This window comes from Chryseobacterium sp. SSA4.19 (genome assembly GCF_022601875.1).
Taxonomy (GTDB): domain Bacteria; phylum Bacteroidota; class Bacteroidia; order Flavobacteriales; family Weeksellaceae; genus Chryseobacterium.
The window spans coordinates 4,639-62,309 of record NZ_JAKVIP010000026.1 but is presented as its reverse complement, the minus strand read 5'-3'; the positions used below and the strand labels follow the sequence as shown (position 1 = coordinate 62,309).

At 37.8% G+C, this 57,671-nt stretch carries 52 protein-coding genes and 2 tRNA genes (1 of these 54 running past the window's edge); 21 read left to right on the top strand and 33 right to left on the bottom strand.

Going from position 1 to position 57,671, the window contains the following annotated elements; all coding sequences use genetic code 11:
• The 3 genes in view from MKJ01_RS15895 to MKJ01_RS15885 are tightly spaced (at most 53 nt apart) and all read left to right on the top strand, a layout consistent with a single transcriptional unit that may run on beyond the window.
• Positions 1-736, top strand: the 3' portion of a protein-coding gene (locus MKJ01_RS15895) for a YafY family protein (RefSeq protein WP_241615083.1). Its footprint begins 185 nt before the window's first position; the window shows 736 of its 921 coding nt (coding positions 186-921); its start codon lies beyond the left edge, outside the window; it ends in the stop codon at positions 734-736.
• Positions 737-789: 53 nt separating this feature from the next.
• Positions 790-1,413 (top strand): hypothetical protein, encoded by a 624-nt coding sequence (locus MKJ01_RS15890; RefSeq protein ID WP_241615082.1) that lies wholly within the window; start codon positions 790-792, stop codon positions 1,411-1,413.
• A complete protein-coding gene (locus MKJ01_RS15885) occupies positions 1,413-1,844 on the top strand; it encodes a nucleoside deaminase (protein ID WP_241615081.1) in 432 nt (143 codons plus the stop codon). Before MKJ01_RS15890 ends, MKJ01_RS15885 begins: the two co-directional genes overlap by 1 nt.
• A 12-nt stretch (positions 1,845-1,856) precedes the next feature.
• Here MKJ01_RS15885 and MKJ01_RS15880 read toward each other — a convergent pair whose 3' ends face one another.
• A complete protein-coding gene (locus tag MKJ01_RS15880) occupies positions 1,857-2,615 on the bottom strand; it encodes a type III pantothenate kinase (protein WP_241615080.1) in 759 nt (252 codons plus the stop codon).
• 160 nt (positions 2,616-2,775) lie between these two features.
• Here MKJ01_RS15880 and MKJ01_RS15875 point away from each other — a divergent pair, with 160 nt between their 5' ends.
• Complete coding sequence (locus tag MKJ01_RS15875) at positions 2,776-3,378, top strand: hypothetical protein (protein WP_241615079.1); 603 nt, start codon at positions 2,776-2,778, stop codon at positions 3,376-3,378.
• Between the two features lie 2 nt (positions 3,379-3,380).
• Positions 3,381-4,214, top strand: a complete 834-nt coding sequence (locus tag MKJ01_RS15870; protein ID WP_241615078.1) for a M23 family metallopeptidase — start codon at positions 3,381-3,383, stop codon at positions 4,212-4,214.
• 72 nt (positions 4,215-4,286) lie between these two features.
• Here MKJ01_RS15870 and MKJ01_RS15865 read toward each other — a convergent pair whose 3' ends face one another.
• The 4 genes from MKJ01_RS15865 to MKJ01_RS15850 form a co-directional block, all read right to left on the bottom strand.
• Positions 4,287-6,128 carry a M1 family metallopeptidase gene (locus MKJ01_RS15865; protein WP_241615077.1) on the bottom strand — a complete coding sequence of 614 codons (1,842 nt, stop codon included), beginning with the start codon at positions 6,126-6,128 and terminating at the stop codon, positions 4,287-4,289.
• A 118-nt stretch (positions 6,129-6,246) separates the two neighbouring features.
• On the bottom strand, positions 6,247-6,726 hold the full coding sequence (locus MKJ01_RS15860) for a DinB family protein (RefSeq protein WP_241615076.1): 480 nt from the start codon (positions 6,724-6,726) through the stop codon (positions 6,247-6,249).
• 116 nt (positions 6,727-6,842) lie between these two features.
• Positions 6,843-8,528, bottom strand: coding sequence for a hypothetical protein (locus tag MKJ01_RS15855; protein WP_241615075.1), 1,686 nt, complete (start codon positions 8,526-8,528; stop codon positions 6,843-6,845).
• A gap of 178 nt (positions 8,529-8,706) precedes the next feature.
• Entirely contained in the window at positions 8,707-11,178 is a 2,472-nt protein-coding gene (locus MKJ01_RS15850; protein ID WP_241615074.1) for a toxin-antitoxin system YwqK family antitoxin, read from the bottom strand.
• Between the two features lie 211 nt (positions 11,179-11,389).
• Here MKJ01_RS15850 and MKJ01_RS15845 point away from each other — a divergent pair, with 211 nt between their 5' ends.
• Both MKJ01_RS15845 and MKJ01_RS15840 read left to right on the top strand, forming a co-directional pair.
• The gene (locus MKJ01_RS15845) at positions 11,390-13,585 is read left to right on the top strand and encodes a glutamine synthetase III (protein ID WP_241615073.1); all 2,196 of its coding nucleotides are present in this window, start codon (positions 11,390-11,392) and stop codon (positions 13,583-13,585) included.
• A gap of 337 nt (positions 13,586-13,922) precedes the next feature.
• Entirely contained in the window at positions 13,923-14,636 is a 714-nt protein-coding gene (locus MKJ01_RS15840; protein ID WP_241615072.1) for a C40 family peptidase, read from the top strand.
• Positions 14,637-14,737: 101 nt separating this feature from the next.
• Here the strand turns inward: MKJ01_RS15840 and MKJ01_RS15835 are convergent, their stop codons facing one another.
• From MKJ01_RS15835 to MKJ01_RS15805, 7 genes are all read right to left on the bottom strand, one after another.
• Positions 14,738-14,968, bottom strand: coding sequence for a pentapeptide repeat-containing protein (locus MKJ01_RS15835; protein ID WP_241615071.1), 231 nt, complete (start codon positions 14,966-14,968; stop codon positions 14,738-14,740).
• A 143-nt stretch (positions 14,969-15,111) separates the two neighbouring features.
• Complete coding sequence (locus MKJ01_RS15830; protein WP_241615070.1) at positions 15,112-15,318, bottom strand: pentapeptide repeat-containing protein; 207 nt, start codon at positions 15,316-15,318, stop codon at positions 15,112-15,114.
• Positions 15,319-15,414: 96 nt separating this feature from the next.
• A complete protein-coding gene (gene rodA, locus MKJ01_RS15825) occupies positions 15,415-16,644 on the bottom strand; it encodes a rod shape-determining protein RodA (protein ID WP_241615069.1) in 1,230 nt (409 codons plus the stop codon).
• On the bottom strand, positions 16,641-18,680 hold the full coding sequence (locus MKJ01_RS15820; RefSeq protein WP_241632694.1) for a penicillin-binding protein 2: 2,040 nt from the start codon (positions 18,678-18,680) through the stop codon (positions 16,641-16,643). Before MKJ01_RS15820 ends, rodA begins: the two co-directional genes overlap by 4 nt.
• Positions 18,677-19,183 carry a hypothetical protein gene (locus MKJ01_RS15815; protein ID WP_241615067.1) on the bottom strand — a complete coding sequence of 169 codons (507 nt, stop codon included), beginning with the start codon at positions 19,181-19,183 and terminating at the stop codon, positions 18,677-18,679. The genes MKJ01_RS15820 and MKJ01_RS15815 overlap by 4 nt, the downstream gene beginning before the upstream one ends.
• A complete protein-coding gene (mreC, locus tag MKJ01_RS15810) occupies positions 19,176-20,030 on the bottom strand; it encodes a rod shape-determining protein MreC (RefSeq protein WP_241615066.1) in 855 nt (284 codons plus the stop codon). The genes MKJ01_RS15815 and mreC overlap by 8 nt, the downstream gene beginning before the upstream one ends.
• 26 nt (positions 20,031-20,056) lie before the next feature.
• Positions 20,057-21,082, bottom strand: a complete 1,026-nt coding sequence (locus MKJ01_RS15805) for a rod shape-determining protein (RefSeq protein ID WP_027381028.1) — start codon at positions 21,080-21,082, stop codon at positions 20,057-20,059.
• Between the two features lie 391 nt (positions 21,083-21,473).
• Between MKJ01_RS15805 and hemA the strand changes: the two genes are divergently transcribed.
• Genes hemA through hemE form a run of 4 tightly spaced genes read left to right on the top strand, consistent with a single transcriptional unit; the run spans position 21,474 to position 25,438 of the window.
• Positions 21,474-22,748, top strand: coding sequence for a glutamyl-tRNA reductase (hemA, locus tag MKJ01_RS15800; protein ID WP_241615065.1), 1,275 nt, complete (start codon positions 21,474-21,476; stop codon positions 22,746-22,748).
• Entirely contained in the window at positions 22,735-23,643 is a 909-nt protein-coding gene (hemC, locus tag MKJ01_RS15795; protein WP_241615064.1) for a hydroxymethylbilane synthase, read from the top strand. The genes hemA and hemC overlap by 14 nt, the downstream gene beginning before the upstream one ends.
• A 39-nt stretch (positions 23,644-23,682) precedes the next feature.
• Complete coding sequence (locus MKJ01_RS15790) at positions 23,683-24,366, top strand: uroporphyrinogen-III synthase (RefSeq protein ID WP_241615063.1); 684 nt, start codon at positions 23,683-23,685, stop codon at positions 24,364-24,366.
• A 40-nt stretch (positions 24,367-24,406) separates the two neighbouring features.
• Positions 24,407-25,438 carry a uroporphyrinogen decarboxylase gene (gene hemE / locus MKJ01_RS15785; protein ID WP_241615062.1) on the top strand — a complete coding sequence of 344 codons (1,032 nt, stop codon included), beginning with the start codon at positions 24,407-24,409 and terminating at the stop codon, positions 25,436-25,438.
• A gap of 85 nt (positions 25,439-25,523) precedes the next feature.
• Here hemE and MKJ01_RS15780 read toward each other — a convergent pair whose 3' ends face one another.
• The 8 genes from MKJ01_RS15780 to MKJ01_RS15745 all read right to left on the bottom strand — a co-directional run bounded on the left by MKJ01_RS15780 (position 25,524) and on the right by MKJ01_RS15745 (position 33,927).
• Positions 25,524-26,246 (bottom strand): ABC transporter ATP-binding protein, encoded by a 723-nt coding sequence (locus tag MKJ01_RS15780; RefSeq protein WP_241615061.1) that lies wholly within the window; start codon positions 26,244-26,246, stop codon positions 25,524-25,526.
• Between the two features lie 6 nt (positions 26,247-26,252).
• Positions 26,253-27,719 (bottom strand): DUF5687 family protein, encoded by a 1,467-nt coding sequence (locus MKJ01_RS15775; protein ID WP_241615060.1) that lies wholly within the window; start codon positions 27,717-27,719, stop codon positions 26,253-26,255.
• Positions 27,720-27,853: 134 nt separating this feature from the next.
• Positions 27,854-29,503 carry a DNA repair protein RecN gene (locus MKJ01_RS15770; RefSeq protein ID WP_241615059.1) on the bottom strand — a complete coding sequence of 550 codons (1,650 nt, stop codon included), beginning with the start codon at positions 29,501-29,503 and terminating at the stop codon, positions 27,854-27,856.
• A gap of 65 nt (positions 29,504-29,568) precedes the next feature.
• A complete protein-coding gene (locus tag MKJ01_RS15765) occupies positions 29,569-30,477 on the bottom strand; it encodes a DUF4835 family protein (protein ID WP_241615058.1) in 909 nt (302 codons plus the stop codon).
• 36 nt (positions 30,478-30,513) lie between these two features.
• Complete coding sequence (gene coaBC / locus MKJ01_RS15760) at positions 30,514-31,716, bottom strand: bifunctional phosphopantothenoylcysteine decarboxylase/phosphopantothenate--cysteine ligase CoaBC (RefSeq protein ID WP_241615057.1); 1,203 nt, start codon at positions 31,714-31,716, stop codon at positions 30,514-30,516.
• A 117-nt stretch (positions 31,717-31,833) separates the two neighbouring features.
• The gene (locus tag MKJ01_RS15755; RefSeq protein WP_007842152.1) at positions 31,834-32,157 is read right to left on the bottom strand and encodes a DNA-directed RNA polymerase subunit omega; all 324 of its coding nucleotides are present in this window, start codon (positions 32,155-32,157) and stop codon (positions 31,834-31,836) included.
• A gap of 41 nt (positions 32,158-32,198) precedes the next feature.
• The gene (locus MKJ01_RS15750) at positions 32,199-33,194 is read right to left on the bottom strand and encodes an outer membrane protein assembly factor BamD (RefSeq protein WP_241615056.1); all 996 of its coding nucleotides are present in this window, start codon (positions 33,192-33,194) and stop codon (positions 32,199-32,201) included.
• A 103-nt stretch (positions 33,195-33,297) separates the two neighbouring features.
• Positions 33,298-33,927 carry a TetR/AcrR family transcriptional regulator gene (locus MKJ01_RS15745; protein WP_241615055.1) on the bottom strand — a complete coding sequence of 210 codons (630 nt, stop codon included), beginning with the start codon at positions 33,925-33,927 and terminating at the stop codon, positions 33,298-33,300.
• 132 nt (positions 33,928-34,059) lie between these two features.
• Here MKJ01_RS15745 and MKJ01_RS15740 point away from each other — a divergent pair, with 132 nt between their 5' ends.
• The 4 genes from MKJ01_RS15740 (at position 34,060) to MKJ01_RS15725 (ending at position 36,609) form a co-directional block, all read left to right on the top strand.
• A complete protein-coding gene (locus MKJ01_RS15740) occupies positions 34,060-34,650 on the top strand; it encodes a TatD family hydrolase (protein WP_241615054.1) in 591 nt (196 codons plus the stop codon).
• On the top strand, positions 34,643-35,368 hold the full coding sequence (locus MKJ01_RS15735; protein WP_241615053.1) for a ThiF family adenylyltransferase: 726 nt from the start codon (positions 34,643-34,645) through the stop codon (positions 35,366-35,368). Before MKJ01_RS15740 ends, MKJ01_RS15735 begins: the two co-directional genes overlap by 8 nt.
• A 98-nt stretch (positions 35,369-35,466) precedes the next feature.
• A complete protein-coding gene (gene rnpA / locus MKJ01_RS15730; RefSeq protein WP_241615052.1) occupies positions 35,467-35,841 on the top strand; it encodes a ribonuclease P protein component in 375 nt (124 codons plus the stop codon).
• A gap of 156 nt (positions 35,842-35,997) precedes the next feature.
• Positions 35,998-36,609, top strand: a complete 612-nt coding sequence (locus tag MKJ01_RS15725; protein ID WP_241615051.1) for a DUF4126 domain-containing protein — start codon at positions 35,998-36,000, stop codon at positions 36,607-36,609.
• A gap of 228 nt (positions 36,610-36,837) precedes the next feature.
• Here the strand turns inward: MKJ01_RS15725 and MKJ01_RS15720 are convergent, their stop codons facing one another.
• The 12 genes from MKJ01_RS15720 to MKJ01_RS15665 form a co-directional block, all read right to left on the bottom strand.
• Positions 36,838-38,931 (bottom strand): hypothetical protein, encoded by a 2,094-nt coding sequence (locus tag MKJ01_RS15720; protein ID WP_241615050.1) that lies wholly within the window; start codon positions 38,929-38,931, stop codon positions 36,838-36,840.
• Between the two features lies 1 nt (position 38,932).
• Positions 38,933-39,484 (bottom strand): LptE family protein, encoded by a 552-nt coding sequence (locus MKJ01_RS15715; protein ID WP_241615049.1) that lies wholly within the window; start codon positions 39,482-39,484, stop codon positions 38,933-38,935.
• The gene (locus MKJ01_RS15710; RefSeq protein WP_241615048.1) at positions 39,474-40,166 is read right to left on the bottom strand and encodes a hypothetical protein; all 693 of its coding nucleotides are present in this window, start codon (positions 40,164-40,166) and stop codon (positions 39,474-39,476) included. The genes MKJ01_RS15715 and MKJ01_RS15710 overlap by 11 nt, the downstream gene beginning before the upstream one ends.
• Before the next feature lie 11 nt (positions 40,167-40,177).
• Positions 40,178-41,470 carry a sigma-54-dependent Fis family transcriptional regulator gene (locus MKJ01_RS15705; protein ID WP_241615047.1) on the bottom strand — a complete coding sequence of 431 codons (1,293 nt, stop codon included), beginning with the start codon at positions 41,468-41,470 and terminating at the stop codon, positions 40,178-40,180.
• Positions 41,471-41,508: 38 nt separating this feature from the next.
• Positions 41,509-42,096: a M48 family metallopeptidase gene (locus MKJ01_RS15700; RefSeq protein ID WP_241615046.1), complete on the bottom strand. Its 588-nt coding sequence runs from the start codon at positions 42,094-42,096 to the stop codon at positions 41,509-41,511.
• 184 nt (positions 42,097-42,280) lie between these two features.
• The gene (locus tag MKJ01_RS15695) at positions 42,281-42,703 is read right to left on the bottom strand and encodes a hypothetical protein (RefSeq protein WP_241615045.1); all 423 of its coding nucleotides are present in this window, start codon (positions 42,701-42,703) and stop codon (positions 42,281-42,283) included.
• Positions 42,704-42,831: 128 nt separating this feature from the next.
• A complete protein-coding gene (gene miaB, locus MKJ01_RS15690) occupies positions 42,832-44,268 on the bottom strand; it encodes a tRNA (N6-isopentenyl adenosine(37)-C2)-methylthiotransferase MiaB (protein WP_241615044.1) in 1,437 nt (478 codons plus the stop codon).
• 335 nt (positions 44,269-44,603) lie between these two features.
• Positions 44,604-45,848 (bottom strand): MFS transporter, encoded by a 1,245-nt coding sequence (locus tag MKJ01_RS15685; RefSeq protein ID WP_241615043.1) that lies wholly within the window; start codon positions 45,846-45,848, stop codon positions 44,604-44,606.
• On the bottom strand, positions 45,848-47,581 hold the full coding sequence (locus tag MKJ01_RS15680; protein ID WP_241615042.1) for a thiamine pyrophosphate-dependent enzyme: 1,734 nt from the start codon (positions 47,579-47,581) through the stop codon (positions 45,848-45,850). The genes MKJ01_RS15685 and MKJ01_RS15680 overlap by 1 nt, the downstream gene beginning before the upstream one ends.
• A 247-nt stretch (positions 47,582-47,828) precedes the next feature.
• The gene (lysA, locus tag MKJ01_RS15675; protein ID WP_368366381.1) at positions 47,829-49,040 is read right to left on the bottom strand and encodes a diaminopimelate decarboxylase; all 1,212 of its coding nucleotides are present in this window, start codon (positions 49,038-49,040) and stop codon (positions 47,829-47,831) included.
• A 317-nt stretch (positions 49,041-49,357) separates the two neighbouring features.
• Positions 49,358-50,581 carry a PolC-type DNA polymerase III gene (locus MKJ01_RS15670; protein ID WP_241615040.1) on the bottom strand — a complete coding sequence of 408 codons (1,224 nt, stop codon included), beginning with the start codon at positions 50,579-50,581 and terminating at the stop codon, positions 49,358-49,360.
• Between the two features lie 220 nt (positions 50,582-50,801).
• Entirely contained in the window at positions 50,802-52,328 is a 1,527-nt protein-coding gene (locus MKJ01_RS15665; RefSeq protein WP_241615039.1) for a helicase HerA-like domain-containing protein, read from the bottom strand.
• Between the two features lie 280 nt (positions 52,329-52,608).
• On the opposite strand from MKJ01_RS15665, the gene MKJ01_RS15660 reads away from it, so the two are divergent.
• Both MKJ01_RS15660 and MKJ01_RS15655 read left to right on the top strand, forming a co-directional pair.
• Positions 52,609-54,018 carry a rhodanese-like domain-containing protein gene (locus MKJ01_RS15660; RefSeq protein WP_241615038.1) on the top strand — a complete coding sequence of 470 codons (1,410 nt, stop codon included), beginning with the start codon at positions 52,609-52,611 and terminating at the stop codon, positions 54,016-54,018.
• Between the two features lie 122 nt (positions 54,019-54,140).
• Positions 54,141-54,440, top strand: coding sequence for a co-chaperone YbbN (locus tag MKJ01_RS15655; protein ID WP_241615037.1), 300 nt, complete (start codon positions 54,141-54,143; stop codon positions 54,438-54,440).
• Positions 54,441-54,498: 58 nt separating this feature from the next.
• On the opposite strand, the gene MKJ01_RS15650 is transcribed toward MKJ01_RS15655, so the two are convergent.
• A complete protein-coding gene (locus tag MKJ01_RS15650) occupies positions 54,499-55,251 on the bottom strand; it encodes a nitrilase-related carbon-nitrogen hydrolase (RefSeq protein ID WP_241615036.1) in 753 nt (250 codons plus the stop codon).
• Between the two features lie 102 nt (positions 55,252-55,353).
• On the opposite strand from MKJ01_RS15650, the gene MKJ01_RS15645 reads away from it, so the two are divergent.
• The 4 genes from MKJ01_RS15645 to MKJ01_RS15630 all read left to right on the top strand — a co-directional run bounded on the left by MKJ01_RS15645 (position 55,354) and on the right by MKJ01_RS15630 (position 57,670).
• Positions 55,354-55,794: a DUF6646 family protein gene (locus tag MKJ01_RS15645; RefSeq protein ID WP_241615035.1), complete on the top strand. Its 441-nt coding sequence runs from the start codon at positions 55,354-55,356 to the stop codon at positions 55,792-55,794.
• 103 nt (positions 55,795-55,897) lie between these two features.
• Entirely contained in the window at positions 55,898-57,247 is a 1,350-nt protein-coding gene (gene rseP / locus MKJ01_RS15640) for an RIP metalloprotease RseP (protein WP_241615034.1), read from the top strand.
• A gap of 82 nt (positions 57,248-57,329) precedes the next feature.
• Positions 57,330-57,403 (top strand) — tRNA-Asn (locus MKJ01_RS15635).
• A gap of 193 nt (positions 57,404-57,596) precedes the next feature.
• Positions 57,597-57,670, top strand: a tRNA-Asn gene (locus MKJ01_RS15630).
• Position 57,671 lies beyond the last annotated feature (1 nt).

The following is a 57,671-nucleotide window of genomic DNA, read 5'->3' as shown; positions in this document are numbered from 1 at the left end:
CCTATCCATTCACAATAAAAAGAAAGGAGACAATCGCTATTTTATCGAAAGCCGCCCGATTATGGAAGTGGATGAATACAACCAGAAATTACTGGAATCTTTCCAGGTCAGCAATGCACTGAATGTACATCCGGATTTTGCAGATTTTATCTTTTTTGAAAGCAGGAAACCCACTGGTGTGGAGCATTTTTATGATCTGTTTTTTGCCATCCGTAATAAAAGAATTGTATTCTTTGAGCATTATAATTATAAAAATAAGCTCATGACCTCCCGGAAAGTTCATCCACTTGCTCTTAAAGAATCCAAAGACCGCTGGTACCTGATTGCCATTGACACGAAAGACAAAATGCTGAAATCCTTCGGCCTTGACCGCATCAATTATCTGGATGTCACCAAAAACCGGTTCAGGGAAAAATACAAATATAATTTCAGGGAACATTTTAAAAATGCTTTTGGCGTGATGAACCTCGCAGAGCAGAACCCTGAAAGGATCGTATTGAAATGCAGCCGTCATCAGGGAGAATACATCAGAAGTTTCCCGCTTCACCAGTCACAGAAAGAGACCAGAGAGACACCGGAAGAAATCTTTTTTGAATTCTTTCTTCATCCAACCTATGATTTTATGCAGGAGATTCTGTCTTACGGAAAAGAAGTACAGGTTTTAGAACCGGAAGGCCTGGTAAAAGACGTCCGCAATCATCTTCAGGAATCACTGAACAACTATCTGAACAGCTGAAATATAAGTTACATTTCAGAATTTTTTAGTTACATTTACATAAATATATCAAATTGAAATCCTTTTTCCTCTTTCTGTTCTGTGTTATTTCATCTCTGTGCTTTTCTCAGCAGACAGAAGAGTTCAGGAATGTAAAGAATTATTACAATCACCACCGTTTGCTTCTTAATAATGAGTTTAAAAAAAAATATGAAACTGAAACCAATATTCTTTCTAAAGATGCCATAAAAAATGATTTCCTGTTTTTCATGAAAAAAATGGACAGTATAGAAAATACTGCATTAATTGGTGCCCTGCTGAAAGTGAAAAACCTGGAAGATCTCGGGAAGCTTCATAATAAAAATATTATTCAGGGAAATCAGCCGGATCTTATTTCTGTAACCGAGAAGTCAGCAGATTATCCCGGCGGAATCAATGCATTGAGACAGGAAGTAGCCAATCTGTTCTATACAGAAGGTGTATATGCTGAAGAAAAAACCGTAAAAGCCAACGTTGCTTTTATTGTAGAAAAAGACGGCACCGTCAGCAATGTTCAGGCACAGGGAACTAATTTCACATTTAACCGGCAGGCCGAAATTGCCATCTACTCTGTTTCTGAAAAATTTTCTCCGGCAATTTTTAAAGGAAATACCGTAAGATACCGTTTCAAGCTTCCACTCACAATGACTTTTGATTAATGTTTACTGACGAATATTTTATGAAAATGGCTTTCCATGAAGCCGAAATTGCATTCGAAAAAGATGAGGTGCCTATTGGATGTATCGTTGTTTCCAACAATCGCATTATTGCGAGAGCCCACAATCTTACGGAAACGCTTAATGACGTAACAGCCCATGCCGAAATGCAGGCCATCACTTCCGCTGCAAATTTTCTGGGTGGAAAATACCTTAAAGATTGTACATTATATGTAACGTTGGAACCCTGTGTCATGTGTTCAGGAGCACTTTCCTGGTCCCAGATTTCAAGAGTAGTAATCGGAGCCAGGGACGAACAGCGGGGTTTCATCAATAAACATCTCACCCTTCATCCGAAAACAGAAATCGTGACCGGAATTATGGAACATGAATGCTCTTCAATTGTTAAGGATTTTTTCAAAACGAAGAGATAATTAAAACTTTCTTTATTTATCTTTTCCTAAGAAATATAATCCTTTCAGCGTATGCAACCGGTCCATCACATGGATTTTATCAGTCAAAGGTTTATACACGTGAGAAACGCCTCCTGTAGCAATCACAAAGCATTCATCATTTACCTCAGCATTAATACGGTCGATAAAACCTTCTACCATTCCTAAAAACCCGTACACCATTCCGCTCTGCATGCAGGTTACGGTATCCAATCCCAATACGCTTTTCGGTTTTACCAGTTCGATAGCAGGAAGCTGGGCGGTCTGGCTGATCAGTGAATTTAAAGCGGTAATAATTCCCGGAGCAATAATTACACCCAATGTTTCACCGTCTTCTGCTACACAGCTCGCGGTAAGCGCCGTCCCGAAGTCCAGCACGATTTTCTTTCTGTCCGGATATAAGTTATGTGCTGCCACAAGATTGGCATAAATATCCGTTCCCATCTGTTTGGATTTTGCCACCACTTCTGACGGCGTATTCCGGTCTACAATAACGGGATCCACATCATGAATCTTTTTGATCGCTGCGTTCATCACCTTGGTAAGCTGGGGCACAACGGAACCGATAATCACTTTAGAGATTTCTTTCGGTTCGATTTTATACGTCTGGTACAACATTGACATCTGAACAAATAATTCGTCCGGGGTTCTGTATGGCTTTGTATTGATCACCCAGGAAACATCACAGTTATCATCTGTAAAAAGCCCGAAGCGTATATTGCTGTTGCCAATATTGATTACGATGGATTTCATTTATTTAATTTGATAGAAGCATATTTATATCGTGTAAAATTAATGATTCTTTTTCTTTTAAGAATGATGTCAGCCTGATCATTAATAGATGTGTAATGAAAGGCATGATAACCTCATAATTCTAATCAAATTAATTATATTTAAGCCCTAAAACAATTTCATGAAAAAAACGGTCTTGTTATTATTTTTTCTTTTCAGCATCTATGCATTTTCACAGACGGCCGCAGCTGCAAAAGAGGTATTTGAAAAAATAAAAAAAGAATCCAAAATTGACGGGAATGATAAAACCATCTATACCCTTCTGGATGAATTCTATGAACAGAACCTGCAGGCTGAAAATGATGAGATGAATCCGGAAACGATAGAAAAATTCCGGAAGCTGGCTTCTGAGCCGGGAACCAAAAATCGCCATCTCTTAATACTGTTCCTGATGTACCAGCAGCATATCAGCCAGACTGCAGCAACAGGAAAAAAACCGAATCCTGAAGTCCAGATCGAAACGATGAAGCTGCTGAAAGACGAAATACAAAATGTATACAGTAAAACCCCTGCCATCATCTATATCTATCAATACGAAGCGTTAGATGGAGGAGAAAGAAAAGAAGAAGCAAAAGCCGTTCTCATCCAAGGCTTAAAAGACTATCCTGATTCTGTTCCCTTAAAAGTCTATACCTATCTGAATACCAGAGACGAAACCTTGAAGAATGACCTGATCCAACATCACTCCAACCACTGGATGGTCAGACAATTCCAGATTAATTAGATATGAAAAAACTATTTATTGCTGGCTTTATCATTTTGTCCCTGACAGCATATTCACAGAAGCCTGCCCGGCTATATACGGAAGTAAAGCAGGACACCGTGACTTATTATGCAGATAACAGTGAAATATATCCTGTTTCTATATCTTTTACCGGACAGCCGGAGCTTGAAAATTTAAGAACTCCGGGAAAATTTGAAACGGTTAAAGTGCTTCCTCCGGAATCGAAAAGAAACAGACTGATCACTTTTATCGTGACCGACAGGAAAAAAGGTTGGAAAATTAGAAAAATGCCGAATTATTATACCCTGGCGGGTGATGCTACCATAAAAAGTTATAATTCCGATTATGTATACGACCTTCCTTTCCAAAAGGGAAAATCTTTCCTGATGTATCAGGGATATAATGGTACTTTTTCTCACCAAAACGAAAATTCGCTGGATTTTACGATGCCGGAAGGAACGGAAATTACCGCAGCCAGAGAAGGAAAGGTTATTGATGTAGTGCAGAGTAATAACACCGGATGCCCAAGTATCAGTTGTGCTCATCTTGCCAATTATGTCTCCATTATGCATTCCGACGGAACCATTGCCCAGTATTTCCATCTCAAGCAAAACGGCGTACAAGTAAAAGCAGGAGACCTGGTTAAAAAAGGAGATGTGATCGCCTTAAGCGGAAATACAGGTTGGACCAACGGTCCTCACCTGCATTTCGTATGCTTTCTTCCGGATGCCTCAAAACCGAAACAGAAGAACACCCTGAAGACCCTTTTCAGAACAGAAGACGGCACCAAATCCGAATATTTAACGGAAAAGAAAACCTATCTTAAACAATATTAGCCCCAAGACATAAATGCCTTTACAAAAAGTCCTGGAGAAAATTTCTTCAGGACTTTTATCTGTCATTAATCTTTATTTTACCTCAACAACATTATCATCTGGATTCACATCTGCCATCCGCTGGCTGATATCAATTCCCAAAGCCGTCAGCTGAGTTTTTATATAAGGAACCGTTATCGAATATTCTTTTTGCGTCCACGGCCAGTAAGGCATTGTTTTAAATTCCCCATAGACATCTTTCTCTTTCCAGGTATGGGTCATATTCATAGGGATCTGATAATTGACCACTTTATTATCTTTAGTGACGACACTGAAATCAACCGGCATTGGAACCTGCCCGTTATTTACCAAAGTAATGGTGGTAGATTTTGCATCATATTTCACATCTTTAATACTGTAATCAATCGTTTTCGTAGTGTTGATCCAGTAATTATGAAACCATTTCAGATCCATTCCCGACACTTTCTGCGCAATATGCAGAAAATCCCGGTCTGAAGGATGCTTCATGACCCATTCATCATAATATTGCTTCAGGGTTTCCGCTAAATTCTGCTCGCCCATAATATAGCCTAACTGGACAAGATACAGCTCTCCCTTCACATAAGAGGCATAGGTGTAAGAAGTCCCATTGTCATGATGGTCGCCTAACCAGGCTGCCGGTTCTTCAATTCCTTTTTTAATAAAATTCCTGTAGGCATTCAATGAATTGACAAACGGATTCGGAAGCTTTTCTGCAGGAGGAAACAGCTGGTTCATCACATATCCTTCCGCATAACTCGTAAAACCTTCATCCATCCACGGGCGCATCGGTTCGTTCGTCGCCAACATCTGCTGATACCACGAGTGAGCACCTTCGTGAGCCATTAATCCCATTAATCCTTCAATATTGTTGGCTTCTCCCAAAATCATGGTACACATTCCGTATTCCATTCCGCCGTCACCACCCTGGATGAAAGCGTAGGAAGGGTAAACATATTTCCCGAAATGAGCGTTCATCAGCTGATAATATTTAGTAAGATAAGGCTGAGCTTCTTCCCAAACTTTAGTTTTATCATTATTCTGGTACACCAGGAAAACTTTCGGACCTTGAGGTACGTCGAAACTTTTTACAATATAATCCCTGTCGGCAGCCCAGGCGAAATCCAGGATGTTCTTGGCGGTCCATCTCCAGGTGGCTATATTTTTCTCTGCTTTAATTTTTGCACCGGTATCATAACCCTTCACTTCTGTCGGATTTTCCAGAATTCCGCCTGCTCCGATTACATAATCTTTATTGATTTTAATGGTCACGTCAAAATCTGAGAACGGTGCATGGAATTCTCTTCCGATATAATCGAAAGTTGCCCAGCCGTCATAATCATATTCTGCAATTTTAGGATACCATTGGGTCATGGTCATATCAACGCCTTCCCTGTTATTTCTGCCGCTTCTTCTGATCTGTTGAGGAATCACCGCATCCCAATCCATCGTAAAGGTTGTTTTGGAATTTGGTTTGATGGATTCTGCCAAATACACTTTCATCACCGTTTCCTGAACTTCAAACTTAAGGCTTTTCCCATTTTGCTTAATCCAGTGGATATTCTGTGCTCCTTCCTGATCCTTCGGGATCGATGCAAGCCTGGAAATTCCGTCTTTCTGTAATCTGGAATCCCCGTTTTTTCCCTGTGAGGCCACACGTTGGTCCATCATAGAATTGGGTTTAAAAGCATTCCAGTACAGATGAAAATATACGACCTTGAGTTCATCCGGTGAATTGTTGGTATATTCTAAAGTCTGATTTCCCTGATAGGTAAATTTTTCAGCGTTCACATCAATGTTCATCTTATACTTCGCACTTTGCTGATAATAGGCTCCCTGCTGCGCCTGAAACTGAGAAATGATAAACGCAAAAAGGATGACAACCGATTTTTTCATTTAAAATTTATTTTTTTCTAAAGATAAGTAATTAAAATAAAAGCCTCATCTGTGGAGTTATGATGAGGTTTGATTTTAGATTGAAATTAGTTTTGATTGTTAAAATATTTCCTGAGTATTATACAGGGTAAGCATTGTTAATTAATTTTTTAATCAAAGTAATCTGACCCAAATGATAATAACAATGTTCAATCATTCCGTCGATATTTCTCAGGTATGTTCCATATTTTTCATTAACAAAAGTTTGATCCATTTTAGAGTCGGGCATTTGTTCTAATAATGTGGCAAACTTTTCAGCATCATTCCAAAGTTTGGTTAAAAGTTTTTCCCATTGATTTTGAGACTCAATCGGTGTAAGATCGAAACTGTATTTATCTCTGATTTCCAAATCACCACCTTCAAAAACATTAATTAACCCTTCAATATAATAATTCACATGAAAAGTCAGCATTGCAATCGTATTCAAAGAACCAATCTTCATTGTTGCCTGCTCCCAGCTTACGGTTGAAAGTTGATCTTTAAAATTCGTATTGGCAATCCACAAACCATCCAATAAAACTTCTCTGAATCTTTTAGCTAATTGTAAAGTTGAGCTCATTAGTTTTAATTTTTTTAAAGATAATTAATTTTATTCTTTCACTAAATCGGCAGATTTTTTCATAAAAAAACCTCAAATGGAAAACATCTGAGGCTATATTTAATTTAAAGTAGGTTTTAAGAAAAAAGCTCTTTTTTCCCGCTTCGTAAAATCTTTTCAAGGATTCTTAACGTAATCAGGTAGGTCGGTTTTACACCTGTCAGCCCCAAGCCTCCTGAAGAAAGCGTACTTCCCGTTTCCAGAGGATTATCCGATGCATAATACGCATACATTACAAACAGATCAGGGGTAATATGATGCCTGATCTTTGAAGCGACCTGAATGGCTTTCTGATAATGTGCTCCTTCCATTTCAAGCCCGATGGCTTTCCATGAGGTATTCATGAAATAAGAAAGAATATCTCTGTTCTGGAGCGAAGTTCCTAATACGGTAATCATCGGACCTTCAAATGCTTTTAATTCATCATCTGCAAAGTCATCAAGCTTTAAAGCATTTTCAAACGGATAGTTATCTGCCGTCCCTTCAAAGATATGCGATGTCGGGATCATAATGTCCCCTTTTCCACCTGCCAGAATTCCTGCTTTCCCCATAATGGAAACGGACTTCACTTTCATCATATATACTTCTCCTTTCTGTTCAAAAGGCCTCAGCAACTCATCCATCACTTCAAAAGCCTGCTCACCGAAAGCATAATCGAAAACCATGATCACATCGTCTCCGTCGTACTTTATATCATTAAAGGGCGTATTTTTAAGATTGGTCTTACTTAAATCAATAATCTGAACATCAATATTACTTCCGCTCTTATCGTTAATGTAAATCATCCCTTCATCAACCGCATATTTGGAAACCTTATCACGAAGTTCTTTTTTATCAGAAATATCTGCATACAGCTTGTAATCTACCTGCTTGTGATCTTTTTTCTTCAGCGCATCATTTGAGTACAGCATGTTTTTAACAGAGTGCATATTGGCTGAAATAATATGCAACGGACGCATGTGAAGATCATTTTCATACAAGACCTCTTTTACTTTATTGGCCCATTTTTCCCCGAAATAGTGATGCCCCACTCTTTCTTTCAGAATAGCACTGAAATGAATCTCTCTTTCTCTCGTCTGTTTTGCGTCTTCCAGGCTTACTTTTCCCAGATTATAAATAATTTTAAACAGGCGGTCAGGGTTATTATCATCCCCGAATGTATTATAGGCCCTCAATGTTTCATCAAACGTTCTCCCTATTAAAGAGGACAGGTGAATCAGGGCAACTTCTTTTTCCCTTCTGCTGAATTTTTTCTCACCTTTCACCACTTCTTCAATAATCTTGAAAGCACGTGTCGGTTTCCAGTTTTCATCCTGAACAAAAGCCAGGTTCCTGATTTTATCGGCTTCGATAAATAAAAATGTTAAATGGGTAAGGATATCATAGATTTCAGAACGCCCTAAAAGAACTTCTATATTCATCTGGTGCTCATCGATCCTGTAACAATTTCTTCTTCTCTTTTTAGGAACAATCGGCTCAAAACTTCCTTTATCAAACCCTTCATCTGAAGTAAGATGAATGAAAGCACATTCTTCTATTCCTTCCGGAAGCCTGTCTAAAACATACATCAAACCATCAAGCTCCAGTTTGCTCGGGATGCTCATGGTACCGTAAATTTCGGGATTGATCGTTTTCAACAAACTTCTAATGCTTTCTCCGGAAACTCCGCCTGGCTTGAAAAAACCTCTATAAAACAGGTGTCTCATAGAAATATAAAGTCTTTCAATGGCCTCGGTAGTTTCTCTTGCTCTAGAATTTGTCATATATTAAATTTTTTATGAAAAGTCTGCTAAGTTACAAAAAATAATCTTAACATTATATTTAGTTTAAATTCAGAGGATTAACTCTTAAACTAAATTTTTAAATGGTTTAAAATTAATACTTGTCCTTACATTATGAAAGAGAAGTAGAATAATTTTTATTCACATTTGGAAACCGTAGTTAATCTAACTTTTCTAATTTCTTTAATTCATCTTTTATTTTGCTGAAACCCACTTTTTCTACAGTTTTGATCAATTTTCGGTTCATGTAAAATTGTAACATATAGGTATTACCCTGAGTTGGCGTGATAACAATCCCATCTTTAGGTTTACCTTCTGCATCAGTTTGATGGCCCGTAATAATTTCATTTTCATCCGTTTCTTCTTTAAATTTATCTGAAATAAATCTTTCGGATAACCCATTAAAGGTTTCCTGTACACCTGACGATTCTTTTACCATTGAATAAACCTTGTAAAACAGTTCCCTTCCTTCACTTGGTTCGATCGATTGATCAGCCGGATCGACTTTTGTTTCAATAATTTTCCCGTCTTGTTCACGGTAAAGAACTAAAGCCTCTTTATATTTTGAATTTAAATATTCTTCTCTGGTAGAATCAATCAATTTACCGTCGATAAAAAGTTGTTTATTGAAAGTGTTTTTAGACTGATCGATTTTAATTTCCGCTTTTCTGTTCGCCTGCATATCACTGATTTCGATCGTATTATTTTTCAGTTCAAAACGAAGCCTATTAAAATAATGCATCGCAAACAAATCCCAGTCGAAGCTCTGTAAAACTCCATTCTTCCAGTATCTGGAGACAAATTGCTTTTCACCGGGATTGTATTTTACGCCGTCAAAAATTTTTCCGTCTCTATATGTAGATTTAATGTTATAAACCTGATGCGCATAATTATCCATGTTTTTCAGATAATCATTGGAGTATTGAAATTTTAAGATTCCGTTTTCAAAGTAATTGACCTGTTTGAATTCGCGATTGCCCTCAGTTTCAAAATATCCCGAGAAAGGGCTTCCGTTTTTTAAAATCCCCTCATAAAATGACTGAGGTTTTTCTGAAATAGTGTATGAATAATCTTTGATCTTCACAGGAATTCCTTTTTCATAAAGTTTTTGTTTTTGAATTCCACCCTTATTATAATCATCCTGAAAAAAAGTTTCTTCAGAGATTTTTCCATCTTTATAAACTGAAGTTTTTGTATCCTGCACTAAAGTTCCATTGTAGGGAAGATCATTTTTATATTCCAAGGTTCCCACAACCTTACCATCTTTATAGAAAGTGGTCAATCCGCTCAGCTTTTGATCTTTAACGGTATATGTTTTTTTTAAATTTTCGAGCCTGTAGGCGAAGACTTTCTGCAATCCGGTTTTTTTGAAATTTTCAACATTAATTAATTTGTAATCATCAGAGCGGTCATCCATTTTTTCGACAAAAGTTCCTTTGAAAGGTTTTCCATCTTTATAAATCCCTTTAGCAATGACTTCACCGTCCTCATCTTTCGCAACAGCTTCATCTACTTTCAAACCATTTATATAATTTAAATTAACAAAAACCCCTCCGGTACGTTCATCAAAATTACCGTTAAAAGGTTCATTTTCTCTATAAATTCTTTTGCTTTTTAATTTTCCGCTTTCATCATAAACGATTTCTTCACCCTCTTTTCCGCCCTCTTTATATGTAGTTTCGGTTTGAATTTTTCCGTTTGGGAAATAAAAAAATGACTTTCCTGACCTTAATTTATTCACATATTTTATAATTGACTGGACTTCTGTTGCAAAATTATTCTGAAGATAATATTCATAATTCAATCCATTTGTAATATCACTTCCGTATTCGTAAAAGTGGGCTTCATCCAATACCTGAATTAGTTTTCCCGATTTCTCATAATTTTTCTGTTCGATTAATTTAAAATAATCTCCATCAACCGCATAAATTCTCTCCTGAGCCAATTGCTTTGAATTTGCCCAAAATATTTTTTGTGAAACCGTTTTTTTCTTTTCGCGTTTCTTCGAAGGATTATTCATCTCAACACTCACGATAGTGTCAAGCATTTTTGGTGCAGCAACCTCAACTATTGGAGCATCCGTGGTACTATAAGAACCGTTGGGTCCAGAACTTTCAAGATCCTGATTTACAGACCTATAATCTTCATTATTCCTTATATTTTCAAAACTTCCGCTTTCAGGTTTTCCTTTTGCGTAAATTCCCTTCATCAAAACAGTTCCGTCCGTACCATAAATTATAGTTTCACCCTCTTTGACCCCATTTTTATACTGAACTTTCTTTCGTACTTTTCCATTCGGATAATAATATTGTAACGTCAGAGTATTAGTATCATTTCGATATTGATTGAAATTCTCATCATTCCCGTTTTCATCATACCAGACAATGTCTCCAACATATGCGTTCTCGTTTTGCTTTAAAACATATCCTTCAAACTGAGGCGTTCCGTTGATATAAAAATCCTGCAATAAAACCAACTCACCAACTTCTTTCATTGGATTCTGCCTATAATATAAAGCATTGGATTTTGTAGTGACTTTCCAATCTTTATCATAATAAAAAGGTTCTGATTTTTGACCAAATAGTATCTGGCTATATAAGATGGCGGTAAAAAGGATATTTTTTTTAATCATTTGAAAAGGAGTTTACTCAAAAATAAGAAATTTTTAGCTTCAGTAATTAAATTGAGAGTTAAAAGCCTAAATTCTCCAAACACACCTGTAATCGCACAGGGTGAATTCAAATTTTATATAATTTAACAATTAATTATTACTAAAAAAATAGGGGTAAATCAGTTTCAATCCATTTTTTTTGTAAATTTGCCCTGTAAAAAACCTACCCAATATGTCAACTTTAAGATTCAAAGCGTTAGAAACTTTACCATTTAAGGACTTCAGAAAAGATAATTCTGTTGAAGTACCTGTGAAACTGTCAGAATTATTCTGTCAAAATGTGTTCTCAGAGGAAACAATGAGAGAATATTTAACGAAAGAAGCATTCCAGTCTATTTTGGATGCGATGAAAAAAGGAACAAAGATCCAGAGACATATTGCAGACCAGGTAGCGGTAGCAATGAAAGACTGGGCCATGAGCAAAGGAGTTACCCACTACACGCACTGGTTTCAGCCATTGACAGGAAGCACTGCTGAAAAGCACGACTCTTTCTTCACACCTATCGAAGGAGGCAGAGCTATCGAACGATTCAGCGGAAACTTACTGATCCAGCAGGAGCCCGACGCTTCTTCTTTCCCGAACGGCGGTATTAGAAATACTTTTGAGGCCAGAGGATACACTGCATGGGACCCTACGTCTCCGGCATTTATCATGGGAACTACATTATGTATTCCTTCTATTTTCATCTCTTATACAGGAGAAACATTAGATTATAAAGCTCCTCTTTTGAGAGCTTTGAATGCCGTAGATGAGGCAGCAACTAATGTAATGCAGTATTTTGACAAAAATGTAACCAAAGTAACACCTACTTTAGGATGGGAGCAGGAATATTTCCTGGTTGATTCCGCATTATATCAGTCCCGTCCGGATTTGGTTTTAACCGGTAAAACATTATTAGGCCATTCTCCTGCAAAAGGACAGCAGCTGGATGACCATTATTTCGGATCTATTCCTACCAGAGTCATGAACTTCATGAAAGAATTAGAGATCGAATGCATGAAGCTGGGAATTCCTGTAACAACAAGACATAATGAAGTAGCTCCAAATCAGTTTGAGCTGGCTCCGATGTTTGAAGAAGTGAATGTTGCTGTTGACCATAACTCTTTATTAATGGATGTTATGGCACGAATTGCCCACAGACACCATTTCCATATTTTATTCCACGAAAAACCTTTTGCGGGTGTAAACGGAAGCGGAAAGCATAACAACTGGTCTTTGGCGACCGATACAGGAGAAAACCTGTTAAGCCCGGGGAAAAATCCTAAAAAAAACCTACAGTTCTTAACATTCTTTGTTAATACGATTAAAGCAGTACACGAATATGCTGACCTTTTAAGAGCAAGTATTGCTTCAGCAAGCAACGATCACAGACTAGGTGCGAACGAGGCTCCACCGGCAATTATTTCTGTATTTATCGGAAGCCAGCTGTTCAGAGTATTGGAAGAGCTTGAAAAAGTAACCGAAGGAAAGCTTTCTCCGGATGAAAAAACAGATTTAAAATTAAATGTTGTCGGTAAAATCCCGGAAATTTTATTAGACAATACGGACAGAAACAGAACATCTCCGTTTGCCTTTACGGGAAATAAATTCGAAATCAGAGCGGTAGGATCTTCTGCAAACTGTGCAGAATCCATGACGGTAATGAACACAATTGCCGCAAAACAGCTAAGCGACTTTAAAAAAGAAGTGGATGCTTTGATCGAAAAAGGATTAAAGAAAGACGAGGCCATATTTAATATATTAAGAGAATACATCAAGCAGTGTAAAAACATTATGTTTGAAGGTGACGGATATTCTGATGACTGGGCGTTAGAAGCTGAAAAAAGAGGCTTGAACAACTGGAAAACCACTCCCGAAGCCCTGAAGCAGGAAATGGACCAGAAATTCCTTGATCTGTATGAAGAAATAGGAATCTTCAATCACAGGGAAGTTGAAGCCAGAAATGAAATCAAGCTGGAGAAATATTCTACGGTTATTGATATTGAAGCAAGAGTATTGAGTGATATTGCCAGAAACCATATCATCCCTTCCGCTTTAAATTACCAGAACAGATTAATTGAAAACGTAAAAGGCCTTAAAGAAATATTCGGAGATGAAGAATTCAGATCATTGGCAAAAGAGCAGATGAGCCTGATTACCCATATTTCTGAAAATGTTTCTACGATCAAGCTGGGTGTCGAAGACCTTATTAAAGCTAGAGAAGCAGCAAAAGCAGTGACAGAAAGCCAGAAACAGGCAGAAGATTACTGTAATAAAGTAAAGCCGTTATTTGACATAATCCGCGAAGCTTCCGACAACCTTGAAATGATGGTGGACGACGAGCTTTGGCCAATGACTAAATACAGAGAAATGTTATTTACCAAATAACATTTTGTAAAGTTCCATATTAGTGAAACTCCCCGGAAATTCCGGGGAGTTTTTTATGTATTTCATCTTTTAAAAATTAGAGTTATTAACATTATATCCTATCAGATTCAGTAATGAAGATTAATTTGTTAAAGAATCTTAATAAAAAAAACCGCTGACTCACCTAAAACAGGCTGTCGCGGTTTATTTTTCTTTAACATACTTAGACAATACGTTAAAATGTGTTAAAAACAGAACCTGATAATAATCATATCAAAGTCCTTTTAAAGGGATTACATATTTTTGTACTGCTTTTGAAAATATTAATCCTTTTTATTAACACGGTAATCAAATATATATGAAGAAAAGAGTTTTGTTTTATTTAGTTGCTTTTGTCTCTACAGTATCGTTGCAATCATGTGTTACCAATTACGAGGTTTCAAAACCAGCAACTTACGCTAAAGAATACAAAACAGATGCCAAACTAGCTTCTATTGAAACCAACAAAATGGAGCAGGATAAGCAGCAGCTGATCAATTCATTTCTTGCAGAAAAAGCAGCTTCTTTAGCAAATGCCAGAAATTCCATTAAAAATTCTGAAGTAGCCAAGGCAATCAGACACAATAAGACAATCGACAATATCTTAACAGAAGCCCAGACCTATTTGGGAACACCTTACCGATATGGCGGAATGACCAGAAACGGTATTGACTGTTCAGCATTCGTTCTTTCAGTTTTCGGGGCAGCAGCAGGATTAAGTTTACCAAGAGTAGCCGCTTCACAGTCTCAGGAAGGAGAAAAAATTGAAAAAGAAAATCTTCAGAAAGGTGACCTTATTTTCTTTTCTCACGGCAGAAGAATTTCTCACGTGGGCATCGTAGAAAGCGTGACGGAAGATGGTGAGATTAAATTTATCCATGCAGCCACTTCAAAAGGCGTAATGATTTCATCGCTTAATGACTCGTACTGGGGCCCAAAATACAGATTCGGAAAAAGAATCATTAATGAGAACGGAGAAGCATACAATAACCTTGCAACGACAACTCCAGCCACAAACGGAACAAATTTTTAATTTTAAGTAATTGATTTAAATAATGAAACCATCAAAAATTTTGATGGTTTTTTTTATGGCACAGACTTTCTTGTTCATTCGGCGGTTCTTAACCCTTATTATCAGCTGTTCTTATCAATTTCAACACCGAGATGGGAAAGAAGCCCATGAACTTCGGAAAGCGAGAATTTCGCCTTTTTAAGCCTGTTTTGAGCAGGTTCTATTGAATAATTGACCGCCATACGGAAATCTGCCTTTTCAAGATTGGTTTTATCGAAAATTGCTCCGGATAAATCACAATAGCCAAATGAAGCATTTGACAGATCACATTCTGAAAAATCGACTTCTATCAATTTTGAATGTCTAAATACAGTTTTCTTTATGGATGTTTTATAAAAGACAGAATTATTCAGCAGGCAATGATCAAATGTAAATGACAGGCCAAATTCATTGCAGTCATTAAACTGGAACCCGAACATTTTACATTCTTTAAAAATTACTTCCGGAATGCAGTTGAAATCAGCTTCACCATGCTTATATTACAACCGGTAAATTCACAGTCATTAAAACTGAACCCCGAAAAATCAGCATATTCAAAATTGCAGTTTCTGAACACGCAGTTTTCATACTCTCCTTTCTCAAAGGGCTGTTCCCCGAAATTGATATTTTCAAAATCCCGGGCGGAAATATAAACAGGTTTCATAAAGGTTTAGGTAAATTAAATTTATACTGAAGACGACTAATTTTCAAATCAAAATTTGGCTTAGTAAATTTGACATATGGTGTCAGATTTCGATACTTATACCAGGCTGTTTTTATCCGAATAATTCAGCTTAAAGAAAATGAAAGTCATCATTGAAAAGGCGAGCAGTGAGCTCCCTCCATAACTAAAGAAAGGCAAAGGAATTCCTACCGTAGGGAAAAGGCCCATAACCATCCCTAAATTGATGGTAAAGTGCATGAGCAGGATTGAACCGAAACAGTAACCAAATACCCTGTTAAAAGCTGATTTCTGCTGTTCTGCGAGGTAATAGATCCGTCCGATAAAGATCATATAACAAAGAATCAGGACAGCACTTCCTACAAATCCCCATTCTTCCCCAACCGTACAGAAAATATAATCCGTTTCCTGTTCAGGAACAAACTTCCCCTGTGTTACCGAACCTTCGCGGTAGCCTTTTCCTAAAAGCCCGCCTGAGCCGATAGCTGTTTTTGAATATAACAAATTATAACCTGAAGTATCTCTGAATGCTTTTTCCCCTTTGTACAATACCTCGATTCTTTCTCTCTGGTGCTTAGGCAATTTTTCTAAAATGTAGGGTGAACCGAAAGCCAGCCCGCATAAGATCACTACAGATCCGGCGATACCCGAAATAGAAATCACATTCCAAGACATTTTATAATAATTCATGGCAATCCAGCCTCCTATAAAAAGAACAATGGTAAGAGCAACCCAAATTGGATCAACTGCTAAAGAGATAAGAAAAACACCAGCAAAAAGAAATCCTATACCAAACAACAACCCATTCAGGCCTTCACGATACAAAGCAATGAAAAATGCAATGAACACTAACATCGAACCAACATCAGGAATGGCCAGAACTACGACTGCAGGTATCCCTACAATTGCAAGAGTAGTTAAAAGGGATTTTCTGTTTTTTAAATTAAACTCCGGTCCGGAAACATAGTTGGCCAGCATCAGAGCAGTACCGATTTTGGCAAACTCTACGGGCTGCATGGTAAAGTTTCCGAATTTATACCAGTTTTTTTGGCCGAGGATTTCTTTACCAAAAGGAAAAAGACCGATCAGAAGCAGGACACCTCCGATGTAGATGATTCCCGACATATTTTCAAAGAACTTACTTCTTCCGACGAAAATTACAATTCCGACAAACAGGGAAATCCCAAAGAAAAGCAATTGTTTTTCTCCCAATTTCTGGTCAACGCTGTAAATATTTGCGATTGCAAAAATACAAAGCAAAAAATATAAGCCAAGACCTAATTTATCTATTCCTTCCGCCCATTTCATTGCTTACCCTTTTTTGTATTCTTAGCATTCTTTGTTTCTTCGTCTATCTTTTTCTGAAGTTTTTCCTTTTGCTCTTTAACAAGCTTCAGGCTATCCATGATTCTTTTTTGTTTAATGGAATCCTCACTCGGCTTATAAAGGCCTTTGCGTTTAAGATCAGCAATCCATTGTCTTTTATATTCAGGCATGAAACTCGAAGTAATCATTTTTTTGTATAAATGTTCACGTTTTACATCACCTGTAATATATTTTTCTGCAATGACTGTTGCTGCCGGTCCTGCCCATGTAGCTCCGAATCCGGCATGTTCCATAACGGCAGCAATCACAATTTTAGGCTTATCAGCAGGCGCGATCAAAACAAAGATGGAGTTATCCTTTCCCTGCGGAACCTGTGCCGTCCCTGTTTTTGCCAGTTGCGTAAAATCACTTGATTTCAGTCCGTGTGCTGTTCCCCTTAATACCACAGCTTCCATCCCTCTAAGTACAGGATCGAAATGTTTCTTATCAACAAGTGTCTGATGTTTTTTCTTAAATCTTGGGTCCGGATTTGGCTTTCCGTCAATTGCTTTTACAATATGAGGCGTATAATACCAACCTTTGTTCGCAATAGCAGCCACGTAATTAGCCAATTGAAGCGGTGTTACCAGAACATCTCCCTGCCCCATTCCGTTATAAATAGCCCCGGTTGACATTTCATCCCAGTTTTTATAATCTTTTCTGGTAGAGCCGCTGGCTTTCATAATTGCCTTAAATCTTTTTTCATAGAAATCTCCTGAAGGGATACTTCCTCTCGCTCCTACCGCAAAATCATTATTTAAAAATTCCCCGACTCCAAAGCTGCTCATAATTTTTTTCCATTCATCCACTCCTTTTGAAGGATTTCCAGGATATTTTTTAATGATCGCAATAAAAGCGTATGTGAAAAAACAATTACTGGATACCTGAATCGAAGGGATCAACGGATCCGCTCCTCCATGGCCTTTAATTCTTTTTCCTTTGTAATAAAATCCGCCTCCACAAGGGAAAATGGTATTTTCATCCATCACTCCCATTTGCATGGCTGCCAAAGCAGTTAATAGTTTAAAAGTAGATCCCGGAGGATATGCTGCCTGTAAGGAACGGTCGAAAGTCGGTTTGTTTTCGTAAATGGTATCTTTAGACAGGGCATATAAATTCTTTGATTTGTTAGGACCTGTAAATAAATTCGGATCAATATCCGGTCCTGTCGCCGCAACCAGAACTTCGCCATTATTCGGATCTATTGCTACTATGGCTCCATGCTTATCCACGAGCATTTCTTCTGCCATTCTCTGAAGATCGTAATCAATGGTAAGCGTAATATCTTTCCCGGTGATAACATCTTTATCCAGCGACCCATTTTTATAGGGCCCTACATTACGCAGCTTAATATCTTTCTGGATATATTTCACTCCTTTTACGCCACGGAGTTCCTTTTCATATGCTTTTTCAATACCCGTTTTTCCTATAAAGTCTCCCGGCAGGTAGTAGGTTGAATCTTTCTTTATTTCTCTTTCATTCACTTCACTCGTGTACCCCAGAAGATTTCCGGAAGTAGAGACTTCATATTGTCGCTGAGGTCTTGAAACAATACTGAAGGCCGGATATTTAAATATAATTTCCTGAACCCTTGCAATATCCTCCCTGCTCAGATCTTTAATAAAAGTCATTGGGGTAAGCTTGGAATAATATTTTTCCTGTTTAATAAGAGTAATCCTTTTTATGAAATCCTGTTTGTTGATTTTCATCAGGCTGCAGAAAGCCATCGTATCAAAATCAGGCTTCATCAAGGCTTGGGTGAATGAAATTTCATAGGCCGGCTGGTTTCCCACCATGATTTTTCCATTTCTGTCAAAGATCACGCCTCGCTGTGGAATAACGTATTCAGTTTTAATGGAAGTATTAGCTGCATTCAGCGCATAACGGTCTGTAAATAGCTGCAAATAAGAAAGCCTCGCTATAAAAATTAAAGCAATTACAATTAGGACGGAAAAAATTTTTAAATAACGTGTGTTCAAACTTTTTGTTTGATTTTAAATATTAATGCATAGATAACAACAAATACGAATGAAATAATGCTTGTTATCAAAACATTAAATAATATTTCAAAAAACCTGCTCAGCTTAAAAAACTCTATATATTGTACCAAAAGCTGATGTAAAAAGATACTTGAAAATAAAAACAGCAAAAACTGCGCCCATTGAAGGGACTGAAAAGAGAAAAAATCGGTAGAAGTATCTGTTGAGGTCCTGAAAATCAAGGTCCTGAAATAAGCAATCAATGTAGTTGCAAACGCATTAATACCTCCTGTCTGCAGAAAGGTGTCAATCGATAAGCCAATCAGGAAACTCAAAGCTAAAAACTGAAATTTATTTCTGAAAAAAGGATAGAACATAACAAATACAGGGTATAATACCGGTGTAAACTTTCCGAAAAGTACAATCCTGTTCAGTACAAAAATTTGCAGTGCGACCAGGAAAGCCATGATTATTATATCTGTAAATAACGTTCTGCTAATCATTTTCCTTTTTTATTACGGTCTGTAGGGTATCCTGAATCTTCTGTACTTCAGCCTTTTTAAGATTCTTAACAACATAAACTTTATTCAGCGCTCCCATCTTCTCACTCAATTCTACTGAAATATCCCAGAATCCTGTTTTATTATCAACAGAATATCCAGCGATAGTTCCAACCATTATTCCCTTCGGGAAAATAGCAGATTTTCCGTCTGTCACCACAGTATCTCCTATCTTTAACGATACATATTTGGGGATATCGGCCAGGTGCATTACCCTGGAATTATCACCGTTCCACGTTAAAGTCCCGAAATATCCGGAGCTTTTCAGCGCGGCATTTATCCTGATTTTATTAACGCTCAAGACTGACTGTACTAAAGCATAACTGTCTGTAGAATTGATAACAATACCTGCAATACCTTTCGGAGACATGACACCCATTTGCGGAAATACGCCATCCCGTCGGCCTCTGTTGATCGTAAAGTAATTGTTTCTCCGGTTAATACTGTTGAAAACAATTTCCCCATCTACAAAGGTATAGATCTGTCCGCCCCCCACTGTATCATGAACTTTTCTGAACTGTGGATTTTTCGTACCCTGTTTTCCGTAAAGCTCAAGCATCAAAGATTTATTTTGCGCAACAAGATCTTCGTTAATCTGTTTTAACTTAAGATACGAAACCCCTTCATCAATATATCCTGAAACCCATGAATTCAGTGCGGCAGACTGACCGGCAATCCAGGATCTCTGCATGGCATTTTTAGAAAATATCAGCACAAGAGCAATACTTTGCAGAAATATAAAGAAGACAAAAAGTGCATTCTTCGAAAATAATCTCAGCAAAAATCCCATTCAGATATGTTCGTAAAGTTAAATTATTATTTGATAAGGAAATTGAATTTATCCATATTCTTAAGGGCAATCCCCGTCCCGCGAACCACTGCCCTTAACGGATCTTCCGCCACGAAAACAGGAAGACCGGTTTTTTTATGCAACCTGTCCGCAAGGCCTCTTAGAAGAGCACCGCCACCGGCAAGGTAAATACCTGTTTTATAAATATCAGCTGCTAATTCAGGAGGAGTTAAAGAAAGCGTTTCCATTACGGCATCTTCAATTCTGATAATTGATTTGTCCAGTGCTCTTGCAATCTCTTTATATCCGACCATAATTTCTTTAGGCTTCCCTGTAATCAGGTCTCTACCCTGTACCGGAATATCTTCGATATCAACATCCAAATCTTCAACAGCTGAACCTACTTCGATTTTAATTCTCTCTGCAGTTCTTTCTCCGATGTAAAGATTATGGTGAGTTCTCAGGTAATATGCGATATCGTTTGTAAACACATCGCCTGCAATTTTTACGGATTTGTCACAAACAATACCACCTAATGCAACAACTGCAATCTCTGTAGTACCGCCGCCTATGTCGATGATCATATTCCCTTCAGGTTTCTGTACATCAATTCCGACACCAATTGCAGCTGCCATTGGCTCATAAATCAAACGAACTTCTTTAGCATTAACTTTTTGAGCAGAATCTCTTACCGCTCTTTTCTCAACTTCAGTGATCCCAGAAGGAATACAGATCACAATTCTCAGTGCCGGCTGAATAAATTTCCCCTTAATCCCGGGAATTTTTTTAATGAACTCTTTAATCATGTGCTCAGAAGCATGGAAATCTGCGATTACCCCGTCTTTTAACGGACGGATCGTTTTGATGTCCTCATGAGTTTTACCCTGCATATGCTTTGCCTGCTCACCGACCGCAATCGGCCTTCCCGTAGAACGCTCAATTGCAACGATTGACGGCTGATCTATAACAATTTTATTATTATGGATGATTAAGGTATTGGCAGTACCAAGGTCTATCGCAATTTCTTGCGTAAACATATCAAATAAACTCATATTTCCTTCTGATTTTTTAAAGAATTACAAAGATATGAATTTAACACCACCAGAGAAATTTCACGGGCATATAATTTGGTTAAAATTTTATTAAAATTTTAAAGTCTTTATTAACTTTTAATTTAAGTATTTACAAGCCTTGATTCAAGCAGATTCAAGATTGAAATCATAAGAAAACAGTCAGTAAAGTCAACAATTTTAAGAGGTAAGAACATTATCAATCTTATATCTAATGCAAATTATTAATTTACTATCACTCTTAACGGGATCCCGATTCTTGTATAAATACTAATTTTTAAATTCAAAATCAGCCGGAATAGTTTTTTACGATAATTATCATATAGATTATCAGCAGATCATATATTAAAAAAACCGTAAATTTGCGACGCTTATGTTACAGTATTCTAATATTCATCAAACATCGAATTTTGCAGTGCTTTCGGTTAGCTTCGAAAAGGCTGATGCGGAAACGAGAGGAAAGTTTGCATTTTTTGACGAAAACATTAAAAGCTTTGTTTCCCGGATTCATAATGAGGATTTAGGGGACGCCTTCGTGGTTTCAACATGTAACAGAACCGAGATTTATACCACTTCCCCTAATTATCTGTTGGTTGCTGAAGAATATTGCAAGATCGTAGGAGTCAACCTAATGGATTTTCTTCCGTTCGCGAATATTTTGACAAAAGAAGAGGCCTTAACCCATCTTTTTAGAGTAGCAGCCGGTCTGGAAAGCCAGATCATCGGAGATTTTGAGATTATCGGCCAAATTAAAAAAGCATACAACCGATTCAGGAAAGAGAGAATAAACTCTAATCCTTTTCTGGAAAGAGCAATCAATTCTGCTATCCAGATTTCCAAGAGAATAAAAAACGAAACCGGAATTTCCAATGGCGCAGCGTCAGTCTCTTATGCCGCCGTACATTACATCCTGAATAATCAGAAAAGAATCACAGAGAAGAACATTCTTCTTTTGGGAGTTGGTGAAATCGGACAGAATACGGTAGAGAACCTTGTCAAACATGTATATCAGCCAAAAATAAAAATCACGAACAGAACACAGGAAACGGCTGAGAAGATATCTGAAAAATACCATATCCCGCATATTGATTATGCAGAGTTCGATCAGGAATTAAAAAACACGGATATTCTTATTGTCGCTACCGGAGCAAGACATCCGATTGTAAACAAATCGCACTTCCCGAACGGAAAGGAAACACTGGTCATCGATCTTTCGATTCCGCACAATGTTGAAAAAGACGTTACCGAAAATAAAAATGTAACACTGATCGGCGTGGATGAACTCTCCAAACAAATTCAGGAAACCATTCAGCAGAGGGAAAAAGAAATCCCAAAAGCGGAGCAAATCATTAAAGAAATGACTAAAGATTTCCTTGAGTGGGAGAAAAAGAGAAGACTGGCTCCGAACATCCATCATTTCAAAGCTGTTTTAAAGAACATGGAACGTAATGAAATGCACAATTTCTACAAAAAAAATAAATACATAAATATCACGGATATGGAGCTTTCTGATAAAATGATTCAGAAAATCACCAACCGTTTCGCAAAATATATTATTGATAATCCTTTAAAAGCCGAAGAAATTAGTAAATTAATGCACGAAATATTAGTTGAACAACCAAACAACGAATTCAATGAAAAGCATTAGAATCGGGACCAGAAATTCCGCCCTTGCTCTTTGGCAGGCAAGAGAAGTAGCGAGACATCTTCAAAACAACAATTATTTAACGGAAATCGTTCCCATATTATCTTCAGGCGATAAAAATCTTACCCAGCCTCTTTACTCGTTAGGGATTACAGGCGTTTTCACCAGAGATCTTGATATTGCGTTACTGAATGACGAAATTGATATTGCCGTCCATTCTCTTAAAGACGTCCCTACGCAGCTACCGGAGAACATCGAATTGGTTGCCCATCTAGAAAGAGATTTTCCTCAGGATGTTTTAATCAGGAAAGAATCTGCCCGTGATAAAGAATTCCACGAACTTAAACTGGCCACAAGCAGCCTGAGAAGAAGGGCATTCTGGTTAAAAAATTTCCCAAATGCTGAGTTTTCTGACATCAGAGGCAATATCCAGACACGCCTTCAGAAGCTGGAAGAAGGAGATTTCGATGCAACTATCCTGTCATTAGCCGGAATCAAGAGAATGAAAATGGACATTGATTATGAAATGCTGCCATTTTTAATTCCTGCAGCGTCGCAGGGTGTGATTGCCGTTGCCGGACATTCGGATAAAAAGGAGATCAACGAAATTCTTAGTTCCATTAACCATACACCTACCCAGATCTGCGTAGAAATGGAAAGAAATTTCCTAAGTACCCTGGAGGGAGGCTGTACGGCTCCTATCGGTGCTTTTGCTGAGATTTTTGAGGATCAGATCCGTTTCAAAGCGGCACTTTGTTCCCTGGACGGAAAAAACAGCATTGCCACTGACGAAAACTTTGTCTACAATAAGGACGAAAACTTCGGCGAAAAGTTTGCAAAAATTGTTCTTGAGAACGGGGGGAAAGAACTGATGGCAGAAATCAAAAGCCAACTGTAATCCTTCTTTTTTTAAATACTTTATTTTCACATTTATATAATGAACATCTTATTTACCAAAAATATAGACCCATCTGTCATATCCAAAGAATTAGGAGATGATGTTTCAGCGGACTGTGTTGAGGTCATTAAGACAAGTTCTGTAAAAGTGAACCCATTTGATTTAAAGAATCATTCTTTAATTTTCACCAGTGTTAACGGAGTGAAATCCTTCTTTACTAATGGGTTTGAGGCCAATGAAGACTTTACAGCAAAAAACTATAACAGAATTTACTGTGTCGGTGATAAGACAAAAAAAGAATTAAGAAAAAACGGATTCGGGACTTTTAAAGTCCTGAAAAATGCAGCGACTCTTTCAAAATTCATTATCAAATATTGCCAGCATGAGAAATTCCTACATTTCTGCGGTAATCTTGCAATTGATATCCTTGATAAAGATCTTCCGCTTCAAAATATCCAGTATAAAAAAGTGATTGTTTATCATACCGAAGAGATCCATCCTTTGATAACTGAAAAATATCATGCTGCCGTTTTTTTTAGTCCGAGCGGAGTTCGTAGTTTTGCAAAGCAGAATTCTTTTAATGACATGATGCTGTTTTCGATTGGGGAAACGACTTCCGGGGAACTGAGGAATTATACTTCACAACCTGTTTTTACTTCGGGAGGAAATAACCTGGCGTCTGTTTTGAGCCTGATCAAAAAAAGAATGTTAAACAAAGATTGATTTTTACATTGTCTTTATGACAATCTAGTCTGAATATATTATGATTAAAAACGACCTATATTTAAAAGCACTCCGCGGGGAAACCGTAGAAAGACCACCCGTTTGGATGATGAGACAGGCCGGAAGATACCTGCCGGAATTTATTGCGCTTCGTGACCAATATGATTTCTTCACCAGATGTCAGACTCCGGAGCTCGCTTCTGAAATTACCGTACAGCCTATCAGAAGATATCCTCTGGATGCAGCAATTTTATTCTCTGATATCCTGGTGGTTCCTCAGGCTATGGGAATTGACTTTAAAATGAAAGAAAATGTAGGACCGTGGCTCGATACTCCGATCAGAACAATGGAACAGGTTCAAAATGTTGTGGTTCCGGATGTAAACGATACATTAGGATACGTTTTTGATGCGATTGAACTGACTTTACAGAAATTAGACAATGAAATTCCGCTGATCGGTTTTGCCGGCTCACCATGGACGATTCTTTGCTATTGTGTAGAAGGGAAAGGGAGCAAAGCTTTTGATATTGCAAAATCATTCTGTTTCCAACAGCCGGAAGCAGCTCATTTACTGCTTCAGAAAATTACCGATACGACGATTGCCTATTTAAAAAGAAAAGTGGAAAAAGGCGTGTCTGCCGTTCAGGTTTTCGACTCGTGGGGCGGAATGCTTTCTCCGGCTGACTATCAGGAATTCTCCTGGAAGTATATCAACCAGATTGTTGAAGCTTTAAGTCCGCTTTCTCACGTTGTGGTTTTTGGGAAAGGATGCTGGTTTGCTTTGGAAGAAATGACTCAGTCACCGGTTTCGGCTTTAGGTATTGACTGGACCATAAAGCCTGAAATTGCAAGAACCCTTACAAATCATACCATGACGCTCCAGGGAAATTTTGATCCTGCCAGACTGCATTCTACGCCTGAAACCATTAAAAAGATGGTGCATGAAATGATCAGCCGATTTGGAAAGGACAGGTACATTGCTAATCTTGGCCACGGTATTTTACCGAATATTCCATTGGAAAATGCAGAAGCATTTATCCGTGCAGTTGTGGACTGGAAGCCTAATATTTAATAATATAAGAACAAATTAAATCCCCTTCAATTGATTGAAAGGGATTTTTTTATACTATCTACAAAAATATTCAATTAAGGCCAGCTTAATTGACAATTGGAGAAATAGCCACCTGATCTGCAAAATACTGCTCAAGATCTTTAAGCGTTTCAGGGTTGGTCTGGATATCCTTAACCATCTGCCCTTTATTGACTACTACAATCCTGTTGCAGACCTCCGTAGTATGTGAAAGGTCATGGCTCGAAATAAGAAAGGTGACACCGTCCTGCTTCGATAATTCTTTGATTAAATTTTTCAGTTTTATCTGTGTGGAAGGATCCAGGTTGGCAAAAGGTTCATCCAGGATAATAATTTCCGGATGTCCGATAATCGCTCCTACAATCCCTACTTTCTTCTGGTTTCCCTTGGATAAATCCCGCACGTACTTTCCGGAATTTAAAATTTCCCCGTTAAAAAGATCATGGAACTGTTTCAGGAATTCATCTACTGAAGCCTTGTTCTGGCCTCTCAATTCTCCGATGAAATAAAAGTATTCTTCCGGTGTCAGGTAGCCGATCAGGAAAGAATCATCCACAAAAGCAGATACTTTATTCTTCCAAGCTTCCGATTCATGAACTTTAATATCATCGATGCTTATAAATCCCGTTGTTGCCTGGATCAGATCAAGCATCAGGCTGAAAAGAGTGGTTTTTCCCGCCCCGTTATTCCCGACCAGCCCGAAAGTTTCGCCATTGGGAATTTCAAGATGTTCAATATTTAAAACGGTTGCCTTTCCGTATGTTTTTGATAAATTATGGATGGTAATCATATTGTATTAATCTTTATTTTTGAATGCTTCTAACGTACTGTATTTTTCCACTTTATAATGCTTTACGATAATATCGAAAATTTTCTCCCTGAATAGAAATCCTATCAGCCCCATTACGGCCACACTCATTACTCCTGCTGTAATTCCGAAAAAATGCTGTACCAGTCCGAATACCACTATTGGTAAAAACATTTTCGGGATCAGAAGTAATAAAGCTTTCATGTTAAAGCTGTTTTTCTGCCCGAATCTTTTTTCTTTGGAATTAAGATCGATCTGCATTTTATTAAATGCTCCCGACCACAGCGTAAATTGTGAATTGACACCGATGTTGTAGATACCTGCTGCGAAGAAGGTAACATACATTTCCCAGCCGAAATAGGCATAACAAACTGCCAGAACCATGGAGGCCGCTGTAACGATATTCATCAGCCACCATTTTGCCTTTAAATATTCTTTATAAGGCACATTCAGGGTCATCATCAGAGGATAATAAGAACTGTCAAAAGCCGGAACGCGCTGCCCGAAAAGAAACTGAAACCCGCCGGTTACAAACAGGCCCATAAACATGGTCATCGTAGGTGTTTTATATATCGGAGACGTGAACATCAGCATGCCGTAAAAAAGAAACATGAAGCTTCCCCATATAATTCCTTTGGTTACTTTATTTCGTTTCATCATTTTAATATCATTATTGATGAAAGTGCCGATAGCACCGTATTTATTTAAGAAAGCAATATTTTCTGTTTTTCCGACGGCTTTTTTAGCTTCAAGTCCCTGATCCAGATAAAATACCTGACGGATATGATAAAAGCACATTTTCCATAATCCTAAAAAAAGCATCAAGGAGATTACAGCAAAATAAGGCCTATCATAAAAATTATAAAAAAATATCTTTGAATAATCCAATACCGGAATGATTTGATAGTATGCGAGACCTGCAATCACTAAGAATGCACCTCCAACTACAATGGCGATTGTTTCTTTATCATTAAACAGTATATTGATAAAATTATTAAGATAAAAAAGCAGCGAAACTCCTGCAAACCAACCCAATACATTTACAGCATTATATCCATTAAACAGGGCTATGATACAGAAGGTGACAAAGAAAAGAGAATTCAGCCAGCTGAAGACAGAAATAAAGGTTTTGCTTAACAGGTAATTAACCAATGTTTTCTTAGAAATGTTGAGGGTAAGGAACGGCTTGATATTCTGCGTCGGCATTTCCTGCCAGATGTATTTTGCAATCAGGTCGACCGCCCATCCGGCAATCAGGAATTTAGACACTATCTGTAAAGGATCCTGATGCATCTCTTCCTGAATGTAGAAAAAAGCACCGAAGGCACCACCCACCAGGCATGCCATAAAATAGAGAATTCCGATAAAACGGAAAATCTTCATTGCCAGGTTAATCCCTAAAGAACTGCCGCGAAAAAAACTTTTGATTTCTAATCTGAGAAATTTAAAAAACATTGTTACCTTTTTCTATATTAGTAAGTAGGTAACCTAAAATGTTACAGAATTAATTAGTGTCTCTGCTGATTCTTATGCATTTGATCTTTAAAACCATTCTTCTCACTTCAAAGAATTTTTATCTTTGTGTATAATTATCCCATCAGTTCTTTTGCCTGGGCCAGTGCTGCTTCTGTAATCTTACTTCCGGAAAGGAGCTGGGCGATTTCAGTAAGCTTTTCTTCACTGTTCAAAGGAATGATGGTTGACTGGGTTTTTCCGGCGACATCCTGCTTTACCACTTTATAATTGTCATTCCCTTTGGCTGCCACTTGGGCTAAATGGGAGATCACAATCAGCTGCATATCAGCAGACATTACACGCATCAGGTTACCGATTTCCTCAGCTACTTTTCCTGAAACCCCGGTGTCGATTTCATCTAAGATCAGGGTTGGAAGTTCATCACTTTCCGCGATAATTTTTTTTACAGCCAGCATCACCCTTGATCTCTCGCCTCCGGAAATAGCCGTCTGAATGGGTTTTAAAGGAAATCCGGAATTCGCCTGGAATAACAGCTGAATATGTTCTTTCCCAAATGCATTAAAATCCTGGACATTCTGTAATTCAATATCAACCCTTGCTTTTTCAAGGCCTAATTTTTTAAGGAGAGCTTCTGCCTTTTTGATAAAAACAGGAATACTTTTCTTTCTGTTTTTCGAAAGCTTTTCAGAAAGTGTGTGAAGTATTTTATCCTTTGCAGTTATACTTTTTTCAATATCATCGATTTGGCCTTCAAGTTCGGAAGCACCTTTCCGGTCACCGGCCAGCTGATCTCTGATTTCTTTCAATTCATTAACATCAGAAACATTATGTTTTACGAGCAGTGCATTGATTTTATTATTAAGCTCAGCAAGCAAAGCCAGATTATCCGGATTAATTTCTATTTTTTCCGCTTCATCTTCCAGTTCGGAAATAATATCTTTAAGTTCGACAAAAGATGTTTCCAGTCTTTCATCAAGCTCCGAAAAGGCGTTGGAAACTTCTGCAATTTTTGAAAGCTTGTTTTTCGCTTCATTAAAAAATGACAAGATCCCTACTTCTTCCTGATGAAAACGGGACAATACTTTAGCCAGGTTTTCAGAAATCATTTCAGCATTTTCCTGAACTGAAAGCTGGTTTTGAAGATCTTCATACGCTATGTCTTCCAAATGAAGTTCTTCAAGTTCATTCAGTAAAAAATCTTTGTAATCACTCTCTTTTCTGGCTTCGGAAAGCTGAATCTGAAGCTTCTTAAGCTGGATTTTGAGACTTTGGAAATCTGAAAATTCATTCTGATATTCTTCAATAATATTTTTGTTATCAGAAAGCCCGTCGATAATTTTAAACTGATATTCAGAAGTGAAAAGGTTAGATGTTTCAAACTGGGAATGGATATCGATCAGCTGGGAAGAGAGCTCTTTAAGCACATCCAGAGTTACCGGCACATCATTGATAAAAGCCCTTGATTTTCCGGAGGGTAGAATTTCCCTGCGTATAATGGTCTGATGCTCGTAGTCGAGATCATTTTCAATAAAAAATTTCTTAAACTGATTATGCAGGGCAAACTCGGTTTCTACAATACTTTTCTGTTCTGCATGTGAAATGGATTTTGCATCAGCTCTTTCCCCAAGGATCAGCCGCAAAGCTCCCAAAATAATAGATTTCCCGGCACCGGTTTCCCCGGTAATCACCTGCAGACCGTTATGAAGTGATACTTCAAGCGTATCAATCAGGGCAAAGTTTTTAATGTAAATTCTCGAAAGCATTGATAATAGCGGTTACTTTAGCTATGGCAAATATAGAACATTAGATTTCAGAATTCAAGATAAGATTACTGTTTCCATTTACTCCATCTGGCTTGCGTATTTTTTGGAGAAAGGATCATCATTTCATTCTTCAGGTCGCTTAAAACGATGTCACCGTTATTTCCTGAATTAAATATATTGAATATCTCATCGGCTTTGGTATCTATAAAAGTATTAAAGAAATAAGCCTGCTGGAAAGAGTTTTCATATTGTTTCAACTGCATTAAAGCATCGAAAATCACTTTTTTTGCAGCTGCCTGATCCTGATTGAAAAGATTATCCAAACCAGCTCTGTGATAAGAATATATGGTTGCTCGCACCTGGCTCCAGTTCGGGCTCATGATTTCTTTAATCAGTATAGAACGGCTTCTAGGTTCATTGATTTGTTTCCAGCCGTCATACGTATTCTGAGATTCTCCGTTCTGTGCAATCTGCTGTGCTTTCTGGAACCATTGTGTTCCTGACATTGACTGAAAACTATCTGCATCATATCCCAGAATTAGGTATATATAGAAACTGATCACATCAATTAAGTTCTTGCCTGAAAACTGCCGTTCATTAAAGATGAGGTTTTCATTTTCCACATAATCAAAAGAAAACCTCTGATCCTGGATATTGATCAGCGGAGATTCATAAATGGTATTGAAAACGGGCCGTACGGATTGTACGAAAATATTCCCCCTAAACCGGTTTCCTTCTCTTTCAGTGACAAGAATTGCAAAATTGCATTTTATTTTCTCAAAATTCTGAAGTCTTTTTCCCGTCCAGCTTGTATTGTTGATAAAATCCCTTAAACTTTTCTCCAATGCTTTATAGGCAGCCTGATTACTTCCCCCGATTTGTTGGGAGTTGACCTGAACGGTAGCCAGTAATTCCTGGGAAAAACTGAGGTTATATACAAACAGAAGTAAAAATAAGCTTATAATTTTTTTCATTTTCTAGTAAAGATTGAGAACGGAAATTTATTAAAATTATTTTAAAAGTTGAAACTCAACGAAATCCAGGATATCTGCGGCAACTTTATCTTTAGATTTCAGGTCAAATTCTTTTTCTTCCGTTTTTGTAAATATTTTTATTTTGTTGGTATCATTTTTAAATCCTGCCCCTTCATCACGCAGGGAATTCAGAACAATCATATCCAGGTTTTTCTTTTCCAGTTTTACTTTTGCATTTTCCTCTTCATTTTGGGTTTCCAGAGCAAACCCTACCAAGAACTGATGTGTTTTCTGCTCGCCCATGGTTCTGAGAATATCCGGATTTTTTACCAGTTCGATGGTCAGGCTTTCATCGTTTTTTTTGATCTTCTCTTTAGCGACTTGTTTTGGGGCATAGTCTGCAACAGCTGCGCTTGCGATCCCAATATCGACCGTTTCATAAAATTCAAAAACTTTTGCCAGCATTTCTTTCGCAGAGGTTACCCGATAAAGGTCAATATTTTCTCCATGGGCAATCTCAGCACTTGGCCCTGAAATTAAAATAACTTTAGCACCTCGTTTTGAAGCTTCATCAGCCAGGGAAAATCCCATTTTTCCGGATGAATGGTTTCCAATAAACCGTACAGGATCAATAGCTTCGTAAGTTGGTCCTGCTGTAATTAAGACCGTTTTTCCTACTAATGTTTTTTTTGTATCAGCATTGAAAAAGTCTTCAATAGCCGCTAAGATTGTATCCGGTTCAGCCATCCTGCCCTGTCCGATCAGTCCACTGGCCAGTTCACCGTGTTCAGCAGGAATAATATAGTGGCCGAAGCTTTCTGCGAGTTCCAGGTTTTTCTTTGTAGAAGGGTGTACATACATATCCAGATCCATTGCAGGAGCAATAAAAACAGGACATTTTGCAGACATATAAGTGGCAATCACTAAACTGTCGCACATCCCGTGGACCATTTTAGATAAAGTATTAGCCGTACAAGGCGCTACCAGCATTATATCCGCCCATAGGCCCATTTCCACATGACTGTTCCAAGTTCCGTTGTCACTGTAAAAGTCTGCGTATACCGGTTTTTTAGACAAGGTGGAAAGACTCAGCTTGGTTACAAAATGTTCTGCATCAGGCGTCATGATGACCTGAACTTCAGCTCCTTTTTTGATAAAATCCCTGATCAGAAAATGAATTTTGTACGCTGCAATTCCTCCAGAAACTGCGATGAGAATTTTTTTCCCGGAAAGACTCATTAAGTTTTAATTTTAAGAATACTAAATTACTTAATTTTTCTTATAAACCTGTTGAAACAACAAAGGTCATAAAGAAAAGATTCCTTATGACCTTCATCTGTAAAAACATACAGATTTTTATTTTCTTTCTTCTGTTTTTCTGAAATAGATATCCTCATTCAGCCATTCTTCAATTGCAATAGAAGTAGGTTTCGGAAGTTTTTCATAATGTTTGGAAATTTCAATCTGCTCTCTGTTTTCGAAAACTTCTTCCAACGTGGAATTGTGAACCGCGAACTCATCAAGCTTATTGTGCAACTCCGTACGGATTTCAGCATTGATCTGCTCTGCTCTCTTTCCCATGATAACAATCGCTTCATAGATTGAGGCTACTTTATCTTCAATCTTATCTTTATCGTACGTAATCGTATTTACTTCTGCTTTTGTATCTTTTACACTCATTTTGAGAATATTAATTTTATTTAAGTTCGCAAATTTACGAATTATCTTTGAATTTTGAAAGTGGCTGCCGGCGGAGGGGTATTAATCGCCGCACTATCCCTCTGGATCTGCATTGCTTTCTTTTCAGCCTCTACCTGATCCTTCATATGCTGTTCCGTTTTTGACTTTTCAGCGTTCTGTGCTTCCAGCTTTTTCTGTCTTTCCGTTAAAGCGGCCATTCTTGCTTCGGTCTGTTTTTTAACCACTACAAAATCTTTCTTTTCTTTTTCAAGTTTTTCTCTGATATCCAAAGCGGTTTTAGCGACATCCGTACCCGGCATTTCTTTTTCGATTTGTCTTGTAAATGCTAAAGCACTTTCAATACGTTCGTCTTTAAGGTCATAAACAGACTTTGTTGCCAATTCGTAACGTGATTTTACAATGTAATCATAGATCTGAGGACGGAGTTTCGTACTTGGAAAATCTTCCAGAACGTTTTCCAATGCTACATTTGCAGCCTTGTATTCGCCCATTTTGAAATACTGTTTGGCATTTTCATATGCTTTAACCTCCAGCTTATAAGAAAGCTCTTCGATAAGGGTATTGATATTCTTTGATCTTTCCGAATTTGGATAATTGTTAAGAAAATCCTGAAGCTCATTAATAGCAGACTGTGTAGTAGACTGATCTAAGTTATAATCCATAGAACCTTCATAATAACACAATGCAGACATATAAGCGGCTTCTTCTGCTCTGGGATCTTTCGGAAAGCTTACTGCAAAATTCTTGAACTGGTGTCCTGCCAGCTTATAATTTTTATCATAATAATTGGCATACGCTGTATTGAAGCCTACATTCGGGAAATCGTCTGTACCGGCTACAAGGTTGGCTAACCTGTCATAAAGCGCTAAAGCATTTTTCCATTTCTTTTTGGCAAAATTATCATTCGCTGCCTTCAAAATAAAATCTTTATCAGCACTTTTCATTGCTTTTTCCTGCCGGCTCACACAAGATGACAATACCGCTACAGCAAAAACACCTAAAATATATTTTTTCATATAAAAAATTCAACAGTTTTCGGATGATACAGCCGATTTACTAATTTGCAAAAATATAACTTTTTTGTCAATAGATTTTTTTTTATGATTATTTAACGTAATTTTAGTCTGCGGCGTATCCCAGAATGGCAAAAACACTCATTAAAAGATTCATTTTCACCTTCTTCTCTGCTTCTTTAGAATAAGTTTCTTCATTTTTATTCGGAACATAGAGCTCATAGAAATTCCGGTTCCGGATGACGAATAAAGTGGAACCGATAATGGTAGTCAGAATATCTTCAGGCTTGGGAGTAAAGGTAAAAACCCCGGAAGACACTCCTTTTTTAATTACCTCATCAAGTTTTTTGACAAATATCTGATAAAAGTCAAGCAGCTCTCCTTTCACAGTGTCGGTATGGCGCAACTCCTGCGTCACAAATCCATGAAAATAATTGTATTTAAAAAGCTGTGCTACAATATATTTTATAATCTCTTTCATCTGCATCTCCGGCTTTCCCTCTTTGATGGTATCGGCAAACTCTGAAAAGTTTTCTCTGGTTTTAAGCACTCTGTACTGATAGAGATATGACATCATTTTTTCTTTAGAGCCGAAATAATATGAAATCATGGCCACATTGATATTGGCTTTTGAGCAGATATCTCTTACTGATGTGCCCTCATAACCTTTTTTCGCAATCAGCTCTTCAGCAATATCCAAGATATGAATTTGTTTTTCAGTAAATTTTTTCTTCATACAGTGCACTTTTAGTAAAGTTAAGAAATTTTTAACAAACTTATAAACGTTCGTTTAATAATATGATTAATTATAAATTAAATATTATTTTTGAGAATGGATTATTTTGATTTTCATCATCATAAAAAAAATATGCCAAATGGCATATACAATCTTGAATTAGAACGGCTGGCACCAGATTTTCCCTATTCAATCGGCATCCATCCAAAAGATATTGGTAAGGCTACCATTGAAGATCAGTTCAGATGGCTGGAATCAAATATTACAGAAGACTGTTTTGCCATAGGAGAATGTGGCCTGGATTCTTTGGCAGAAACCGATATAAAAATCCAGGAAGATGTTTTCCTAAGACAGATTGAAATCGCTAATGATATAAAAAAACCGGTTATTATCCATTGTGTAAGAAAATTTTATGAGGTAATTACTTTTAAAAAATATGCGGAAAAACCGATGATCATTCATGGTTTTAACAAAAAACAGGCTATTGCCGATGCCCTCCTCCAGCATGATTTTTATCTGAGCTTTGGAAAAGCACTCTTATATAATTTATCTTTGCAACATACTTTCAGAAGTACTCCCTCAGATAAAATCTTTTTAGAAACCGATAATGATAATTTCAATATCCGGGAGATGTATGAGACCGCTGCGAATCTTAAAGGAATTTCAACGGAAAAAATGAATGAGCAAATTTTAGAAAATTTAGAAATGATAAAAAATGGGTAAGAAATGGCTTGAAAGAACAGAGCTTCTTATTAAGGAAGAAGGTTTGGAAAAATTAAATCAGGCAACGGTTCTGGTAGTCGGTTTAGGAGGAGTGGGTTCTTTTGCTGCCGAATTCCTGGCAAGATCAGGAGTGGGAAATATGACGATTGTCGACGGTGACACAGTAGATATAACCAATATCAACAGGCAGCTGCCCGCCTTGCATTCAACAGTAGGAAAACATAAAGTGGATGTGGTTGCTGAAAGGCTTTTAGATATTAATCCGGATCTAAAATTAACCAAAATCAATGAGTTCCTGAATCCTGAAAGAATGGATGAAGTTCTGGATTCCGCTCCATTCGATTATGTTTTAGACTGTATTGACAGCGTAACTCCAAAGCTATGCCTGATCATTGCTGCTAAAAGAAGAAGGATTAAAATCGTAAGTTCAATGGGAGCCGGCGGAAAAACGGATCCAAGCAAAGTAATGGTCAGGGACATCAGCAAAACGGAGCATTGCCACCTCGCAAGACAAGTAAGAAAAAGGCTTAAAAAAGTAAAAATTGACAAAGGAGTGCGTTGTGTTTTCGCCAACGACATCCAGGATGAAAACAGCCTGAAAATGACTGACGGTAGCAACTACAAACGCTCTTTTTATGGAACGATAAGCTATATGCCTGCTATTTTCGGGTTATATACTGCTTCGGAAGTCATTAATTATTTGTTGGACAAAAAATAATTTAGAAAATTATACAGATCTTACCGGCAATCACATGTACTTCATCCAGAGATCTGAATCGGTGAGAAAAATAAAAAACTTATATTTACGGCCTGTAAATGACAAATTTTAATTATCCCAAAACCGAAAAACTCAAAAAGAATACTGAGATTACTTTACTTTTTGAAAAAGGTAAATGGAAAACACACGGGAATATTAGAATTATTGTCCTGAAAGATAAGCCTTCAACTCCTGTTGACAACACGAAGGTTGCTGTATCTGTTTCCAAAAAATATTTTAAAAAAGCGGTTCACAGAAATCGTATTAAAAGGCTTTTACGTGAATGCTACCGTTTGAATAAGCAAATCTTTAAAGAAGCATTCGGAGACAAATCTATGGCCATGCTCTTCTGGGCTTCTCCGGTAATGCCTCAGAAATTCCATGATGTCGAAGCACAATTTATTCAACTCTGCCAGGCTCAAAAAAAGACTTGATTCCCATTTCTTTATTTATAAAAAATAAGTCAGCTCTGTATTATAAACTATACAGGATCATTATGAATAACCTTTGATGCATCAATGGTCAAAATTCTTTAAAATCCAAGGATTAATTTTTTGTATATTTAAACAAACATTAATCTGGAAATTAATATGTCAGACAATATCCCCTATCTGCCTTATCTATTGAGTGCATTTATTGGTATCGGCCTGGCGGCGGCCTCGGGATTCCGGGTGTTTCTCCCCATGTTCGCGGTAAGTCTCGCTTCATACCTGCACTGGATTCCTATGAGTGAGCATTTTGAATGGCTTGCGGGGCTTCCTACACTCATTACGACGGGTATTGCTACCATAGTGGAAATTTTAGCTTACTATATTCCATTCATTGATCATTTACTGGATACCATTTCGGTTCCTATGGCCACTGTCGCAGGCTCTGTATTATTTGCCAGCCAATTTACAGATCTGGGGACATTTCCGCAATGGGCTTTGGCACTGATTGCAGGAGGCGGTACGGCAGCTACCATAAGTTCCGGATTTGCCGGTCTTAGGGCTGCATCTACCGCAACAACCGGAGGCCTCGGAAACTCTGTTGTCGGTACTACAGAAACGGCAGGTGCGGGAATTATGGCTTTCCTGGCCATGGCAGCACCGGTTATTGCAGCCGTATGTGCGGTTATCTTAATAGTATTGATATTTTTCTTCGGCCGGAAAGCATGGCGAAAGCTAAAGAAGCGTAAAATTTTATTAAAGAGACTTAAGTAAACAAAGCAGCAGAAAAAATCTGCTGCTTTTTTTATGATGCTTTATTGAAGCAACTACCCAAAATGATTCCCAACGGGCCAAGTACCGGAAAAAGTATCAATGCCAGATAAGGCAAAATACCGGATCTGGTTTTAACAAGAATCCTGATGGCCGAAATGTACATTACAGCTATAGTAATGGCTGTAAATAATATGTGAAAAGGGCTAATTGACAATATGTTCATAGTTGTTATCCTTTTGTCCTAAAATCTTTTATTTCCTGTATTTTCCCTTTAAAATAAGCTTCTTTTTCAGGCATTTTTCCGATCAGAATTTCAAATGCTTTGATGGCTTTTGTATATAATTTCTGCTCAAAATACAGATTGGCCAGTGTTTCTGTCATTAAATGCGAAATGTCATCCCCTTTTTCTTTTACGACAAAATTAACCTCATCCTTTAACTGGCTGATCTTAGGATTATTTTCAATAAACGCTTCAATAACCTTCGCTTTGATTTCAGTTTTCTCTTTTTCAATTTCTGCAGTTCTGTCAATTTTAAGCCAGCTCTGCCAGGTATTGATGAATCCCGGAATATTGCTGTCGGTAAGATCCGTTTTAACAGCTGCGACGGAAGCTTCTTCCGTTTTTTCATTCTGAGTTTCATGATTCTGTTCTTTAGATTTTTCAGGCTGTGCAAGGGTCCAGCCTGTCCCAAAAAATGAAACATTCATTACCGGTGCTTCTTCTTCCTTACTTTCATGTAGGGTTTCTGATGCTCCATCATCTTCCATTTGCTCATCTTCCTGCAACATTACGTTTTCTTCTTCTCTTTCGCCGCTCTGCTGAGCTTTGTCCTGAACTAAAGTTTCTTCCGGAACAGATTCATTTTGTTCCTGAATTTCTTTTGCAGGTATTTCAACTTTCGGGTGAGGAGTATCTATTTTTTTACTGAGTAAAGAATCAGGAAGGTTGGACTCGAATGCCATAGGTTTCCACTCTGATTTTATTTCAGCCTGTTCCCGGTTGTCTCCAGCAATCTCTTCTTTCGGTTCATCGATGATTTCAGCCTCAGTTTCTTTCGCCTGAATATGATCTTCTTTGTCTTCCTCTTTAAGTTTTGGTTCAGAAGACTGCATTTCAAAGCTCTGGGTATCTGCAAAGCTGATCTCATGATGACTCTCTTCAGGCTCTGCTTCCATTTCTTTTTTAAGTGCCTCAGAAGCTGCCTTTTCCTTCATTTTCTTCTCCACCTCTTCAATCAGGCGACGCATCTCGTCTTCATGTTTATTAGTGCTTGGTTGAGAAATTTCAGCGGTTACATTTTCTTCTGTATTACTCTGGATTTTCACTTCCGGCAGGAAGGATTCCATTCCGTGAAAACTTAATTCAGAATCATCCTGAACCAATTCTTTTTCCGAAGACATCAGGTTTTCATCGATAATCTTTTCTGAAGTAAATGCATTTTGATGAACGACATCAGTATCTTCAACCTGATTATCCATATCATCAGCTTTCTGATTATCATCAGTTGTAACACTTTGAGCAGAAGTTTCCGGAACAAAAGCTTCCGTTTCCTGAAAACTCAATTCCGATTCGTCAAAGACTTCTCTTTTTTCAGGCTCAGACGTAATTATTTCTTCTTCAATGTGTGTTTCAGAAGTAAATTCTTCAGATTTTTCATTTACCGGATCGTAAGGCTCCTGATTATTTTTTACAGCATCCTTTCTTTCATTATCTTCAGGAACTTCTGTTTTTTTAACTTTCTGAGTAACAATAGAACCGGATTCCAGTGTGGATTCCAGATCAATGGTCTCAGCCTCTTCATCCTCCAGGAAGTTTTCTTCACCTTCGAATAAAATCCTGTTTCTTTCGCCCTTTATATAAATATGCTTAATTTCAGGCTTAGGCTCAGGAAGCAGGCGTACCTGTTGCTTATCCTGAATTATTTCTTCAGCATCAGTGATTTCCGTCGCACTTTCCAGAACCGATGAACTTTCTCTCTTTAGAGGGAAACCAGAAACTTTTGCTTGCTGTAAAGGCTTTGAAGCTTTTTCTTCGGGAAGCTTTTGTTCTTTTACTGTTTCAGGTGATATTTCAGGCTTAGGATTCTGCTGAATTTTACCGTTGATGAGCTGATACAGAATTTTTTTATCTGTGGTGTAAGCAGCAGTTGTTGAAAGTACTTTCTGATAGTTTTCTTTATCGTACCGATGCACCCCATAGAGGTACAAAGCCCTGATGTTCTGAATATAGGGAAAAGAATCAATTTCTTCTTTCAGAAGGTTAAGATCCTCTGACTGAATGTTTTTCGGGGTTTTTAGTAATTCTAAGACTCTATGATTCATTTTACCAATTCGCTACGATGTCGTTAAATATCTTATTAATAATTCTGTCCGTTGCTATTTTCACCTGAGAGCTTTCGATTTCAGACTGTGAGAGGTTGCTGTTGAAAACGGCTTCATCAGAATAGCTTCTGTCAAAACTTACATCCGGGTGAAGTTTGTTTTCATAATGCACTTTTACCGTAATGGTCAGCTTATTCTGAGATTCCTGAACGACACCTCCCGTACTCTGGTTCGTCACAGTATTGGAACCAATCGTAGTAGGAGTAATTGAATAATCCGTGATCTCACCTTCCACCAGAATATCAGGATTTTCCTTTGTCCCTTTTAGGGTAGTCCTCTGTAAAAACCTGTTTTGTATGTCCGTAGAAAACTGCTGTGATAAAGTTGGATTGACCAATGCGGCATTGTTTGGAAATTCATTGATCTGTATGGTTTTTTCATCGGTAAGCGATGAGCCGGTAAAACTATAGCAGGAATGAAGAACTCCCAGGCATAATACCAGAAGCCAGACAAGTCCGGGCAATTTGTATCGTATATTTTTTTTAAAATTCATTTTTAGATCCGATTTCTTTTATTTCATCATATTCAATCTGCTGCATCCCGTCTTCCAAAGCAAAATACTGCGCTGTATATACAAACGGTATTGTAAATAACAATCCGATCCCACAAGCTAAAATGCCTAAATACCCTAAAATACCAATAATTACAAAGAATAAGAAGATGGACAACCCATTTCCTTTTCCCATGATTACAGACATCTTCCAGGCCGTTTTTACATCTGTAACGCCTCCTAATGAAATTAATGCCGTCATATAAAATGCTTTAACAAGAATCACAAATATGACAACATATACAAATAGCAGATAAAGCATATAAAATATCCCGAACCCGGCAGAGGGATCACCGCCATCAGCCATGATAGGCATAAAGATGAACATCGGTACGTAAATCAGTACCATAATCCCAAGCATAATTAACTGCATGATAAAATATGGCATGAAATTGTTGAAGTTGAAGATATCCCCGCTACTTACCTTTTCACCTTTCCGAAGTCCTCTGCAATACCTGAAAAAATTTCCTATACCCAATAAACCGCAAAAAGGAATAATTGACATTACAAAACAAAGCAGGAATGCTACAAAGATATCTCCGAAATTATTTTTCAAAAAAGTATATCCGTTGTTAATATATTCGCCCATTTTAAAATGGACAGGCTTTACATTTAGATTCATCATATTATTTAAGTTTATTCTTCAAGATTATATTGTTTTATTTTTCTGTATAATGTCCTCTGTGAAATCCCCAACTCGTCAGCCGCTTTATTCCGGCGTCCTTTATGCTTTTCCAGAGCTTTGATAATCAGGTCTTTTTCATTATTCTGAAGCGATAAAGATTCAGGCTTGTGTTCTTCAATCTCAATATCTTCGAAATCCTCGTAACTTTCTTCCGTCCCTGACATAATAGTAGGATTCTGGATAGCAGGATGTTCATTGTTATTATTGTTTTCAAAATACAATAAAGAATTCGGTGCTACGTTCTGTTGTTTCTCAGGCGTATATATTCTGTTAATGAGACTTTTTTCATGATTGCTCAGATCTGTATTTCCACGATTTTTTATCAATTCCGAAGTTAAGGATTTTAAATCATTAATATCGTTCCGCATGTCAAAGAGAATTTTATACATAATTTCTCTTTCGTTACCGAAATCACTCTGTTTTTGGGATGCCGGTGTGTTAACGACCATCGGAAGGTGTGTTTCCATCGGAATATATTCTGCCAATTTATCTACGGTAATATGCCTGTCTCTTTCCACCACGGTCATTTGCTCTACCAGATTTCTCAGCTGTCGGACATTTCCTGGGAAAGTGTAACTTTCCACATAATGGATTGCACCGGGCTCCAGCTCCAGCTCCGGCATTCTGTATTTTTCAGCAAAATCTATTGCAAATTTCCTAAACAACAGATGAATGTCTCCTTTCCGTTCTCTAAGAGGCGGCATATCAATCTGTACCGTATTCAGACGATAGAACAAATCTTCACGGAACCTTCCGTCCTGAATAGCCTTCATCATATTCACATTGGTAGCTGCGACAATCCTTACATTGGTTTTCTGAACCTGGGAAGAACCTACTTTCATAAATTCACCGCTTTCCAAAACCCTTAACAGGCGAACCTGGGTCTGTAAAGGCAGCTCTCCTACCTCGTCAAGAAAAATAGTCCCGCCATCTGCGACTTCAAAATATCCTTTTCTTGTAGCTGTAGCTCCCGTAAATGCCCCTTTTTCATGTCCAAATAGTTCAGAATCGATCGTACCTTCAGGAATAGCACCACAGTTTACCACAATATAGGGCTGGTGCTTTCTTCTGGATTCTGAATGAATGATTTTTGGTATGAACTCTTTACCGACACCACTTTCCCCGATGACCAGGACCGAAATATCTGTGGGTGCCACCTGTATGGCTTTTTCTAATGCGCGGTTTAAAACCGGGAAATTACCAATGATACCGAAACGTGCCTTTATAGATTGTAAGTCTGCCATTTTTTTGATTTAAGATTAAAAATTTAAATAATTAAAGTTTACAACGCTGCAATTTGCGACCTGTACACTTTGTTGAAATGATGTGTATAACCATCGTTCATGGTTTTACCCTCATCATAGCGTTTCAAAGCCATCTTCTTTAAATCTAAATAATCTTTGTTTCTTATTTTTGCAACTTTACTTTTAAAATATATATTTTCGGCAAAATCATCCTGCTTACTTTGCTTTTCAAAATTTTCTAAAGCCTTATCATATTTTCCGACTTCAAAATAAGTAACACCAAGCTGATAATAATCGTAAAAACCAATATTATGATCTTTTTTTGCCAGTTGGTTTTCTATAATTGAGATTGCCTTTTCTTTTTGACCTAAAGCTGAATAACAGATTGCTTTTGCAATATGCAGCTCATAATCACCATTTGCAGAATATCCTAAATAACCTGTGGGATAAATTTTTTCTAACGCCTCGATATCGGCAATGGCACCTTTGTAATCTCTGAGAAACTGATATTTACACCAGCCTCTATAGCCCAAATGCTTACTTGGCTCAAGCTGTACAGCCTTATCGATGAGAATTTTCCATGTAATAAAATCTCCTCTTTTCAAATATGGAACTGCTTTTTCCATATATGTATTTGAGAAATTCGGACATAGCTGAATGGCTTTATCCAGACCTTCCTGAGATTCCTGCAATCCCTGATATTCACCCCAATAATTGTAAATTTCACAAGCCTCTTTGCAATCGTCACCCTCTATTGCATTACAATTAACCTGTGATTGCAGATTCGTGTAAACTACAAGTATAAGAAGACTAAGGCAATATTTCTGAAACTTTTCCATTCTCAATTTTATAGGTTACATATTGATAATAATCTACTTTTTCCTTTTCAATTTTTTTAGGAACCCACCCTTCCAGATCTTTTGTGAATAAAAGTAATTGGTTTACTATTTTTTGGTTAAATTTTTTTGCGATATAATTTTCATCCATTTGCTGAACCCTAAACATCCCTGTTCTCCCTTCACAATTCACTACAAATCTGATTGTAATATAACCATTTGAATTTTTATCTTCAGACAGATTCAATGCCTGAATTCCATTTTCTATTCTAATTTTTTCACCTTCAAATTGAAAACCTTTCGAATCATTATAATACTGAAAAACTCTTCTTTCATTATTGCTACATTTTTTAAAATGCGGGTCATCCTGTTTATTGTCAAATTCTATATTTCCCACATGAGAAGGATACTTTGATATCTTTCTTTCCGTTTGACAACCGATTATAAGAGGAATCAATAATACCAGCAGAAATACGCTTTTCATTTTATTTAATGTACTTATTACAACAAAGGTAGAAGCCCTAATTAACTCACTGTTTCCCCTAAAAGTGTGCCCTGTGTATTATCAAATACAAAAACATCCACAATGTCACCAATTTTCTGGCCTTCCAGCATGTCAAATACACATACGGCATTTTGGGAATTCCTTCCCTTCCACTGGTTTTTATTTTTCTTGGAAATTCCTTCAATTAAAACCTGATGGGTTTTCCCTACATAGGATTTCATCCGGCTTCTGGATAATTCTCCCTGTAAAGCAATTACTTCCGCTAAACGCCTTTGCTTAACATCCGCAGGAATATTATCTTCCATTTTCTTGTGGGCAGGCGTACCGGGCCTTTCCGAATAGGCAAACATATAACCGTAATCATACTCCACCTCTTTCATTAAGCTCAAGGTATCCTGGTGATCTTCTTCGGTTTCATTACAGAATCCAATGATCATATCCTGAGAAAATGCAATTTCGGGAACAATTTCTTTCGCCTTTCTGATAAGGTCCAGATATTCCTCGCGAGTATGTTGCCTGTTCATGGCTTCCAACATTTTATTGCTTCCGCTCTGAACCGGTAAATGAACATATTTACAGATATTATCATGCTTTGCAATCATTCTGAATACATCCAGATTCATATCCTGAGGGTTGGAAGTTGAGAACCTGATTCTCATTTGAGGAACAGCCTTCGCAACAAGGTCAAGCAGCTGAGCGAAATTGACAGCAGTAGCCTGCTGCATTTCTGAAGCTTTCACAAAATCCTTTTTCGGACCTCCGCCATACCAGAGATAAGAATCAACGTTTTGCCCCAAAAGGGTAATCTCTTTATATCCACTGTTCCAAAGATCTTTACACTCTTCTAAAATTGAATGAGGATCACGGCTTCTTTCCCGGCCTCTGGTAAAGGGAACCACACAGAATGTGCACATATTGTCGCAACCTCTGGTAATGGTTACGAAAGCAGTAACACCATTTCCTCCCAAACGGACCGGATTAATATCTGCATAAGTTTCTTCTTTTGAAAGAATTACATTGATAGCATCTCTTCCATCCTCAGTTTCCTTTAAAAGATTCGGAAGATCCCTGTAAGCATCAGGGCCGACTACCAAATCAACCAATTGCTCTTCTTCCAGAAATTTGGTTTTCAGCCTTTCAGCCATACAGCCAAGAACTCCAACCGTCATGCTGGGCTTTTCTTTTTTCAGGTTTTTAAACTGGGAAAGACGCATTCTTACGGTCTGTTCAGCTTTTTCCCGAATGGAACATGTATTTAAAAGAATAAGATCTGCTTCTTCTATTTTAAGTGTTGTATTGTATCCCTGCTCATTAAGAATTGAGGCTACAATTTCGGAGTCAGAAAAGTTCATCTGGCAGCCATAACTCTCCAAGAATAATTTCTTAGAGTTTCCTTCTCTTTCTGCAATGGCAAAAGCCTCTCCCTGTTTTGTTTCGTCTATATATTTCTCCTGCACGATAGTCTTTTTTAAGTTAAAGTCTAAGGTTTAAGGCATTTGCCTACAGTTTTAAATCTGAACATTACACTTTAAGCTGATTGAATGTGCAAAGATACAAAATATTGTGACAGAATGGCAGGAGCTTGATTTTAATTAAATATCAAATAGCGATTACAAATTAATCCTCGTTTTCTTTATCAATTGAATTATTTATATTCTGCAGCAGCTGATAATACTTTAATTTATTTTAATCTTTGAACTCACAGTTATATGGCTACCGTTTTTATCATAAATATCACAGTAAAAGAAGAAGTCCAGTTATATATTTTGAACTTTACCTTTTAAGTTAACCTTTAACTTTGTAAAGATATTTTGGAAATCCTACTTCCGGTTTCTTTAAGCATCAATGAGATCAGAATGGCCAGACTTATTCCGCCAATCCAGAATAAAACAGAGTTTTGAAAATGTTCAGGACCGGGTAAAGTTCCTAGGCTTTTTCCAAACCACCTGCTAAACACTGGACTCAGTAAAGTAGTAACCCCGAAAGTTATAAAATTAATAGCTCCCGTTGCACTTCCTTTCACGAAATCCGGATTAGCTTCCTTGATAACCGAATAAGGGATCATTGCAGCACCGGAGCCTAATCCAAGAATAAACATGCTTATTTTAGCAGAATATAATTCCGGGAGGAAAACCAGTTGGAGCAGACTGAGAATCATCAGAACTGCCCCGCCTGTAAGAACAGGCTTCCGTCTGCCGATTTTATCGGTGATAAATCCCAAAAGCGGACATCCGAATACCCAACCGAAAGCGACCATCGCACTTGTCACCGCGGCATCATGAAAAGCAAACTGTTTATCTTTTTCAAAAAAAGCAACTGCCCAGGTCATAGCAAAAATCGTAGTAGGCGCAAACAGCAATCCGGAAATGATTCCGCACAGCCACGATTGCGGATTTTTAAAAACAATTTTATAGGGCTCAAGGTAACCGACAGCTTTCAAACCATTCGCAGAGGGTTCCTTAGTTTTTCCTTCTTTCGGAATGACAAAAAACAGACAGAATGCCGTAACAACAGTTGCCACCCCTGACCACAACCAGAAAGAATCTATATTCACTCCCTGTTCCACCCATGGCCCGACAATAAACTGTCCTGCCGTACCTCCCAACATTCCTATACATTGTGTGACACCGATAGCTGTTGCCAGGGATTTAGATGAAAATCCTTTACTTGCCAGATATACACATCCCGGAAATGCAAATGCGCATCCTGCTCCCTGAAGCAACCTGCCGGCAATTCCCGCAAACTGGCTTGAGATTAAAAATAAAAGGCATCCTATTCCTAAAATCAAGGTTCCGATAAAGAGAGAATTTTTACTCCCGAATTTATCCAAGGCTATACCGGCAATTAAACTACAGGTGGAGTAGGTATAATAATACGTGCCGACCATACTGATTAATTTCAGCTCAGTAGTATTGAAATTATTAACCAATTCGGAGATCATCACAGCCGGAGCAGACCTTATTATATAATCCAGAAAATAAAAAACAAGTCCGAAAATCCAGGCAATTACATAAAGCCGCTTTAAAGAGCCAGTCATTATAATAATCCTTTAATGTGTTTATAGTTGCTTTTTACAGTATCCAGGGCTTCCTCCATTTTTCCTCCGAGCATCAACCGCGCCATAGATTTTGTCATTCCCAGCACCTGATCAAGTTCCACTTTTGGAGGCAGCGCTAAGGCATTCGGATTGGTAAAAATATTTAACAGGTAAGGACCATCATGATCAAGGCATTCTTTAATCGCATTTTCCACCTCTTCCGGCCGGGTTACATTTTTTCCGGGATACCCCATCACCTGGGCAATTTTAGAAAAATCAGGATTAATCATGTCCGTTTCATTATCAGGCATTCCTCCGACTTCCATTTCCAGCTTTACCATCCCTAAAGACCTGTTATTAAAAACAATCAGTTTCACCGGAAGTTTATATTGAAAAATGGTCGCCATATCCCCCAGCAGCATTGATAGACCACCGTCACCACAAAGCGCAATTACCTGTCTGCCGGGATGGGCGAGGGCCGCACCTATAGCCATCGGCATCGCGTTGGCCATTGATCCATGATTGAAGGAGCCAAGCATTTTCCGCTCTCCCGTCCCTGTAATATATCTTGCGCCCCAAACACAGCACATCCCTGTATCAACAGTAAACACAGCATCGTGCTTTGCCAGCTTATCTAAAGTATAGGTTACAAATTCCGGCTGGATCTCATTTTCTTTTCCGAAATCTTTCACATAAGTTAACTGGTCTTCTTTTACTTTCTCATAGAACTCCAGCTGCTGATTTAGAAAATCAACGTCCGTTTTTTCTTTTAAAAGAGGCAGCAACGCTTTTATAGTCTCCTTCACATCACCCGCTAGCCCAAGTTCCAGTTTTGCTCTTCTTCCCAGCCTTTCCGGATTTGCATCAATCTGTACAATCTTATTTTTTACAGGCATGAATTTCTGATACGGAAAATCTGTTCCCAAGAGAAGCAACAAATCTGCTTCGTGCATGGCATGGTAGGCAGAAGGAAGACCCAAAAGCCCGGTTAAGCCGACTTCATTAGGATTGTTTGGCTGGATAGCCATTTTACCTCTGAACGAATATCCTACCGGAGCTTTTAAATATTTTGACAACTCTATGACTTCTGCGCTGGCTTTCTCTGCACCTATACCACAGTAGATGGTTACTTTTCCGCTTTCATTGATCAGATCAGCCAGGCTTCTCAGCTCTTCATCAGAAGGGCGGATCACCGGATTGGTTTTAAAAACTTTATTGGAAGTTATCGCTTCTTCTGCATCCAGTTCCGAGACATCACCCGGAAGACCAATAACAGCAACTCCTTTTTTGGAAATCGCATGCTGAATTGCCGTCTGTACGGTTCTCTGAACCTGCTCCGGCCTTGTGATCATCTGATTGTAATAACTGCAGTCATCAAACAGTTTTATGGTATTGGTTTCCTGAAAATAATCCATTCCCATTTCTTCACTTGGAATCGTAGAAGCAATCACGAGCATGGGAATATGCGACCGGTGTGCTTCATACACGCCGTTGATGAGGTGAACATGTCCAGGACCGCAGCTCCCCGCACATACGGCAAACCCGTCGAGCTCTGCTTCTGCAGCAGCAGCATAGGCTCCGACTTCTTCATGCCTTACATGAATCCATTCAATGCTGCTTTTTTTAACCGCCATATTGAGATGGTTGAGACTGTCACCGGTTACGGCGTAGATCCTTTTTACATTTGCGTTTTCGAGCATCTCTACAATCTGCTCTGCTATATTCTTGGCCATATTTAATATTTTTGATATTGATTTTGTATTGGTAATTATGGATTAAATCTGAAACGGCATAAACATTTAAGCCTGTAAACATTATGCCATTATTTAAAGTTATGGAATAATAACCGTTTTGAAGATTCCGAAGATTAAAGTTTATATAAAAAAGGCTTTGCATAATGTATGCAAAGCCTTTATATTTATTGATTCATTATCAGATTTGAATCTGTTTTTTTGACAGATTAAACTTTTTCATGAAAGCCTACAATATTTCAATTTGGTTTCTTAAGAGGTCTTCAAACTCATCCCTTTTGCGGATCAGATGTGCCTTTCCGTCTAAAAACATAACTTCAGCAGGCTTTAGGCGGGAGTTAAAGTTGGAACTCATTTCAAATCCATAGGCTCCTGCATTATGGAATACCAGGATATCCCCTTCCCTGACTTCATTCAGTTTTCTGTCCCAGGCAAAAGTATCCGTTTCACAAATATTCCCGACCACCGTATAAATTCTTTCCGCACCTTTCGGATTTGATAAATTTTCTATTGCATGGTAAGAGTCATAGAACATCGGGCGGATCAGGTGGTTGAACCCTGAATTTACACCGACAAAAACAGTTGCCGTTGTCTGCTTGATAACATTGGCTTTTACAAGAAGGTAACCGCTTTTCCCGACAAGAAATTTTCCCGGTTCAAACCACAGTTCAAACTTTCTGCCTGTTGATTTTGAAAACTCGGAGATCACTTTCTCTACTTTTTTGCCCAGTGTTTTTACATCGGTTTCTTCCTCGCTGTCCTGGTAAGGAATCTTGAAGCCGCTTCCCATATCCAGATATTTCAGATTCGGGAAATGTTCGGCAAGTTCAAGCATAATATCCAGAGCCTGCAGAAATACGTCAGGATCCTTAATTTCACTTCCCGTGTGCATGTGAAGACCTTCTACATTTAGATTCGTGCTTTTCATCACTCTTTCGATATGACGTACCTGATGAATGGAAATACCAAATTTACTATCGATGTGACCTGTTGATATCTTATAGTTCCCACCTGCAAAAATATGCGGATTAATTCTTACTAAAATCGGGTAAGTATTTCCGTATTTGTTTCCAAACTGCTCCAGGATAGAAATATTATCAATATTAATATGCACACCCAGCATCATGGCCTTTTCAATTTCAGCCAGATCTACACAATTAGGAGTGAAAAGTATTTTTTCTTTGGTAAACCCTGCCTTCAGCCCTAATTTCACTTCATTAATAGATACACAATCTAATGAAGCACCCAGATTTTTAATATATTTTAAGATATTGATATTGGTCAGTGCTTTTGCAGCATAAAAGAACTTGGTGTGTTTTAAAAAAGAAGACGTAAGTTTTTCATATTGAGTCTTAATAGATTCTGCATCATAAACATACACCGGCGTACCAAACTCATTGGCAATCTGTAATAAATCTTGTGAATTCATAAGTAAATGGATTAACTTCTTCTTCTGATTAAGAAATTACAAATATAGTGAGAATTTACTTATAATTTAAAATCAAATAGATAGAACATTATCCTTAAAAAGAAACACATCATAGAATAAAAAACTGTTTAAAAATTAAAATTAGTTTTAATTTTCATCTATTTTAGAATTTACCGATTATTAAATTTACTGACAATATTACCATAAAAACAATGATAATCCACATTTTTCAAAAATCAATCAACACAATTTCTTTAAATTACAATCCATTTTACTAATAAAATGATCTTTCATTAATGAATTATTTATCGTTATGCTAAATTGATGAGTTACTTTGGCAAAGGCAACGTTTCAAAATCGCCGCGAAGCAAAGCAAGCTGCAGCTCATTATTCAGATCAGATGATTGAAATAACAAATCGATTTTTAATTTAGACAATTTACTCAAGGTCTGGATCTGAGTGAAAAGTTCATAAAATCCATAAGAAACTACTTTGCCGTTTTCGATAATTAAGAATAATTTTTCACCAAGCCTCCTGCCCTGTCCCAGCCAAAACTCATTTCTTTTTTTAAAATTAATTTTATTTTTAAAAATTTCAATATCACTGTATTCTTCCTGTTTCCCGATAAACTGAACGGCTTTTGAACCTTGTGTAAAGGACCTGAATTTAAGAATCGGATGCTCATCTTTATTCAGCTTATTTTTCTCAACGAGATATTTATTATTCCTGTAATAAAGTCCGAACGGAAGCACTTCCCTTTTTTTTATTCCTTTTGAATTTAAAATCAGCTTGGCAATAATATCAGTCCCGGTAAGCTCATAGTTGATCTGTTTTACACCCGTCTGAACAGTTTCCCATTTTACCGATTTGGAATTGAAAACTTTTTTTGAAAACTTATTGATATCCTGAACGTGCTCGGAAAAGATAATTCTCCCTACTTCATCCTGAAAATAAATAAATCCTTTCTCATTAGGGAGATCCTGAGTCAATTCCCTGATTTTATTAATGTAAGTCTTCGCACTGGATTCTTCCTGTTGTTTCTGAATAATCTCATTATCAGTATCCTTAGAGATTAAAAGCTTGAACAGCTCTAATGTTGCCCGCGCATCGCCATCGGCTCTATGATGGTTAACAAGAGGAATTCCCAAAGATTTGACCAATTTTCCAAGGGAGTAGCTCACCTCATCCGGAATCAGTTTTTTTGCTAAAGGAATCGTATCTAGAGTATTGATTTTATAATCGTATCCCAGCTGCTGAAAAGACTGACGCAGCATTCTGTAATCAAAATCGATATTATGGCCTACTAAAGTGGTATTGGCAGTAATCTCAATCACTCTTTTTGCTATTTCATGAAACTTCGGAGCTGTTTTAACCATTTTAGGAGTAATATTAGTCAGCTTCTGTACAAAAGGAGTAATATCACTTTCAGGATTGACCAGCGAGATAAACTGGTCGACAATCTTCTGACCATCATACCTGTAAATAGCAATATCTATAATGCATTCTTTTCTGTAACCTGCACCATTGCTTTCTATATCGATAATTGAATACATTTAATTTTATAGAAATTCTTTAATTAATCTTTAAACTTATTGTCATTAAAGCATAGTTTGAATAACAATAAGCTAATAACACAACTTATGCCATATCTTCTATTGATTTTGAGAACGTATTGACACGTCTGAAATTTTCAGATATCAAAAAATGAAGCATTCCATACAATGAATTGATCTCCTGTGAAGACATCCTGCTAAAATAACAAAAATTCTACAATTATCTTTTCCTTCCGCCCAACCCCAGCATGCCAAGAATAGCTTTGGCACCTTCACGCATCAGTGTACTGGTAAATGTTCTTCCGGCTTTACTTTGCAGAACCTGCTCAAACATTCCCGGTTCTTCTTTAACCGGCTTTGTTTTCTGAACCGAAGCTGCCTTCTGTACTGCAGCTTCCATTCTTCGCACAAGAATTTCATATGCCGATTCACTGTCTAGTACGGTTTCATATTTAGAAACGAGAGCTGATTGATTTGTCAATGCAGTTATTTCGGAATCATTCAGAATGTCCATCCTGGATTCGGGAGAGATCAGATAGGTATGAACCAGTGGGGTGGGAATTCCTTTTTCATCCAGAGCTGTTACAAAAGCCTCCCCGATTCCCAGGTTCTGAATTAGCGTGGAGGCCTCATAAAATTCCGTTACAGGATAATTTTCTACCGCCTTTGAAATTTCTTTTTTGTCTTTTGCGGTAAATCCTCTTAAGGCATGCTGGATCTTTAATCCTAACTGGGAAAGTATAGCTTCAGGAACGTCGCCGGGGATCTGGGTGATAAAATAGATTCCAACCCCTTTGGAACGGATTAGTTTTACCATGGTTTCAATCTGAGAAACCAGCGCTTTGGAAGATTCGTCGAAAATAAGATGCGCTTCATCAATAAATAATACCAGTTTAGGCTTTCCACTGTCCCCTTCTTCAGGGAAAGTCATATAAATTTCGGCAAACAGCGAAAGCATAAAAGTAGAGAACAGCTGAGGTTTGCTCTGAATATCAGCAACCCTTAAAATATTCACCACTCCTTTGCCTTCTTTTTGCCGAAGCAGATCATGAACATCGAAGCTCAATTCTCCGAAAAAAACAGAAGCTCCCTGCTGCTCCAGAGCAACGATCGACCTTAAAATAGCGCCAAGAGAAGCCGAAGCAATTGAGCCGTAATCTGATGAAAGTTCTGCTTTTCCCTGTGGGTTTTCAGTAACATACTGAAGTACTTTTTTTAGATCGTTCAGATCAATCAGCGGCAGCCCTTTGTCATCACAATATTTGAACACAATAGACATAATGCTCTGCTGGGTTTCATTAAGCTGTAAAATTTTACTTAGCAGAACCGGCCCGAACTCCGTGACGGTTGCTCTTAGCTTCACTCCTTTTTCCCCTGAAATAGTCATCAGCTCTACCGGAAATGCCTGCGGATGGTAAGGAAGCTGCGTTCTTGCATACCTTTCCTCAATGTTGGGATTTGCTTCACCTGCTGCTGCGATTCCAGAAAAATCACCTTTGATATCCAATACTAAAGACGGAATCCCCGCATGCGAAAGCTGTTCCGCAAAAGCCTGCAGTGTCTTGGTTTTACCTGTGCCGGTAGCCCCCGCAATAAGGCCATGCCGGTTGATCGTCTTTAATGGAATGGTAACATTAACTTCGGGAATCACTTCACCATCAAACATAGCTTTCCCTAATATAAGATGTTCTCCCTTTGGAGTATATTTTGCGTTAAGTTTTTCAATGAATTGTGTTTTGTCTGCCATCTGGTATTTTTAAACTTATAAATATAAAATTTTTTGCAGATATTTCTTTACAAGAGAAATTGATACAGAATAGTAAATTGAAAAAACACATGATACATAATTGAAAATGAATAAAAATTTAAAAAAATCAATTATATCCTGAAAAATATCTTATCAATTGAACTTTGTGGTACTTTATAGATTAATTCTATCAGTATAGATTTTTTATTTTAGTTTGTTATAAACAAAATAAAGACGATTTTTGTATTTCAGTAAAAACATTAAACTGTTACACCACATAATGAAAGTCGAACAAATATATACCGGATGTCTGGCTCAGGGTGCGTATTATATCGTATCCGGAAACGAAGCTGTAATCATTGATCCTTTAAGAGAAATTAAACCTTATCTGGATCGCCTGGATAAAGATCAGGTTACTTTAAAATACATTTTCGAAACTCATTTCCATGCAGATTTCGTCTCGGGACACCTGGATCTCAGTAAAAAAACCGGAGCTTCTATTGTGTATGGTCCTACGGCACAGCCGGAATTTGAAGCTATCATCGCAGAAGACTATCAGATTTTTGACATCGGGAATATAAAAATAAAAGTGCTTCACACGCCTGGTCATACCATGGAAAGCACAACCTATCTTTTGATTGATGAAAACGGTGTAGAAAACGCAATTTTTACAGGAGACACCTTATTTTTGGGAGATGTAGGAAGGCCTGATCTTGCGCAGAAAGCGACCAATCTTACCCAGGAAGACCTTGCCGGAATTTTATACGACAGCCTACAGTCTAAAATCATGCCTCTGGACGACAGCATTACAGTATATCCTGCTCACGGAGCCGGTTCGGCATGTGGGAAAAACATGCAGAAAGAAACCGTTGACATTTTAGGCAATCAGAAAAGAACGAATTACGCCCTTAACCAGCCGGATAAAGAATCTTTTATTAAAGAAGTTTTAGACGGATTAACAGCTCCACCTAAATATTTCGGGATGAATGTTGCAATGAATAAAGGTGGCTATGAAAGCCTGGACACCGTTATGGACAAAGGCCTTACCGCAATTCCCGCTGAGGATTTTGAAACCTATGCAGAAGAAACAGGAGCACTGATCCTGGATACCAGAAGTGCTGCAGAATTTCATAAGGGATTCATTCCAAACTCCATCAATATAGGCTTAAAAGGTGATTTTGCCCCATGGGTGGGAACCTTAATTGTTGATGTAAAACACCCGCTCTTATTAGTGGTTGATGAAGGAACTGAAGAAGAGGCCATCATGAGACTGAGCAGGGTAGGATTTGACAATGTGCAGGGATATTTAAAAGGAGGCTTTGAAGCATGGAAAAACTCCGGCAAAGAAACCGACGATGTGAAACGGATCTCCGCTACGGAATTTGCAGAACTTTTTACAGAAAACTCAACCGTCATTGATGTCCGTAAAATATCAGAATATACCGCTGAGCATATTGATAATGCCTGCAATAGGCCTTTAGATCTGATCAGCGACTGGGTAAAGACCATTGATGATTCCGAACATTTTTTTCTGCACTGCGCAGGAGGATACAGAAGCATGATTGCAGCCAGCATCCTTAATTCACATGGGATCAGGAACTTTACAGAAATAGATGGAGGGTTCAGTGCAATAAAAAAAACAGAAAAATTTCCGACTACCAATTTTGCCTGCCAGTCAAAAACGTTGTAACACATCAGGAGTGGAAATTTAAAAAAGAATGGTCTGGATGTAATGACACTTTAGACAGGAAGAATGAAAAGCTGTTTAGGATGAAAAACCATGTACAAATAATTTGATTATAATAGAAAACGATGTCACAAAAATTTCAGGAAATTATAGATTCGGAAAGGCCGGTATTAATCGACTTTTTCGCTACCTGGTGCCAGCCCTGTAAAGTACAGTCTTCCGTATTGAATACGGTAAAGGAAAATGTGGGTGAAGAAGCAAGAATTATTAAAGTAGATGTAGACCAGTATCCGGCATTGGCTGCTCAGTACGGTGTTCGCGGAGTTCCGACGCTGGCTATATTTAAAAAGGGAGAAATGCTCTGGAAAGAAAGCGGTGTTCATGATGTCAATACATTAACCAGGCTTTTACAACAATATGCTTAAACTGTGAATAATCACAGTTTATTTTTTTATTGATATAATGATTCTAATGCTGTAGGAATTATAATTGAATCGAAAAAGAGTCGCGGTCATTTAAAAACTGAAAGTGATTTCTGAAATCTTTCAATTCTTCCATGCTCAGTTCTGCAGTAATAACATTTCCGGCTTTTTCAGAAATTTCTTTCCCGTCTGCAAAAAAGCAATGTGAACTTTCCTGATAAAAGAGTTTATTCCCGTCTGTGCCGATCCTGTTCAAACCGAAAACGAAAGACAGGTTTTCAATCGCTCTTGCCTTTAATAAATGCTCCCACGCTCCTACCCTTTTCTCAGGCCAGTTGGCAACGTACAAAACAGTATCATAATCATCATTATTCCTTGCAAAAACCGGAAACCGGAGATCATAACATACCTGTAATAGAAATCTGAATCCTTTATATTTAACGATGACCCGTTCTTTTCCTTTGGAAAACACCTTATCCTCTCCTGAGAAAGAGAACAGGTGGCGCTTATTATAGAAATCAACCTGGGAATCCGGCTGAACGAAATACATCCGGTTATAAAAATTACCTTCTTCTTCCACCGGTGCACTTCCACAGAATGCAGCATTTTTTTCAGCAGACATCTTTTTTAAAAATTCCAGAGATTCCTGATTCCTGTCAGCAATTTCAGAGGCATCCATACAAAATCCCGTTGAAAACATTTCAGGAAGAAGAAAAATATCGGCTTCCTGGTTTTGCAGTTCTTTTTCTATCTGTTGAAAGTTTCCCGGTTTATCTTTCCAGATAATATCCAAATTCAGCCCTGTGATCTTCATAAATTGTATTCAAAAAACTTTAATAAAAATACGGTTTTTTACTGTTTGCGGTTTCATTTTTGATGCAGATATTTTTCAAATATAATCTGAAAAGTATAATTTATGAAGAAACTGGTTTTTATCATGATGATGATCTTTACAGGCACTGCTATGAATGCACAGGCGTGGACAGGAAAAGGAGATCAGAAAATTAATGCAGGATTGAGTGTCTGGGGATACGGAACGGGAATTACAGGAACCTATGATTACGGTTTAAACAACCTGATATCTGTAGGCGGAGGGCTGAATGCTTATTTTGACAATTATAAAGATAATGACAATGACAACCGTGTCTTTGTTTTCGGGAGGCTGAACTTCCACCTTAAAGATGCTTTGCAGCTTCCTGAAAAGCTGGATTTATACCCTGGTATTGATATCGGTGTTGTAGGAAGTGATTTCGGGCTTGGAGCCCATATCGGAGCAAGATACTTTTTTACTGACAGAATAGGAGTTTTTGCAGAAGTCGGTAACAATGGCAGCCTTGGTGTTTCCATTAATTTATAATAAACCATCTTATTATATGACAAAGCTTCCTGAAACGGGAAGCTTTTTATTTGGCATCCTTTTGATTATTGTTACCTTTGCAAATTAAACATAAAAAGCATTAATGGAAATAGCAATCAAACTGTTTCAATTTATATTGAGCATTTCTATCTTAGTTATCCTTCATGAACTCGGGCATTTCTTACCCGCCAAATGGTTCAAAACCAAAGTTGAAAAATTTTATCTGTTCTTTGATCCGTGGTTTTCACTGGTAAAGAAAAAAGTGGGCGAAACTGAGTACGGTATCGGATGGCTTCCTTTCGGAGGTTATGTAAAAATTGCCGGAATGGTGGATGAAAGCATGGATACCGAACAGCTGAAGCAGCCCGCACAGCCTTGGGAGTTCAGAGCCAAACCGGCCTGGCAGAGGCTGATCATCATGATGGGAGGTGTTACGGTAAACTTTTTTCTGGCATGGCTGATTTACAGTTCCCTTTCTTTTTTTAACGGAGAGACCTATACTGACCTTACGAAATTCAATAGTGGGATCGGTGTATCGGATGCCGGAAGAAAAATGGGATTCCAAAGTGGTGATAAAATCATCAGCATTGACGGAAAACCTGCTGAAAGACTGGAAAATGCATCTGTGAATATTCTATTAGGTGATCATGTAACTGTACTCAGAAACGGACAGGAAGTGACATTCCCGATTAATAAAGACGGAGTTGCAGATGTTCTGAAGCAAAAAGAGGCAAAATTATACATTACTCCCAGAATTCCAATGACTATTGACTCTTTGGCAACCCCTGCTGCAAAATCCTCCGGTCTGACAAAAGGAGATAAGGTAATTGCCATTAACGGAAAACAAACCCCTTTCTTTGATGAAGTGGCAACCATTTTAAATGAAAACAAGGGAAAAACAGTACAGATTGACGTAATGAGAAACGGGAAACCGGAAACAGTTGCTGCATCTGTAGATAAAAATGGAAAATTAGGAGTGGCTGTGGACTACAAAGGCCTTTCCAGTGTTGTTACGGATAAGAAATATTCTTTTGGTGAAGCAATCCCAAGAGGTTTCGTAAGAACTATTGAAGCTTTAACGATGCAGGTAAAGCAGTTTAAAATTATGTTCAACTCTAAGATCCAGGGCTATAAAAACGTTGGCGGACCTATCGCCATCGTTAAGAACATGCCAGTTGATAAAGATGCAAACGGTGACATTTCCATTAACTGGCCTGCATTCTGGAGCTTCACCGCTATGTTCTCAGTCTGGTTAGCATTTTTGAACTTAATTCCTATCCCGGGATTAGATGGCGGGCACGTTATTTTCACATTGTATGAGATCATTGTTGGAAAACCGGTGCCTCAGAAAGTATTGGAAAATGCTCAGATGATCGGAGTCATCTTCCTGTTAGGCTTGATGTTACTGATTTTCGGAAGTGATATTTTCAAAATCTTTGCTGGGAAATTATAATATTTTTTAAATTTTTAAGTAAAATATTTGCGGTGTATAAATATTCGTCCTATATTTGCACCACTTAAAAACAGAAGGACATTCCTCCTTAGCTCAGTTGGTTAGAGCATCTGACTGTTAATCAGAGGGTCGCTGGTTCGAGCCCAGCAGGAGGAGCTAAAAGACTTACAGAAATGTAGGTCTTTTTCTATATCAGATAATAAAAATACCTCATTCATTAATTAATTGAAAAATAGCCAAATAGCTTTAATAGCCCTTTATTAAAGGAAAAATTTCAATATTTATAAAATAAAAATTTGCGTGCTATTAATATTCCTGTTATATTTGCACCACTCTAATGAAGGAAAATTCCTCCTTAGCTCAGTTGGTTAGAGCATCTGACTGTTAATCAGAGGGTCGCTGGTTCGAGCCCAGCAGGAGGAGC

What these genes read in the sequence shown, in the direction of transcription:
- MKJ01_RS15885 (WP_241615081.1), top strand. Translation starts at nt 1,413, where the DNA reads ATGTTTACTGACGAATATTTTATGAAAATGGCTTTCCATGAAGCCGAA.
- MKJ01_RS15880 (WP_241615080.1), bottom strand. Translation starts at nt 2,615, where the DNA reads ATGAAATCCATCGTAATCAATATTGGCAACAGCAATATACGCTTCGGG.
- MKJ01_RS15875 (WP_241615079.1), top strand. Translation starts at nt 2,776, where the DNA reads ATGAAAAAAACGGTCTTGTTATTATTTTTTCTTTTCAGCATCTATGCA.
- MKJ01_RS15870 (WP_241615078.1), top strand. Translation starts at nt 3,381, where the DNA reads ATGAAAAAACTATTTATTGCTGGCTTTATCATTTTGTCCCTGACAGCA.
- MKJ01_RS15865 (WP_241615077.1), bottom strand. Translation starts at nt 6,128, where the DNA reads ATGAAAAAATCGGTTGTCATCCTTTTTGCGTTTATCATTTCTCAGTTT.
- MKJ01_RS15860 (WP_241615076.1), bottom strand. Translation starts at nt 6,726, where the DNA reads ATGAGCTCAACTTTACAATTAGCTAAAAGATTCAGAGAAGTTTTATTG.
- MKJ01_RS15855 (WP_241615075.1), bottom strand. Translation starts at nt 8,528, where the DNA reads ATGACAAATTCTAGAGCAAGAGAAACTACCGAGGCCATTGAAAGACTT.
- MKJ01_RS15850 (WP_241615074.1), bottom strand. Translation starts at nt 11,178, where the DNA reads ATGATTAAAAAAAATATCCTTTTTACCGCCATCTTATATAGCCAGATA.
- MKJ01_RS15845 (WP_241615073.1), top strand. Translation starts at nt 11,390, where the DNA reads ATGTCAACTTTAAGATTCAAAGCGTTAGAAACTTTACCATTTAAGGAC.
- MKJ01_RS15840 (WP_241615072.1), top strand. Translation starts at nt 13,923, where the DNA reads ATGAAGAAAAGAGTTTTGTTTTATTTAGTTGCTTTTGTCTCTACAGTA.
- MKJ01_RS15830 (WP_241615070.1), bottom strand. Translation starts at nt 15,318, where the DNA reads ATGAAACCTGTTTATATTTCCGCCCGGGATTTTGAAAATATCAATTTC.
- rodA (WP_241615069.1), bottom strand. Translation starts at nt 16,644, where the DNA reads ATGAAATGGGCGGAAGGAATAGATAAATTAGGTCTTGGCTTATATTTT.
- MKJ01_RS15815 (WP_241615067.1), bottom strand. Translation starts at nt 19,183, where the DNA reads ATGATTAGCAGAACGTTATTTACAGATATAATAATCATGGCTTTCCTG.
- mreC (WP_241615066.1), bottom strand. Translation starts at nt 20,030, where the DNA reads ATGGGATTTTTGCTGAGATTATTTTCGAAGAATGCACTTTTTGTCTTC.
- MKJ01_RS15805 (WP_027381028.1), bottom strand. Translation starts at nt 21,082, where the DNA reads ATGAGTTTATTTGATATGTTTACGCAAGAAATTGCGATAGACCTTGGT.
- hemA (WP_241615065.1), top strand. Translation starts at nt 21,474, where the DNA reads ATGTTACAGTATTCTAATATTCATCAAACATCGAATTTTGCAGTGCTT.
- hemC (WP_241615064.1), top strand. Translation starts at nt 22,735, where the DNA reads ATGAAAAGCATTAGAATCGGGACCAGAAATTCCGCCCTTGCTCTTTGG.
- MKJ01_RS15790 (WP_241615063.1), top strand. Translation starts at nt 23,683, where the DNA reads ATGAACATCTTATTTACCAAAAATATAGACCCATCTGTCATATCCAAA.
- hemE (WP_241615062.1), top strand. Translation starts at nt 24,407, where the DNA reads ATGATTAAAAACGACCTATATTTAAAAGCACTCCGCGGGGAAACCGTA.
- MKJ01_RS15780 (WP_241615061.1), bottom strand. Translation starts at nt 26,246, where the DNA reads ATGATTACCATCCATAATTTATCAAAAACATACGGAAAGGCAACCGTT.
- MKJ01_RS15775 (WP_241615060.1), bottom strand. Translation starts at nt 27,719, where the DNA reads ATGTTTTTTAAATTTCTCAGATTAGAAATCAAAAGTTTTTTTCGCGGC.
- MKJ01_RS15770 (WP_241615059.1), bottom strand. Translation starts at nt 29,503, where the DNA reads ATGCTTTCGAGAATTTACATTAAAAACTTTGCCCTGATTGATACGCTT.
- MKJ01_RS15765 (WP_241615058.1), bottom strand. Translation starts at nt 30,477, where the DNA reads ATGAAAAAAATTATAAGCTTATTTTTACTTCTGTTTGTATATAACCTC.
- coaBC (WP_241615057.1), bottom strand. Translation starts at nt 31,716, where the DNA reads ATGAGTCTTTCCGGGAAAAAAATTCTCATCGCAGTTTCTGGAGGAATT.
- MKJ01_RS15755 (WP_007842152.1), bottom strand. Translation starts at nt 32,157, where the DNA reads ATGAGTGTAAAAGATACAAAAGCAGAAGTAAATACGATTACGTACGAT.
- MKJ01_RS15750 (WP_241615056.1), bottom strand. Translation starts at nt 33,194, where the DNA reads ATGAAAAAATATATTTTAGGTGTTTTTGCTGTAGCGGTATTGTCATCT.
- MKJ01_RS15745 (WP_241615055.1), bottom strand. Translation starts at nt 33,927, where the DNA reads ATGAAGAAAAAATTTACTGAAAAACAAATTCATATCTTGGATATTGCT.
- MKJ01_RS15740 (WP_241615054.1), top strand. Translation starts at nt 34,060, where the DNA reads ATGCCAAATGGCATATACAATCTTGAATTAGAACGGCTGGCACCAGAT.
- MKJ01_RS15735 (WP_241615053.1), top strand. Translation starts at nt 34,643, where the DNA reads ATGGGTAAGAAATGGCTTGAAAGAACAGAGCTTCTTATTAAGGAAGAA.
- rnpA (WP_241615052.1), top strand. Translation starts at nt 35,467, where the DNA reads ATGACAAATTTTAATTATCCCAAAACCGAAAAACTCAAAAAGAATACT.
- MKJ01_RS15725 (WP_241615051.1), top strand. Translation starts at nt 35,998, where the DNA reads ATGTCAGACAATATCCCCTATCTGCCTTATCTATTGAGTGCATTTATT.
- MKJ01_RS15720 (WP_241615050.1), bottom strand. Translation starts at nt 38,931, where the DNA reads ATGAATCATAGAGTCTTAGAATTACTAAAAACCCCGAAAAACATTCAG.
- MKJ01_RS15715 (WP_241615049.1), bottom strand. Translation starts at nt 39,484, where the DNA reads ATGAATTTTAAAAAAAATATACGATACAAATTGCCCGGACTTGTCTGG.
- MKJ01_RS15710 (WP_241615048.1), bottom strand. Translation starts at nt 40,166, where the DNA reads ATGATGAATCTAAATGTAAAGCCTGTCCATTTTAAAATGGGCGAATAT.
- MKJ01_RS15705 (WP_241615047.1), bottom strand. Translation starts at nt 41,470, where the DNA reads ATGGCAGACTTACAATCTATAAAGGCACGTTTCGGTATCATTGGTAAT.
- MKJ01_RS15700 (WP_241615046.1), bottom strand. Translation starts at nt 42,096, where the DNA reads ATGGAAAAAGCAGTTCCATATTTGAAAAGAGGAGATTTTATTACATGG.
- MKJ01_RS15685 (WP_241615043.1), bottom strand. Translation starts at nt 45,848, where the DNA reads ATGACTGGCTCTTTAAAGCGGCTTTATGTAATTGCCTGGATTTTCGGA.
- MKJ01_RS15680 (WP_241615042.1), bottom strand. Translation starts at nt 47,581, where the DNA reads ATGGCCAAGAATATAGCAGAGCAGATTGTAGAGATGCTCGAAAACGCA.
- MKJ01_RS15670 (WP_241615040.1), bottom strand. Translation starts at nt 50,581, where the DNA reads ATGTATTCAATTATCGATATAGAAAGCAATGGTGCAGGTTACAGAAAA.
- MKJ01_RS15665 (WP_241615039.1), bottom strand. Translation starts at nt 52,328, where the DNA reads ATGGCAGACAAAACACAATTCATTGAAAAACTTAACGCAAAATATACT.
- MKJ01_RS15660 (WP_241615038.1), top strand. Translation starts at nt 52,609, where the DNA reads ATGAAAGTCGAACAAATATATACCGGATGTCTGGCTCAGGGTGCGTAT.
- MKJ01_RS15655 (WP_241615037.1), top strand. Translation starts at nt 54,141, where the DNA reads ATGTCACAAAAATTTCAGGAAATTATAGATTCGGAAAGGCCGGTATTA.
- MKJ01_RS15650 (WP_241615036.1), bottom strand. Translation starts at nt 55,251, where the DNA reads ATGAAGATCACAGGGCTGAATTTGGATATTATCTGGAAAGATAAACCG.
- MKJ01_RS15645 (WP_241615035.1), top strand. Translation starts at nt 55,354, where the DNA reads ATGAAGAAACTGGTTTTTATCATGATGATGATCTTTACAGGCACTGCT.
- rseP (WP_241615034.1), top strand. Translation starts at nt 55,898, where the DNA reads ATGGAAATAGCAATCAAACTGTTTCAATTTATATTGAGCATTTCTATC.